General features: G+C 40.5%; 53 protein-coding genes, 2 rRNA genes and 2 riboswitches (2 of these 57 only partly in view). Of the genes, 47 read left to right on the forward strand and 8 right to left on the reverse strand.

Annotated elements, in window-relative coordinates; all coding sequences use genetic code 11:
- From QNH29_RS01850 to QNH29_RS01860, 3 genes are all read left to right on the forward strand, one after another.
- Positions 1–1,873, forward strand: a 23S ribosomal RNA gene (locus QNH29_RS01850); it begins 1,063 nt to the left of the window's first position.
- Positions 1,874–1,949: 76 nt separating this feature from the next.
- Positions 1,950–2,065 (forward strand): 5S ribosomal RNA (gene rrf, locus QNH29_RS01855).
- Between the two features lie 377 nt (positions 2,066–2,442).
- Positions 2,443–3,330, forward strand: a complete 888-nt coding sequence (locus QNH29_RS01860; protein WP_283863169.1) for a fumarylacetoacetate hydrolase family protein — start codon at positions 2,443–2,445, stop codon at positions 3,328–3,330.
- A gap of 57 nt (positions 3,331–3,387) precedes the next feature.
- Here QNH29_RS01860 and QNH29_RS01865 read toward each other — a convergent pair whose 3' ends face one another.
- Positions 3,388–4,590, reverse strand: coding sequence for a TolB-like translocation protein (locus QNH29_RS01865; protein ID WP_283863170.1), 1,203 nt, complete (start codon positions 4,588–4,590; stop codon positions 3,388–3,390).
- 170 nt (positions 4,591–4,760) lie between these two features.
- Here QNH29_RS01865 and QNH29_RS01870 point away from each other — a divergent pair, with 170 nt between their 5' ends.
- From QNH29_RS01870 to purD, 16 genes are all read left to right on the forward strand, one after another.
- Positions 4,761–5,213: a MarR family winged helix-turn-helix transcriptional regulator gene (locus QNH29_RS01870; RefSeq protein WP_283863171.1), complete on the forward strand. Its 453-nt coding sequence runs from the start codon at positions 4,761–4,763 to the stop codon at positions 5,211–5,213.
- A gap of 66 nt (positions 5,214–5,279) precedes the next feature.
- Positions 5,280–6,194, forward strand: coding sequence for an alpha/beta fold hydrolase (locus QNH29_RS01875; protein WP_283863172.1), 915 nt, complete (start codon positions 5,280–5,282; stop codon positions 6,192–6,194).
- Between the two features lie 128 nt (positions 6,195–6,322).
- A complete protein-coding gene (locus QNH29_RS01880) occupies positions 6,323–6,865 on the forward strand; it encodes a DUF2179 domain-containing protein (protein WP_283863173.1) in 543 nt (180 codons plus the stop codon).
- Positions 6,862–7,059, forward strand: a complete 198-nt coding sequence (locus tag QNH29_RS01885) for an NETI motif-containing protein (protein ID WP_283863174.1) — start codon at positions 6,862–6,864, stop codon at positions 7,057–7,059. Before QNH29_RS01880 ends, QNH29_RS01885 begins: the two co-directional genes overlap by 4 nt.
- An 85-nt stretch (positions 7,060–7,144) precedes the next feature.
- Positions 7,145–7,246: riboswitch (purine riboswitch) on the forward strand.
- Positions 7,247–7,380: 134 nt separating this feature from the next.
- The gene (gene purE / locus QNH29_RS01890) at positions 7,381–7,869 is read left to right on the forward strand and encodes a 5-(carboxyamino)imidazole ribonucleotide mutase (protein WP_283863175.1); all 489 of its coding nucleotides are present in this window, start codon (positions 7,381–7,383) and stop codon (positions 7,867–7,869) included.
- Positions 7,856–9,007: a 5-(carboxyamino)imidazole ribonucleotide synthase gene (purK, locus tag QNH29_RS01895; RefSeq protein WP_283863176.1), complete on the forward strand. Its 1,152-nt coding sequence runs from the start codon at positions 7,856–7,858 to the stop codon at positions 9,005–9,007. Before purE ends, purK begins: the two co-directional genes overlap by 14 nt.
- A complete protein-coding gene (gene purB / locus QNH29_RS01900; RefSeq protein WP_283863177.1) occupies positions 9,004–10,302 on the forward strand; it encodes an adenylosuccinate lyase in 1,299 nt (432 codons plus the stop codon). Before purK ends, purB begins: the two co-directional genes overlap by 4 nt.
- Before the next feature lie 350 nt (positions 10,303–10,652).
- Positions 10,653–11,366: a phosphoribosylaminoimidazolesuccinocarboxamide synthase gene (purC, locus tag QNH29_RS01905; protein WP_283863178.1), complete on the forward strand. Its 714-nt coding sequence runs from the start codon at positions 10,653–10,655 to the stop codon at positions 11,364–11,366.
- Positions 11,359–11,613, forward strand: a complete 255-nt coding sequence (gene purS, locus QNH29_RS01910) for a phosphoribosylformylglycinamidine synthase subunit PurS (protein WP_063254695.1) — start codon at positions 11,359–11,361, stop codon at positions 11,611–11,613. The genes purC and purS overlap by 8 nt, the downstream gene beginning before the upstream one ends.
- Positions 11,610–12,293 carry a phosphoribosylformylglycinamidine synthase subunit PurQ gene (gene purQ / locus QNH29_RS01915; protein WP_283863179.1) on the forward strand — a complete coding sequence of 228 codons (684 nt, stop codon included), beginning with the start codon at positions 11,610–11,612 and terminating at the stop codon, positions 12,291–12,293. Before purS ends, purQ begins: the two co-directional genes overlap by 4 nt.
- Entirely contained in the window at positions 12,277–14,505 is a 2,229-nt protein-coding gene (purL, locus tag QNH29_RS01920) for a phosphoribosylformylglycinamidine synthase subunit PurL (protein WP_283863180.1), read from the forward strand. Before purQ ends, purL begins: the two co-directional genes overlap by 17 nt.
- Entirely contained in the window at positions 14,481–15,887 is a 1,407-nt protein-coding gene (gene purF / locus QNH29_RS01925) for an amidophosphoribosyltransferase (protein WP_283863181.1), read from the forward strand. The genes purL and purF overlap by 25 nt, the downstream gene beginning before the upstream one ends.
- A gap of 11 nt (positions 15,888–15,898) precedes the next feature.
- On the forward strand, positions 15,899–16,924 hold the full coding sequence (purM, locus tag QNH29_RS01930; protein ID WP_283863182.1) for a phosphoribosylformylglycinamidine cyclo-ligase: 1,026 nt from the start codon (positions 15,899–15,901) through the stop codon (positions 16,922–16,924).
- Entirely contained in the window at positions 16,921–17,523 is a 603-nt protein-coding gene (purN, locus tag QNH29_RS01935) for a phosphoribosylglycinamide formyltransferase (RefSeq protein WP_283863183.1), read from the forward strand. Before purM ends, purN begins: the two co-directional genes overlap by 4 nt.
- The gene (purH, locus tag QNH29_RS01940) at positions 17,498–19,036 is read left to right on the forward strand and encodes a bifunctional phosphoribosylaminoimidazolecarboxamide formyltransferase/IMP cyclohydrolase (RefSeq protein WP_283863184.1); all 1,539 of its coding nucleotides are present in this window, start codon (positions 17,498–17,500) and stop codon (positions 19,034–19,036) included. Before purN ends, purH begins: the two co-directional genes overlap by 26 nt.
- A gap of 15 nt (positions 19,037–19,051) precedes the next feature.
- Positions 19,052–20,323, forward strand: coding sequence for a phosphoribosylamine--glycine ligase (gene purD, locus QNH29_RS01945; RefSeq protein WP_283863185.1), 1,272 nt, complete (start codon positions 19,052–19,054; stop codon positions 20,321–20,323).
- On the opposite strand, the gene QNH29_RS30280 is transcribed toward purD, so the two are convergent.
- Both QNH29_RS30280 and QNH29_RS01950 read right to left on the reverse strand, forming a co-directional pair.
- Entirely contained in the window at positions 20,301–20,414 is a 114-nt protein-coding gene (locus tag QNH29_RS30280) for an EYxxD motif small membrane protein (RefSeq protein WP_349654880.1), read from the reverse strand. The two genes, purD and QNH29_RS30280, sit on opposite strands and share 23 nt — an antisense overlap.
- Positions 20,415–20,759: 345 nt before the next feature.
- Positions 20,760–21,050, reverse strand: a complete 291-nt coding sequence (locus tag QNH29_RS01950; RefSeq protein WP_283863186.1) for a YgaP family membrane protein — start codon at positions 21,048–21,050, stop codon at positions 20,760–20,762.
- A 167-nt stretch (positions 21,051–21,217) separates the two neighbouring features.
- On the opposite strand from QNH29_RS01950, the gene QNH29_RS01955 reads away from it, so the two are divergent.
- From QNH29_RS01955 to QNH29_RS01985, 7 genes are all read left to right on the forward strand, one after another.
- The gene (locus tag QNH29_RS01955; protein ID WP_283863187.1) at positions 21,218–22,960 is read left to right on the forward strand and encodes an adenine deaminase C-terminal domain-containing protein; all 1,743 of its coding nucleotides are present in this window, start codon (positions 21,218–21,220) and stop codon (positions 22,958–22,960) included.
- Between the two features lie 57 nt (positions 22,961–23,017).
- Positions 23,018–24,064 (forward strand): DUF3048 domain-containing protein, encoded by a 1,047-nt coding sequence (locus QNH29_RS01960; RefSeq protein WP_283863188.1) that lies wholly within the window; start codon positions 23,018–23,020, stop codon positions 24,062–24,064.
- Positions 24,065–24,091: 27 nt separating this feature from the next.
- A complete protein-coding gene (locus QNH29_RS01965) occupies positions 24,092–24,403 on the forward strand; it encodes a YerC/YecD family TrpR-related protein (RefSeq protein ID WP_192653952.1) in 312 nt (103 codons plus the stop codon).
- A 132-nt stretch (positions 24,404–24,535) separates the two neighbouring features.
- Positions 24,536–25,219 carry a heptaprenylglyceryl phosphate synthase gene (gene pcrB / locus QNH29_RS01970; RefSeq protein ID WP_283863189.1) on the forward strand — a complete coding sequence of 228 codons (684 nt, stop codon included), beginning with the start codon at positions 24,536–24,538 and terminating at the stop codon, positions 25,217–25,219.
- A gap of 65 nt (positions 25,220–25,284) precedes the next feature.
- Positions 25,285–27,582 (forward strand): DNA helicase PcrA, encoded by a 2,298-nt coding sequence (gene pcrA, locus QNH29_RS01975; RefSeq protein ID WP_283863190.1) that lies wholly within the window; start codon positions 25,285–25,287, stop codon positions 27,580–27,582.
- A gap of 81 nt (positions 27,583–27,663) precedes the next feature.
- Positions 27,664–29,670 (forward strand): NAD-dependent DNA ligase LigA, encoded by a 2,007-nt coding sequence (gene ligA, locus QNH29_RS01980; protein WP_283863191.1) that lies wholly within the window; start codon positions 27,664–27,666, stop codon positions 29,668–29,670.
- Between the two features lie 13 nt (positions 29,671–29,683).
- Positions 29,684–30,850, forward strand: coding sequence for a CamS family sex pheromone protein (locus QNH29_RS01985; RefSeq protein ID WP_283863192.1), 1,167 nt, complete (start codon positions 29,684–29,686; stop codon positions 30,848–30,850).
- Between the two features lie 251 nt (positions 30,851–31,101).
- On the opposite strand, the gene QNH29_RS01990 is transcribed toward QNH29_RS01985, so the two are convergent.
- Together QNH29_RS01990 and thiC are read right to left on the reverse strand one after the other, a co-directional pair.
- Positions 31,102–31,269 (reverse strand): serine protease, encoded by a 168-nt coding sequence (locus QNH29_RS01990; RefSeq protein WP_283863193.1) that lies wholly within the window; start codon positions 31,267–31,269, stop codon positions 31,102–31,104.
- A 21-nt stretch (positions 31,270–31,290) separates the two neighbouring features.
- The gene (gene thiC, locus QNH29_RS01995; protein ID WP_283863194.1) at positions 31,291–33,075 is read right to left on the reverse strand and encodes a phosphomethylpyrimidine synthase ThiC; all 1,785 of its coding nucleotides are present in this window, start codon (positions 33,073–33,075) and stop codon (positions 31,291–31,293) included.
- Positions 33,076–33,215: 140 nt separating this feature from the next.
- Positions 33,216–33,330: riboswitch (TPP riboswitch) on the reverse strand.
- Between the two features lie 184 nt (positions 33,331–33,514).
- On the opposite strand from thiC, the gene pruA reads away from it, so the two are divergent.
- The 5 genes from pruA to QNH29_RS02020 all read left to right on the forward strand — a co-directional run bounded on the left by pruA (position 33,515) and on the right by QNH29_RS02020 (position 40,298).
- Complete coding sequence (pruA, locus tag QNH29_RS02000; protein WP_283863195.1) at positions 33,515–35,062, forward strand: L-glutamate gamma-semialdehyde dehydrogenase; 1,548 nt, start codon at positions 33,515–33,517, stop codon at positions 35,060–35,062.
- Between the two features lie 345 nt (positions 35,063–35,407).
- Positions 35,408–37,822, forward strand: a complete 2,415-nt coding sequence (gene nirB, locus QNH29_RS02005) for a nitrite reductase large subunit NirB (protein ID WP_283863196.1) — start codon at positions 35,408–35,410, stop codon at positions 37,820–37,822.
- Between the two features lie 6 nt (positions 37,823–37,828).
- Entirely contained in the window at positions 37,829–38,149 is a 321-nt protein-coding gene (gene nirD / locus QNH29_RS02010) for a nitrite reductase small subunit NirD (protein ID WP_283863197.1), read from the forward strand.
- A gap of 67 nt (positions 38,150–38,216) precedes the next feature.
- Complete coding sequence (gene cobA, locus QNH29_RS02015; protein ID WP_283863198.1) at positions 38,217–39,653, forward strand: uroporphyrinogen-III C-methyltransferase; 1,437 nt, start codon at positions 38,217–38,219, stop codon at positions 39,651–39,653.
- Between the two features lie 39 nt (positions 39,654–39,692).
- Entirely contained in the window at positions 39,693–40,298 is a 606-nt protein-coding gene (locus tag QNH29_RS02020; RefSeq protein WP_283863199.1) for a precorrin-2 dehydrogenase/sirohydrochlorin ferrochelatase family protein, read from the forward strand.
- A 21-nt stretch (positions 40,299–40,319) separates the two neighbouring features.
- On the opposite strand, the gene QNH29_RS02025 is transcribed toward QNH29_RS02020, so the two are convergent.
- Positions 40,320–40,496 carry a hypothetical protein gene (locus QNH29_RS02025; protein WP_283863200.1) on the reverse strand — a complete coding sequence of 59 codons (177 nt, stop codon included), beginning with the start codon at positions 40,494–40,496 and terminating at the stop codon, positions 40,320–40,322.
- A 182-nt stretch (positions 40,497–40,678) separates the two neighbouring features.
- Here QNH29_RS02025 and QNH29_RS02030 point away from each other — a divergent pair, with 182 nt between their 5' ends.
- From QNH29_RS02030 to gatB, 9 genes are all read left to right on the forward strand, one after another.
- Positions 40,679–41,728 carry a glycoside hydrolase family 15 protein gene (locus tag QNH29_RS02030; RefSeq protein ID WP_283863201.1) on the forward strand — a complete coding sequence of 350 codons (1,050 nt, stop codon included), beginning with the start codon at positions 40,679–40,681 and terminating at the stop codon, positions 41,726–41,728.
- 175 nt (positions 41,729–41,903) lie between these two features.
- Positions 41,904–43,496, forward strand: a complete 1,593-nt coding sequence (gene aceB, locus QNH29_RS02035; protein WP_283863202.1) for a malate synthase A — start codon at positions 41,904–41,906, stop codon at positions 43,494–43,496.
- Positions 43,497–43,529: 33 nt separating this feature from the next.
- Positions 43,530–44,807: an isocitrate lyase gene (gene aceA, locus QNH29_RS02040; RefSeq protein WP_283863203.1), complete on the forward strand. Its 1,278-nt coding sequence runs from the start codon at positions 43,530–43,532 to the stop codon at positions 44,805–44,807.
- A 154-nt stretch (positions 44,808–44,961) separates the two neighbouring features.
- A complete protein-coding gene (locus QNH29_RS02045) occupies positions 44,962–45,225 on the forward strand; it encodes a hypothetical protein (RefSeq protein WP_283863204.1) in 264 nt (87 codons plus the stop codon).
- An 89-nt stretch (positions 45,226–45,314) separates the two neighbouring features.
- Entirely contained in the window at positions 45,315–45,746 is a 432-nt protein-coding gene (locus tag QNH29_RS02050; RefSeq protein ID WP_283863205.1) for a YueI family protein, read from the forward strand.
- Positions 45,747–46,007: 261 nt separating this feature from the next.
- Positions 46,008–46,553, forward strand: coding sequence for a hypothetical protein (locus QNH29_RS02055; protein WP_283863206.1), 546 nt, complete (start codon positions 46,008–46,010; stop codon positions 46,551–46,553).
- Positions 46,554–46,729: 176 nt separating this feature from the next.
- Positions 46,730–47,023, forward strand: coding sequence for an Asp-tRNA(Asn)/Glu-tRNA(Gln) amidotransferase subunit GatC (gatC, locus tag QNH29_RS02060; RefSeq protein ID WP_283863207.1), 294 nt, complete (start codon positions 46,730–46,732; stop codon positions 47,021–47,023).
- 36 nt (positions 47,024–47,059) lie between these two features.
- Positions 47,060–48,517 (forward strand): Asp-tRNA(Asn)/Glu-tRNA(Gln) amidotransferase subunit GatA, encoded by a 1,458-nt coding sequence (gatA, locus tag QNH29_RS02065; RefSeq protein ID WP_283863208.1) that lies wholly within the window; start codon positions 47,060–47,062, stop codon positions 48,515–48,517.
- Between the two features lie 12 nt (positions 48,518–48,529).
- Positions 48,530–49,957 (forward strand): Asp-tRNA(Asn)/Glu-tRNA(Gln) amidotransferase subunit GatB, encoded by a 1,428-nt coding sequence (gatB, locus tag QNH29_RS02070; protein ID WP_283863209.1) that lies wholly within the window; start codon positions 48,530–48,532, stop codon positions 49,955–49,957.
- Positions 49,958–50,481: 524 nt separating this feature from the next.
- Here gatB and putP read toward each other — a convergent pair.
- The gene (gene putP, locus QNH29_RS02075; protein WP_283863210.1) at positions 50,482–51,960 is read right to left on the reverse strand and encodes a sodium/proline symporter PutP; all 1,479 of its coding nucleotides are present in this window, start codon (positions 51,958–51,960) and stop codon (positions 50,482–50,484) included.
- A 208-nt stretch (positions 51,961–52,168) separates the two neighbouring features.
- On the opposite strand from putP, the gene QNH29_RS02080 reads away from it, so the two are divergent.
- Positions 52,169–52,720: a thioredoxin family protein gene (locus tag QNH29_RS02080; protein WP_283863211.1), complete on the forward strand. Its 552-nt coding sequence runs from the start codon at positions 52,169–52,171 to the stop codon at positions 52,718–52,720.
- A 37-nt stretch (positions 52,721–52,757) separates the two neighbouring features.
- Here QNH29_RS02080 and plsY read toward each other — a convergent pair whose 3' ends face one another.
- Positions 52,758–53,384 (reverse strand): glycerol-3-phosphate 1-O-acyltransferase PlsY, encoded by a 627-nt coding sequence (plsY, locus tag QNH29_RS02085; protein WP_283863212.1) that lies wholly within the window; start codon positions 53,382–53,384, stop codon positions 52,758–52,760.
- A 109-nt stretch (positions 53,385–53,493) separates the two neighbouring features.
- Here plsY and QNH29_RS02090 point away from each other — a divergent pair, with 109 nt between their 5' ends.
- From QNH29_RS02090 to QNH29_RS02115, 6 genes are all read left to right on the forward strand, one after another.
- Complete coding sequence (locus QNH29_RS02090) at positions 53,494–54,276, forward strand: class I SAM-dependent methyltransferase (protein ID WP_283863213.1); 783 nt, start codon at positions 53,494–53,496, stop codon at positions 54,274–54,276.
- Between the two features lie 803 nt (positions 54,277–55,079).
- Positions 55,080–55,655: an RNA polymerase sigma factor gene (locus QNH29_RS02095; RefSeq protein ID WP_283863214.1), complete on the forward strand. Its 576-nt coding sequence runs from the start codon at positions 55,080–55,082 to the stop codon at positions 55,653–55,655.
- Positions 55,652–56,134: an anti-sigma factor family protein gene (locus tag QNH29_RS02100; protein WP_283863215.1), complete on the forward strand. Its 483-nt coding sequence runs from the start codon at positions 55,652–55,654 to the stop codon at positions 56,132–56,134. Before QNH29_RS02095 ends, QNH29_RS02100 begins: the two co-directional genes overlap by 4 nt.
- A complete protein-coding gene (locus tag QNH29_RS02105) occupies positions 56,131–57,207 on the forward strand; it encodes a hypothetical protein (RefSeq protein WP_283863216.1) in 1,077 nt (358 codons plus the stop codon). Before QNH29_RS02100 ends, QNH29_RS02105 begins: the two co-directional genes overlap by 4 nt.
- Positions 57,204–57,296 (forward strand): LPXTG cell wall anchor domain-containing protein, encoded by a 93-nt coding sequence (locus QNH29_RS02110; RefSeq protein WP_283863217.1) that lies wholly within the window; start codon positions 57,204–57,206, stop codon positions 57,294–57,296. The genes QNH29_RS02105 and QNH29_RS02110 overlap by 4 nt, the downstream gene beginning before the upstream one ends.
- A protein-coding gene (locus QNH29_RS02115; RefSeq protein WP_283863219.1) for a hypothetical protein crosses the window boundary here: on the forward strand, positions 57,293–57,671 show its 5' portion. 533 nt of this gene lie beyond the right edge of the window; 379 of the gene's 912 nt are visible here — the first part of the coding sequence; the start codon lies at positions 57,293–57,295; the stop codon falls past the right edge of the window. Before QNH29_RS02110 ends, QNH29_RS02115 begins: the two co-directional genes overlap by 4 nt.

Genomic DNA, 57,671 nt, shown 5'->3' on the forward strand with positions numbered 1-57,671 from the left:
CGTTAAGTGGAAAAGGATGTGGAGTTGCTTAGACAACCAGGATGTTGGCTTAGAAGCAGCCACCATTTAAAGAGTGCGTAATAGCTCACTGGTCGAGTGACTCTGCGCCGAAAATGTACCGGGGCTAAACGTAACACCGAAGCTGTGGATTGACACCATATGGTGTCAGTGGTAGGAGAGCGTTCTAAGGGCGTTGAAGCTAGACCGTAAGGACTGGTGGAGCGCTTAGAAGTGAGAATGCCGGTATGAGTAGCGAAAGATGGGTGAGAATCCCATCCACCGTATGCCTAAGGTTTCCTGAGGAAGGCTCGTCCTCTCAGGGTTAGTCGGGACCTAAGCCGAGGCCGAAAGGCGTAGGCGATGGACAACAGGTTGATATTCCTGTACCACCTCTTTATCGTTTGAGTGATGGGGGGACGCAGGAGGATAGGGTAAGCGCACTGTTGGATATGTGCGTGTAAGCAGTTAGGCTGGTGAATAGGAAAATCCGTTCACCTTAAGGCTGAGCTGTGATGCCGAGGGAAATATAGTACCGAAGTTCCTGATTCCACACTGCCAAGAAAAGCCTCTAGCGAGATAAAAGGTGCCCGTACCGCAAACCGACACAGGTAGGCGAGGAGAGAATCCTAAGGTGAGCGAGAGAACTCTCGTTAAGGAACTCGGCAAAATGACCCCGTAACTTCGGGAGAAGGGGTGCTTTTTGAGGTGAATAGCCTCGAAGAGCCGCAGTGAATAGGCCCAGGCGACTGTTTAGCAAAAACACAGGTCTCTGCGAAGCCGCAAGGCGAAGTATAGGGGCTGACGCCTGCCCGGTGCTGGAAGGTTAAGAGGAGGGGTTAGCGCAAGCGAAGCTCTGAATCGAAGCCCCAGTAAACGGCGGCCGTAACTATAACGGTCCTAAGGTAGCGAAATTCCTTGTCGGGTAAGTTCCGACCCGCACGAAAGGCGTAACGATCTGGGCACTGTCTCAACGAGAGACTCGGTGAAATTATAGTACCTGTGAAGATGCAGGTTACCCGCGACAGGACGGAAAGACCCCGTGGAGCTTTACTGTAGCCTGATATTGAATTTTGGTACAGCTTGTACAGGATAGGTAGGAGCCTGAGAAACCGGAGCGCCAGCTTCGGTGGAGGCGTCGGTGGGATACTACCCTGGCTGTATTGAAATTCTAACCCACACCCCTGATCGGGGTGGGAGACAGTGTCAGGTGGGCAGTTTGACTGGGGCGGTCGCCTCCTAAAGAGTAACGGAGGCGCCCAAAGGTTCCCTCAGAATGGTTGGAAATCATTCGCAGAGTGTAAAGGCACAAGGGAGCTTGACTGCGAGACCTACAAGTCGAGCAGGGACGAAAGTCGGGCTTAGTGATCCGGTGGTTCCGCATGGAAGGGCCATCGCTCAACGGATAAAAGCTACCCCGGGGATAACAGGCTTATCTCCCCCAAGAGTCCACATCGACGGGGAGGTTTGGCACCTCGATGTCGGCTCATCGCATCCTGGGGCTGTAGTCGGTCCCAAGGGTTGGGCTGTTCGCCCATTAAAGCGGTACGCGAGCTGGGTTCAGAACGTCGTGAGACAGTTCGGTCCCTATCCGTCGTGGGCGCAGGAAATTTGAGAGGAGCTGTCCTTAGTACGAGAGGACCGGGATGGACGCACCGCTGGTGTACCAGTTGTCTTGCCAAAGGCATCGCTGGGTAGCTATGTGCGGACGGGATAAGTGCTGAAAGCATCTAAGCATGAAGCCCCCCTCAAGATGAGATTTCCCATAGCGTCAAGCTAGTAAGAACCCTGAAAGATGATCAGGTTGATAGGTCAGAGGTGGAAGCGCGGTAACGTGTGGAGCTGACTGATACTAATCGTTCGAGGACTTAACCAATTTAAGGTGAACTCGTTTTTACACACTTCTTCTGAAATTATCTAGTTTTGAGGGAATGAAACCTCAAAATAAATAGTCTGGCAGCAATGGCGAGAAGGTCACACCCGTTCCCATACCGAACACGGAAGTTAAGCTTCTCAGCGCCGATGGTAGTTGGGACTTTGTCCCTGTGAGAGTAGGACGTTGCCAGGCACACGAACACAACCTGTTATGGGTTGTGTTTTTTTTGTGTTGTCTAAAAGAAAAAATTGAAAAGAAAAAATGATTTAAGAATCGTGCCTATTCAATACGTTTATGAGTGATAACGGTAACGAATAGCATTTATTCTTGCCCATTCAATACGCTTATCAGTGATAACGGTAATGAATAGCATTTATTCGTCCCCGTTCAATCCCATTTTCAGTGAAATCGGTAACGAAAAACACTTTAGACGGACGGAATCTCCCCCTATGTGTTAAAAGTATCTGCTGATTCAAAAAACACTTTAATGAAAGTACAAAGAAGGATAAAAAGGATGTAATAGAGAAATCAGTTGTTAGGAAAATGAAAGCAAGGAGGATAATGATTTAATGAAACTAGCAACTATAAAAAAAGAGGGCAAGCTTGTGTTAGGTGTAAAAATTGAAAATGGCATAATTAACCTTGAAGAAGCACTAAAAGAGAAGCCAAACAATCAAATACATACAAACATTATGGAAGTAATCTCGGGTGGTCATGAAGCGATTTCTATACTTGAAGACTACATTACGCATCTGCCAACTCACAATAAACCAAATTATCTTATAAATGAAGAAGAGGTGCAATGGGGACCATGTGTCACACAACCGAACAAGATTATATGTGTAGGTTTAAATTATCGTAAACATGCGGATGAAACCAAGTCGTCATATCCAAAAGAACCCGTATTATTTAGTAAATTTAATAATTCATTAACAGGACATAAATGTGAGATAGCTGTGCCAAGGGTGACCCAAAGGCTGGATTACGAAGTTGAGTTAGGGGTTGTCATTGGGAAAGAAGCAAAGTATGTAAGTAAGGGAAATGCATTAGATTATGTATTTGGCTATTGTACAGCGAATGATTTATCAGCACGTGACCTGCAGAAAAGATCAAACCAATGGTTACTCGGAAAAACATGTGATGATTTTAGTCCTATAGGTCCCTATCTTGTAACCGCAGACGAAGTAGGTAACCCTGACAATTTGCAATTAAAAACGTATGTGAACGGAGAAATGCGTCAGAATTCCAATACATCTGATATGATTTTTAATGTAGAGGAGATTGTCAGCTATATATCGCAGCATATGACTCTTACACCGGGTGATGTCATTTTAACTGGAACTCCAGAGGGAGTCATTATAGGTTACCCATTGGAAAAACGAGTTTACCTGAAACCAGGTGATGTGGTAACCGTTGAAGTTGAAAAATTAGGTACACTGACCAATAAATTAGTTTAAGATCATTAATAGCAAGAGCCAGGCACTAATGCCAGCCTGGCTTCCAATATTTATAAATTAGCGCCCCGAATATAAACTAAACACCTCATCCCAACTCCATTTTTCATAAAAGGAACTGCCAGGATTGATATTTTTTATCCAAACCATCTCTTCTGAATTATAGGTTGGAGAAATCATAACATCCGCATGCTTTCGGTCAGTCCTGATCCAGAACAAATTATTCTTAACGATCTCTGGTTTGAAATTCCCATCTTTTTCAGAAGGAAAAGTGATTTGGGTTTGTTTATTATCTGATAGACTTATCTTATATAGTCTTGGTAATGTACTTTCACTTAAGTCTCCAGAACTATTTTCCAGCGAACGAGACACAATTATAGTTCGATTATTTTGCCACGTCAAATCGCGGTCCACAAAACCCTTTGGGGTAAGGATTAAATTTTTTATTGATGGTACGGTTAAGACCTTAAGCCTCTTGTTTAATGCTGCTTCTCGTCCAACACCACTTATATATCCTAACGATCCTTTATATGGTGCCCATTGTATCCATGCAGGTTCATTTAACATTTCATCTATCTTTAATAATTTCTTTCCGTTAGTAGATAGGAGGCATAAAGTGTTCCCATCAGCCGATAGGGAAGCGGTAGGGATTAACAAAAAGCTAATCCACTTCTTATCCTTTGACCAGTTAAATGCGCTAGTAGATGCATATATTTCATTTTCATTAATCTTAATGGTATAAAAATCTTTTACAAAAGGCATTCCTTTTTTTCTAAAAATAACGTTAGATAAAATAATATCTGAATGAAGTTCAGGACTCTTTTTAGTAGATATAAGTAACCCTTTACCGGACGGAAGCCAGGAAAAGTTTTCTATGTTTTTGGCTGCAGGCGTAAACAGGTTTAATTGGGAGGTATGTAAGATAACTAGATTTTTGGCAGCCTGGAAACCAATCGTATTCGCATTTGGGGACCATTGAAAGTTTACGCCAACATTTTCTTTAACCCGAAAATGTCTATTGCTCTTTATATTGTAGAGCCAGAGGCTCATAATATCCCCTTCCTTGGCTCCCTTTAAATAAGCAACCCAGCTGCCATCGAATGACCACTTTGGATATCTTACATAGCCCGTATCGGTTATCTGTATTTCATTATCTTTCAACTTGATCCATAAATGATCGTTTCTTACAAAAGCGGCTTTCAAATTTTCCTTAGGTTCTGCAGAGGATGAAACAGGAAGGAAAGCAATTATCAGAAAAAACATGAAAAATATCCTTTTTATCATCAAAGTCACCCGCCCTATATCTTTAAATCTTATAATTCCTAATAAAAGGTTAAATCTATGTTTGAAATTTTCATTTTTTTACCTTAATATTTAAGTTTGCTTAAATATTTACTGTAATTTATAATGGAGATATGAAGAGGTGATAAGAAATGAATAAAGATTTAGAAATCATATGCAGTAAAATTGTAGAATACTCCAATGCCTTGAGTTCACTATTTTTAGAGGACTATAAGAAACTAATCAACGATGAGTTTGCAGACTTATCTACAAAACAACAGGTAATCCTTGAGCTTTTAAGGGTAAAAACTCGAACTGTTAATGAAATTGCACACTTTTTATCGATAACTGCCAGTGCTGCAAGTCAGCTCATTTCAAAACTTGAAAAACAGGAGTATGTAAAAAGAGAGATAAATCCTGTCAACCGCCGTGAAATTATTGTTCATCTTGGTGAAAAAGGCCTCCACTATAATCAGATGGTCGCTAAAAATCAACTGTTTATTATTGAAAAGTATTATGCTAAATTGCCTAAGGATGACTTGGAAAAGTTATTAGATATTCATGAAAAACTCTATCAAATCGCAGTCGAAGCTCAGATGAAGTAAATTTTTTTGTCAAACATTTAAGTTAACTAAAATATTAAATAAAATTAACTTATGGAGGGGAAAGTAATGAGAGACTATAAGATTCCACTGGCAGATGGCAGGAAGCTAGCCGTAATGGAATATGGGGATAAACAAGGGCTGCCAGTGATGTTTTTTCACGGCACTCCAGGGTCACGTCTACTGTTTCTTGACGATGATGAAATTTCCAAGGCATTAGGAATTCGGTTGATATCATTAGACCGGCCAGGATTTGGGCTTTCTGACCAAAAACCAAATCGGACACTGCTAGATTGGGCTGACGATATAAACGAAGCAGCCGATTTTTTAAAGCTTGATAGGTTTTCGATTATTGGTGTCTCTGGCGGCGGGGCGTTTGCTGCAGCCTGTGCCTATAAGCTTGCTCCAAGACTCCATTCAGTATCATTAATAGCCAGCACGACCCCTTTTGTTAATGGAAAGTCTCCTAAAGGTACAATGACAGCTAATAAAATAGCCTTCTTTCTCGCTAGAAAAGCACCGTGGCTTATAAAAGCAAGCTATCGATCTACGAAAAAGCTGCTTGAAAAGCAGCCAGAAAAGTTTATGGAGCAAAATAAAAAGGGAAATAAGCATCTGCATGAGTGGGATCGTCAATTTTTACAAACAGACGAACAGTTAAAAGGGCTGATGATGCATATGGGAGAAGCCTTTCGAGTATCCGTGGATGAATGTGTGAATGAACCGGTATTATTATCAAAACCTTGGGGATTTTCCTTTAAAGATATTACAATACCCGTAGACGTCTGGCATGGTGAAGAGGATAGAATGGCACCCGCAGCGGAAATGAAAAAAGCCGCTGCTGCTATTCCGAATTGCCATACCCACTTTATTGCCAAGGCCGGACATTTTTTAATAGATGATCATCAAATTTGGACAGAAATTTTAACTGCTATTCTTAAGCGTTCAGTAAAAAAACCTTCAGATAAGCTCTCCTTTGTATAATAATCCTATCATCGGACCTTCCAAATGGAGGGTCTTGTGTTCTTTTGGTGAAAAACGGAGACAAAAAGGGTACACTAACAAAATAACAATTTATAATTTGGTTAAAATGAGAAAGGGAGGTTAGGTCTTTGTTAGAAAATAGTTTTATCATGGTTCTTATTATCTTACTGATTAACATTGTTTATGTTTCATTTTTTACAATTAGGATGATTTTAACATTAAAAGGCCAGCGGTATTTGGCTGCATCCTTGAGTATGATTGAAGTTGTTATCTATGTTTTAGGTCTGGGTCTTGTATTAAATAACTTAAATGAGGTTCAAAACCTAATTGCTTACGCCGTCGGGTATGGGATTGGTGTCATCGTAGGAATGAAAATTGAAGAAAAGCTTGCTTTAGGCTATATTACTGTAAATGTCATTACAAAGGAATATGATAAAAACTTACCAAAAGTATTAAGAGAGAAGGGATTCGGTGTTACCGATTGGGCTGCACATGGGCTTGAGGGAGATCGAATGGCCCTTCAAATCTTAACACCAAGAAAATTTGAACTTAAATTATACGAAACGATAAAAAATTTGGATCCCAAAGCGTTCATCATCTCCTATGAACCAAAAGCGATTCATGGAGGATTTTGGGTGAAATCTGTGAAAAGAGGGAAATTATTTTCATGAGTAAAAAGAAAGTTCAATTTGAAGTACAAGAAAATGAAAGTATTGAAGCTTGTTTAGAGCGGATGAAAAAACAAGGATATATACCGGTGCGCCGTACGGAAAAACCAATTTTTCAGGAGGTAGTTAATGGAAGTGAAACTTCCTATGAACCGGTCGGAAGGCAGATTCTATTTGAGGCTATTAGCGCTGAATAAAAACGAACGATATAATTGGTAAAAATAAAATCGTTCGTTTTTATTGACCATTTGCCCCTTAAAATGTAATATAAAGGTGTGAAAAAAATATATAACGCAACACCCTCGTATAATAATGGGAATATGGCCCGTAAGTATCTACCCAATTACCGTAAATGATTGGACTATGAGGGAAAGTGGAAATGCCAAGAACGTTAACTCGTTTATGGTCATTTACTGTGCCGAATTCAGCCCGGACAGACTGCTTTCCTCTCATTTTTTGAAATTGGGGAAGCAGCTGTTTTGGGCTTTTTATATATTTGTAATGTTAGGGGAGAGAACATGAATCCGATTGTGGCGGTAATAATGGGGAGCAAGTCTGATTGGGAAACGATGAAGCATACCTGTGAAATCCTTGATCGATTAGAGGTTCCATATGAAAAAAAGGTGGTTTCAGCACACCGTACTCCTGATTTAATGTTTGAATTTGCAGAGAATGCTAGAATAAGAGGAATTAAGGTCATCATCGCAGGTGCAGGAGGTGCGGCACATCTTCCAGGTATGGTTGCCGCAAAAACGACATTACCAGTGATTGGTGTTCCTGTTCAATCCAAGGCTTTGAATGGAATGGATTCTCTATTATCAATTGTGCAAATGCCTGCAGGGGTACCAGTGGCAACAGTTGCGATAGGAAAAGCTGGGGCAGTAAATGCTGGATTGCTGGCAGCCCAAATTGTATCGATTAACGATTCAAACTTACAAGAGCGACTAGAGCAGGTCCGCGGAGAAGCAAAACTGGCGGCAATAGAAAGTAGTGATGAACTTGTCTAAAACGATTTTTCCAGGACAAACGATTGGAATTATTGGCGGCGGTCAGTTAGGCAGGATGATGGCACTTTCCGCAAGAGAAATGGGATATCGAATCGCTGTATTAGATCCTGTTGATGATTCTCCTTGCGGCCAGGTGGCAGATTATAAAATTATCGGCAGCTATGATGATTTAGCCGCCATTAGCAAACTAGCTGAAGTAAGTGATGTCATTACCTACGAATTTGAAAATATTGACGCTGCAGCGCTTGAATGGCTTTGTAATCAAGCCTATGTGCCACAGGGTAAGAGGCTGCTTGAAATTACTCAGGACCGAGTGAAAGAAAAAGCGGCAATTGCAAATGCAGGTGTTCAGGTGGCACCCTATGCCGTCATTAATTCACTGAATGACCTTCATGAAAATTGTGAACGACTTGGTTATCCCGTTGTATTGAAAACAGCACGAGGCGGGTATGACGGTAAAGGGCAAGCAGTTCTTAAAAATAGTCAAGATATCGAAGAGGCTAAAGCGCTACTTGAAAACGGACAATGTATCCTGGAAAAATGGATCTCTTTTACGAAAGAAATTTCCGTTATAATCACAAGAAATCCAAATGGTGAAACAGCAGTATTTCCGGTTGGAGAAAACATTCATCAAGATAATATTCTCCATCAAACGATTGTTCCAGCACGTATTAGTAAACTAGCGGAGGATAAGGCAATTCAATCAGCAATACAACTTGCTAATGCATTTGAGTTAGTAGGAACGCTGGCGGTTGAAATGTTTTTATCAGCGGGGGATAAGATATATATAAATGAACTCGCTCCTAGACCGCATAATTCCGGGCATTATACGATTGAAGCATGTGAAACATCACAATTCGAGCAGCACATCAGGGCTGTATGTAACCTGCCCCTTGGTAAGACTGAGCTGTTAAAGCCAGCGGTGATGGTTAATATATTGGGAGAGCATGTTCAAAACGTGTTAGATAATCTTACAAAAGTAAATGATTGGAAAGTTCATTTTTACGGTAAAAAAGAGGCAAAATTTAAAAGAAAGATGGGGCATGTAACCATTCTATGTGATACTGTTGATACTGCCCTTAAAGATGTGAGTAATAGCAGCATCTGGGAAGAAAAAAGTCTGGAGGCAAAAAGATGATTGATCGTTATACAAGACCTGAAATGGGTGCAATTTGGACAGAGGAAAACCGCTTTAAAGCCTGGCTTGAGGTTGAGATCCTAGCTTGTGAGGCATGGGCTGAGTTAGGTGAGATTCCGAAAGAAGACGTAAAGAAGCTTCGTGAAAATGCATCTTTTAATATTGACCGGATTAAAGAAATTGAAGAAGAAACTAGACATGATGTTGTTGCCTTTACTCGCGCAGTATCCGAGACATTAGGGGAAGAACGCAAGTGGGTGCATTACGGATTAACTTCAACAGATGTAGTGGATACGGCTTTATCTTACTTATTAAAACAAGCCAATGCGATTATCCGGAAGGACCTTGAAAACTTTATTGAAATTTTAAAGAACAAGGCGATTGAGCATAAATTTACTGTCATGATGGGACGTACGCACGGAGTACATGCCGAACCAACAACATTCGGATTAAAGCTTGCTCTTTGGTACGAAGAAATGAAACGTAACTTGGAACGTTTTAATCAAGCAGCAGCTGGTGTTGAGTTTGGGAAGATCTCTGGGGCAGTTGGAACATACGCCAACATCAACCCGTTTGTTGAACAATATGTGTGTGAAAAACTAGGAACCCAGCCTGCGCCGATCTCAACCCAAACTTTGCAGCGCGACCGTCATGCACACTATATGTCTACTCTTGCATTAATTGCTACTTCAATTGAAAAATTCGCAGTGGAAGTTCGCGGATTACAAAAAAGTGAAACACGTGAAGTAGAAGAGTTTTTTGCAAAAGGACAAAAAGGATCATCGGCAATGCCTCATAAACGAAACCCAATTGGTTCTGAAAATATGACTGGTTTGGCGCGCGTCATTCGCGGCTATATGATGACAGCTTATGAAAATGTTCCATTATGGCATGAGCGCGATATCTCACACTCTTCCGCAGAGCGAATTATCTTACCAGATGCAACGATTGCCTTGAATTACATGTTAAATCGTTTCGGCAATATCATTAAAAACTTAACGGTTTATCCGGAAAACATGAAACGTAACATGGACCGGACACTTGGCTTGATTTACTCACAAAGAGTTTTACTAGCGCTGATTGACAAAGGTTTATCTCGTGAAGAGGCATACGATACCGTACAGCCAAAAACAATGGAATCTTGGGAAAAGCAAGTTCCTTTCCGCAGCTTGGTTGAAGGAGAAGCGAAGATTACCAGCCTGCTTTCAGCAGAAGAAATTGCTGATTGTTTCGATTACAACTATCACCTTCAGCATGTGAATACGATTTTTGAACGATTAGGGTTGAACGGCTAAGATTTATTGTTGAACTAAACTAATCCCGGTCACCATGGAGGGCTCTTGGTGACCGAGATTGTTGAAGAAATGAGAAAGTGGTAACCAAAGAGCGCTTTTGGTGCCTGTAACGGTTGAAGAAATGAGAAAGTGGTAACCAAAGAGCGCTTTTGGTGCCTGTAACGGTTGAAAAAATGAGAAAGTGGTAACCAAAGAAAGCTTTTGGTGCCCGTAACGGTTGAAAAAACGAAAAAGCGGTAATCAAGGTTCCTAATGGTTACCGAAATCCATGAAAATTAAAAATTGGTCACAATAAGTGGCCAACATTACCCAGAAGATTCCCAATATTGGCAATTTAGGAGGCATTCTTTATGAAAGAACTTCTCTATGAAGGAAAAGCGAAGCGAATTTTTAGTACGGAAGATGAGCAAACTGTTTTAATCGAATATAAGGATTCGGCAACGGCTTTCAATGGACAAAAGAAGGCGGATATCACAGGTAAAGGGCGTTTGAACAACGAAATTACTAGTTTACTATTTTTAAAGCTTCAGGCAAAAGGCATCCCATCGCATTTTATTAAGCGCATTTCAGAAACCGAACAGCTGGTAAAGAGGGTAACCATTATCCCGCTTGAAGTTGTCGTTCGCAATATCGCTGCTGGAAGTCTTTCAAAAAGATTAGGAATCGAAGAAGGTAAAGAATTAACAAAGCCGCTCGTTGAGTTTTATTTAAAAAATGACGACCTTGGCGACCCATTACTAACCACTGACCATATCTACGAATTGAACATAGCAACAAAAGAAGAACTAGCCACTCTTAAAGAGAACGCACTAAAAATTAATACAGTTTTATCAAGCTTTTTTAACGAATTAGGAATTAATCTTATAGACTTTAAACTTGAGTTTGGTAAAGACGCTGATGGCAGCATTCTATTAGCAGACGAGATTTCACCGGACACTTGCAGACTTTGGGACAAAAAGACGAATGAAAAGCTCGATAAGGATGTATTCCGACGCGACCTTGGCAGTTTAACAGAAGCGTATGAAACTATTTTAGCTAGATTAGGGGGAAAACAGCATGTTTAAGGTAAAGGTATATGTCACGTTAAGAGAAAGTGTACTAGATCCACAGGGTAAGGCAGTAACTCATTCATTACATTCATTAAATTATCCAGAAGTATCCGATGTACGAATCGGTAAATATATGGAACTAACCATTGAAAAATCAGAACGCGACCTTGATGAAGTGATCAATGAGATTTGCAGCAAGCTTTTAGCAAATACAGTCATTGAAGATTACCGTTATGAAGTAGAGGAGTGTGTTCCTCAGTGAAGTTTGCAGTAATCGTTTTTCCGGGGTCTAACTGTGACATCGATATGTACCATGCGATTAAGGATGAACTTGGTGAGCAGGTTGAATATGTATGGCACGACACTGAGAGCTTAGATGAGTTTGATGGAATCTTACTTCCTGGCGGATTTTCATACGGAGATTATTTACGAACAGGTGCCATTGCCCGTTTTAGTAAGGTCATGCAAGCAGTGGTAAAAGCAGCAGAAGCAGGGAAACCGATTCTAGGTGTCTGTAACGGATTTCAGATTCTTTTGGAAGCTGGATTACTGCCAGGGGCCATGAGACGAAATGAAAGTTTATCCTTTATCTGTAAACCGGTTGAATTAAAGGTAGTGAACAATCAGACAATGTTTTCTACCGCCTACGCACAAGGGGAAACCATTTCGATCCCTGTCGCTCATGGTGAAGGAAACTATTATTGTGATGAAGAAACGCTCGCAAAGCTTAAAGAAAATAACCAAATCGTTTTTACTTACCAAGATAACCCGAACGGAAGCTTAGAAGATATAGCAGGAATTACGAATGAAAAAGGAAATGTCCTTGGGATGATGCCACACCCTGAAAGAGCCGTTGATGAGTTATTAGGCGGAGCAGATGGACTAAAATTATTTCAATCGATTGTAAGAAGCTGGAGGGAAGCAAATGTTGTTAAAGCATGAACCAAGACCAGATCAAGTAAAGACAGAAAAACTTTATCAGCAAATGGGCTTATCCGATGAAGAATTCACCCTGATTGAAAACATTCTTGGCCGGACACCGAACTACACCGAAACAGGTCTTTTCTCGGTTATGTGGTCTGAGCATTGCAGTTATAAAAACTCTAAACCAGTCCTTAGAAAATTCCCAACGACAGGTGAACGTGTTCTTCAGGGTCCTGGTGAAGGGGCTGGAATTGTTGATATCGGTGATAATCAAGCGGTTGTTTTTAAAATTGAAAGCCATAACCACCCATCAGCCATCGAGCCATATCAAGGGGCGGCTACAGGTGTTGGCGGGATTATCCGTGATATTTTTTCAATGGGTGCACGTCCAATTGCTCTATTAAACTCACTTCGTTTCGGAGAACTTGATGAATCAGCAAGAGTACGCTACCTATTCAAAGAAGTTGTGGCAGGAATCGCTGGCTACGGTAACTGTATCGGAATCCCAACAGTTGGCGGTGAAATCCAGTTTGAACCATGTTATGAAGGCAATCCATTAGTAAATGCGATGTGTGTTGGTCTAATTGATCATAAAGACATTAAAAAAGGTCTTGCACAAGGTGTTGGCAATACAGTGATGTATGTCGGCGCAAAAACAGGCCGTGACGGTATTCACGGTGCAACCTTCGCTTCGGAAGAATTAACAGAACAGTCTGATGAAAATCGTCCGGCAGTTCAAGTGGGCGACCCATTCATGGAAAAACTTTTACTAGAAGCGTGCCTTGAGTTAATTCAATCAGACGCCCTTGTCGGTATTCAGGATATGGGTGCTGCGGGATTAACAAGTTCTTCAGCAGAAATGGCAAGTAAAGCTGGAATGGGTATTGAAATGAATTTAGACCTCGTTCCTCAACGTGAAACAGGTATGACGGCATATGAAATGATGCTTTCGGAATCACAAGAGCGAATGCTGATTGTTGTTACAAAGGGAAGAGAGCAGGAAATCAAAGATCTTTTCACAAAATACGATCTTGAAGCAGTAGCGATCGGTACAGTAACAGATGATAAAAAGCTTCGTTTGCTTCAGCATGGCGAAATCGTGGCAGATGTTCCAGTAGATGCATTAGCAGAGGACGCACCTGTTTATCATAAGCCATCAAGAGAACCAATTTACTATCAGGAATTCCAAGCACTAGAAGTGGAAGTCCCACAGGTTGAAGATTTAAAAGAAACATTAAAACAAATTATCAGCCAGCCTACAATCGCAAGTAAGGAATGGGTTTATAATCAGTACGATTATATGGTACGTACGAATACAGTCGTTGCACCTGGTTCAGACGCTTCTGTGGTCAGAATCCGTGGAACCCGTAAGGCATTGGCGATGACAACGGATTGTAACTCACGCTATGTGTTTTTAGACCCTGAAGTAGGCGGAAAAATTGCGGTTGCAGAAGCGGCACGTAATATTGTTTGCTCGGGTGGAGAGCCATTAGCGATTACAGATAACTTGAATTTTGGAAATCCAGAAAAGCCAGAAGTGTTCTGGCAGATTGAAAAAGCAGCTGATGGAATCAGCGAGGCTTGCCGAGTTCTTAATACTCCAGTTATTGGCGGTAACGTCTCTTTATATAACGAAACAAGCGGAACAGCGATTTACCCAACACCAGTCATTGGTATGGTTGGTTTAGTAACAGATCTTGATCATATTACGACTCAAAACTTTAAAAATAGCGGCGACCTTATTTACTTAGTCGGAGAAACAAAGCCAGAATTTGGTGGCAGTGAATTACAAAAGCTTCAAAACGGACGGATTTTTGGAAAAGCTCCAGAACTTGATGTTCAACTAGAAAAAGAAAGACAGAATCAAGTGTTAGCAGCTATTCGCGAAGGCGTTGTTCAATCGGCACATGACCTTTCTGAAGGTGGTCTAGGGGTTGCAGTTGCTGAAAGTCTTTTTGGCCAAGAACAGCTTGGTGCTTCTATCACGATTGAAGGTAACCCAGTAACGGCATTATTTAGTGAAACACAATCCCGTTTCCTACTAACGGTGAAAAAAGAACATCAATCACAGTTTGAAAGTTTAGTAGCTGCCAAATTGATCGGGGAAGTAAATGATACAGCCACTTTAAAAGTAAATGCTGACAATAACACGATTTTAGAAGCTTCAGTAAACGAATTGAAGGATGCTTGGAAAGGAGCTATTCCATGCTTGCTGAAATCAAGGGATTAAACGAAGAGTGCGGAGTCTTTGGTGTCTGGGGACACCCCGATTCTGCACAGCTAACCTATTATGGGCTTCATAGTCTGCAGCACCGTGGTCAAGAGGGTACTGGTATTGTTGTATCTGACGGGGATAAGCTTAGAGTGGTCAAAGGTGAAGGACTAGTTTCTGAGATTTTCACAGCTGATGTGATGGAAAAATTAAAGGGAACCTCTGCGATTGGGCATGTTCGTTATGCAACGGCAGGAGGCGGCGGATATGAAAATGTCCAGCCGTTGCTGTTCCATTCCCAAACTGGCAGTCTTGCCCTTGCACATAATGGTAATTTAGTAAACGCTAATTTCTTAAAACATCAGCTTGAAACGCAAGGAAGTATATTTCAAACAAGCTCTGATACAGAAGTTTTAGCCCATTTAATTAGAAGAAGCGGATTTTCTGAACTGAAAGATCAGGTTAAAAATGCTCTTTCGATGTTAAAGGGAGCCTACGCCTATTTAATCCTAACAGAAAATGAATTAATGGTTGCGCTAGATCCTAATGGGTTACGGCCTTTGTCGTTGGCATGTTTAGGAGATGCCTATGTGGTTGCTTCTGAAACTTGTGCTTTCGATGTTATTGGAGCCGAATTTATTCGTGATATTAGACCGGGAGAACTAGTAGTTATCAACAAAGATGGTATCTCCTCTGAACAATTCGCCTTCAACTCGACAAAGTCGATCTGTACGATGGAATATGTTTATTTTTCAAGACCTGATAGTAATATCCAAGGAATCAATGTACACACAGCCCGTAAGAACATGGGGAAAAGATTGGCAGTAGAAGCACCAATTGAAGCGGACGTAGTTACTGGTGTTCCAGATTCTAGTATTTCTGCAGCGATTGGCTATGCAGAAGCTTCGGGTATTCCTTATGAAATGGGATTAATTAAAAATAAATATGTCGGCAGGACCTTCATCCAGCCAACCCAAACGTTACGGGAGCAGGGTGTAAAAATGAAGCTTTCCGCCGTTCGCGGAGTCGTTGAAGGTAAACGCGTTGTCATGGTTGACGATTCGATTGTTCGCGGAACAACAAGTAAACGAATTGTCACGTTATTAAAAGAAGCGGGAGCGACAGAGGTACATGTTGTCATCAGTTCACCGCCGATAAAAAATCCTTGTTTTTACGGGATTGATACTTCGACAAAAGAAGAATTGATTGCTTCAGATAAATCAGTGGAAGAGATTAGACAGTTAATTGGTGCGGATTCCCTGACCTTCATTAGTACAGAGGGTATGATAGGAGCTATTGCTAAAACAGAAGGAACAAATGGCTTCTGCCTTGGCTGCTTTACTGGTAACTACCCAACTGAGATTTATCCAGATACACTCCAATATTACTATCAAAAATAGGAGGGAACATCATGGCGAATGCTTATACACAGGCAGGCGTAAACATCGAAGCAGGCTACGAGGCTGTAGAGAGAATGAAAAAGCATGTACAAAAAACAGCCCGAGCTGGCGTAATAGGTGGCCTTGGAGGCTTCGGTGGTATGTTTGATCTATCGTCACTGAATTTGAAAGAACCAGTTCTTGTATCAGGAACAGATGGCGTTGGTACCAAGCTGATGATTGCCTTTTGGATGGATCAGCATGAAACGATTGGTATTGACGCAGTAGCAATGTGTGTCAACGATATCGTGGTTCAGGGCGCAGAGCCTTTGTTCTTCTTAGACTATATTGCTACCGGAAAAGCAAAGCCTGAAAAGATTGAAGCGATTGTCAAGGGTATAGCTGATGGCTGCGAGCAGGCAGGCTGCGCTCTTATTGGCGGCGAAACAGCGGAAATGCCTGGTTTGTATAGTGAAAATGAGTATGATTTAGCTGGTTTTACGGTTGGTGCTTGCGAAAAAAGCCAATTGATTACAGGGGAAACTATTCAGGACGGCGATGTGTTAATTGGATTAGCTTCAAGTGGAATCCACAGCAATGGTTATTCACTTGTGAGAAAGGTGTTTAACAACTGGGCGTTGACAGAATATGTTGACGAGCTTGGATGCAGTTTGGGCGAGGAATTATTAAAACCAACGAAAATCTATGTAAAACCAATTTTATCAGCGTTGAAAAAATTCAACTTAAAAGGGATGGCTCATATTACCGGAGGCGGTTTTATTGAAAATATCCCACGGATGCTTCCTAATGGACTTGGAGCATCCATCTTTGAAAAAAGCTGGGACATACCGACGATTTTTAATTTAATTACGACAGTTGGACAAATTGACCAACAGGAAATGTATAATATCTTTAATATGGGTATTGGCATGGTGATTGCAGTTGATAAGGAAATCGCTGCCGATGTGATGGCTCATTTTAAAGAATGCGGAGAAACTGCCTATGAAATTGGTGTTGTGACAGCAGAAGAAGGCATTACGATTGGTGGCCGCCGATGAAAAAGATTGCTGTTTTTGCCTCGGGAAGTGGAAGTAACTTTCAAGCAATCATTGATGTAGTGAAATCGGGAGAAATTGAAGCGGATATTGCAGTCCTTGTTTGTGACAAGCCGGAAGCATTTGCGGTCGAGCGGGCCAATGCCGCTCGTATCCCAACTTTTGCTTTTAGTCCAAAGGAGTATAGCTCGAAGGAAGCTTATGAAAAGGCTATTTTAGAAAAATTAGCCAGCTATGGTGTCGAGTTTATCGTTCTGGCCGGTTATATGAGGCTGATTGGTCCAACATTGCTTGGAGAATATGCTGGCCGTATTGTTAATATCCATCCTTCACTTCTTCCGGCTTTTCCTGGTAAAGATGCGATTGGTCAAGCATTGGCTGCAAAAGCGGAATGGAGCGGGGTTACCATCCACTACGTTGATGAAGGGATGGACACTGGACCCATTATCGTCCAAGAACGCGTTCGCATAAGTGAAAAGGAAACAAGAGAGAGTTTGCAGCGGAAAATACAAACTATTGAGCATAAGCTTTATCCATCTATTCTGCAAATGTTGTTAACGAGAGGGGAAATTAAACGTGACGAAAAAGCGCGCACTTATTAGTGTTTCTGATAAAAATGGTATTCTCGATTTTGCTAAAGAATTAGTCAGCTTAGGTTTTGAAATTATTTCAACGGGCGGAACGAAAAAAGCACTTCAAGAACAAGGAGTTCCAGTTCTTGGAGTGAGTGATGTTACCGGTTTTCCAGAAATATTAGAAGGACGTGTAAAAACGTTAAATCCATTTATTCATGGCGGCTTACTTGCCAAACATGATGACGAACAGCACCAAAAGCAGCTTGAAGAACATAAAATTGACCCTATTCAAATTGTATGTGTGAATCTTTATCCGTTTCAACAAACCATCGCAAAGCCAGATGTAACAACGGAGGACGCAATTGAAAATATTGATATCGGCGGCCCAACGATGTTACGTGCTTCAGCAAAAAATCATCAATATGTAACAGTGGTCGTTGATCCTGTTGATTATAACAAGGTAATTGAAGAATTAAAGGCAGATGGCAGTACAACGCTGGAAACACGCAGGAAACTAGCTGCAAAGGTTTTCCGTCACACTGCAGCATATGACGCATTAATCGCTGAATACATGACAGAGCTAGCACAGGAAGAAACACCTGAAAAATTAACCGTTACATACGAACTTAAGCAGTCGTTACGTTACGGGGAAAATCCACATCAAAAAGCTGCTTTTTATAAAAAACCTCTTGGTTCTACGTTCTCCATTGCTAATGCAGAACAGCTTCATGGAAAAGAGCTTTCTTATAATAATATTAACGATGCGGACGCTGCCTTGCAGATTGTGAAGGAGTTTACAGAGCCTGCAGCAGTTGCTGTGAAGCATATGAATCCATGCGGTATCGGAACAGGCTCTAACAGTTTTACAGCGTTTGAAAAAGCTTTTGCTGCCGACCCTGTGTCCATTTTTGGCGGTATTATTGCCTTTAATAGTGAAGTGGATGCCGAGACAGCTGGCAAACTTCATGAGATTTTCTTAGAAATCATCATTGCTCCATCGTTTTCTGAGGAAGCATTAACAATTCTAACAGCGAAAAAGAACTTACGTTTACTGACGATTCCTTTTTCAGGCGTACAAAAACCAGAGATGAAGCTGACAACAATCGAAGGCGGACTGCTTGCACAGGAACAAGACCGTTTTACATTAGAAAATGCTACGATCTCTGTACCAACAAAAAGACAGCCAACTGAGCAGGAGTGGGAAGCATTAAAACTTGGCTGGAAGGTAGTCAAACATGTAAAGTCAAATGCCATTGTTGTGGCTAAAGATGATATGACAATTGGAATTGGCGCTGGGCAAATGAACCGGGTAGGTGCCGCTGAAATTGCACTAAAACAAGCAGGTGAAAAAGCTGCAGGTGCAGCACTCGCCTCTGATGCCTTTTTCCCTATGGATGATACCGTAGAAGCCGCAGCAAAAGCGGGAATTACAGCAATCATTCAGCCAGGCGGTTCCATCCGCGACGAAGATTCCATCAAAAAAGCGGATGAATACGGAATTGCGATGGTCTTTACCGGAGTTAGACATTTTAAACATTAAAATGAGGTGAGATGGATGAAGGTTCTTATCATTGGCCGAGGCGGAAGAGAGCATGCACTGTGCCGAAAAGTAAGTGAAAGCACGCTAGTGGAAAAAGTATTTGTGGCTCCTGGTAATCACGGCATGGAAGATGTTGCAGAACGTGTGGCGATCGACGAAAGTAACCATGAACAACTTATTCAATTTGCCAAAGAACAGGGTATAGGTCTAACGATTATCGGGCCTGAAGTGCCTTTACTAGAAGGATTAGCAGATAAATTTGAAGGTGAAGGTCTTGCTGTATTTGGACCACGCAGGCTCGCAGCCGAAATCGAAGGAAGCAAATCGTTCGCAAAGGAAATCATGAGAAAGTATGAGATTCCTACTGCCGATTATGCTGTATTCACCAATTACGAAGAAGCAAAAAAGTATATTGAAGAAAAAGGCGCTCCTATCGTAATCAAAGCGGACGGATTAGCAGCAGGAAAAGGTGTTACAGTAGCATTGACACTAGAAGAGGCTTTACAAAGTACGGAAGAAATGCTCGTTGGGCAAAAATTTGGTGAAGCATCAGCACGAGTGGTGATTGAAGATTTTTTGAGCGGTGAAGAATTTTCTCTAATGGCGTTCGTAAATGGGGAAGTCGTAATCCCGTTAGAAATCGCCCAAGATCATAAACGTGCTTTTGATGGTGATAACGGGCCAAATACAGGCGGAATGGGCGCATACTCCCCAGTTCCTCATATTGCCAAGGAGACAGTTGACACGGCAATTGAAACCATCCTTAAGCCTGCTGCAAAGGCGATGGTTCAAGAAGGAAGAAGTTTCTGTGGAATTCTTTATGCAGGATTAATTGCGAGTGATAGAGGTCCAAAAGTTATTGAATTTAATGCACGTTTTGGAGATCCTGAAACGCAAGTAATCTTGCCTAGACTAAAATCAGATTTAGTTCAAACTATTTTAGATATTTTAGACGGTGCTACCCCAGAATTAGTTTGGGATGAGCAATCGATGGTCGGGGTTGTTGTGGCAGCCAAAGGGTATCCAGAGCAATATGAAAAAGGCGCGGTTCTTAAAGGTTTAGACAATTTCTCTAATGAAGTCTACACCTTCCATGCAGGAACCAATAAAAATTCTTTAGGTGAATTTGAAACAGCTGGAGGCCGGGTTCTCTTAGTAGGCGCAAAAGCTGAAAGTTTAAAGGAAGCACAGGTTATCGTCTACCAAGAGCTTGATAAATTACAATGTGACGGAGTTTTTTATCGAAAAGATATAGGCTTTAAGGCTATCGAGCGCGTCTTCGGTTAGAGCGGCGGATAAACACGTATAAAAGAGCAACAATACCGCCGATTAAGCTGATTAGTACGAACGACATATCTAATAAATACTCCCAAAACATAGCGCATTACCTTCCTTTGCATGGGCTGACCAACCACGGTCAGCCCGTTTATTTTTAGTTTGTCGGAAAATCGTTAACATAAACCTCAAAAAAACACAGGACTCGAATAGGGGCGTCTATTCGTTACCGTAAAACCCAAAAAGTCAGAGAGAAGGGCACGAATATCGTCTATTCGTTACCGCAAACTCCCAAAAGTCGGAGAGAAGGGTACGATTATTGTCTATTCGTTACTGTAAACTCCAAAAAGCCAAGGAGAAGGGCACGAATAGGGTTTATTCGTTATTCGTTACCTGGGGAGAAGGGCACGAATATCTTCCAACAATTGAAAATATAAATTGAAAAAGATTAAGTTGGATTATATGGCAGTACTTCATCAACTTCGCCATTACTGGACCCGTCACCAAGCGCCAAAGGTTTTTCCTGTTCCATTTCCTGATACTTTTCAAATAAAGCAGTAACTGGGCAGAAACGAACGATACCCTCCGCCACCTTCATCGCCCCGCAAATGGCAATAAATAAATAGGAATCTCTCCAAGGAAACTTTACCATTTTAGCTGTACTCCAAGAAAGGACAGTAAGCCCAATTGTAATCCTTATCAATGCATTCAAAATTCCAATATTTTTAGTAATGTTCACATTGTTCACTCCTTCACAATATTTTTACAGGAAATATCCAATTCTTTAATGCGTTAAACAGTAAAATATGATAGTATAGAGGTAAATTCATTTTTGTAAGGGCTTTCTTTACTATAAAATCAACATTCTTACTAGATAAATAGCTTCTTAGAAAGGGAGGGTCTCGTATGCTCGAACAGCGTTATCGATGGAAAAATAAACATTTACGCATGCATGTATCCGTTATAGATGGAAAAACTTCACCAACCATATTGTTAAAAAATGCCTTGTATTTAAATCAGACATTTCGCCAGTGGATGCGCGCGAATATTTGGATATATGAAGATCGAATTGTGTATGTCGGCGAGAACTTACCGCCGAAATTGGAAAACTGTGAAATCATTGACTGTACAAATGAAATACTTGTTCCAGGGTATATCGAGCCACATGCCCATCCTTATCAATTATATAATCCCCATACGCTTGCGGCTTATGCATCCCAGTTTGGGACAACAACAATAATCAATGACAACATGTCCTTGATTATGAATTTAAAGAAAAAGGAAGCGTTTTCTTTATTGAAGGACTTGCGTTCGATCCCGACAACCATGTTCTGGTGGTGCCGATTTGACCCGCAAACGGAAATATTAAATGAAGAAGATGTTTTTTCACATAGCAATATAAAATCCTGGTTAGAGCATGACGCTGTTCTACAAGGCGGTGAATTGACGGGCTGGCCTAAATTATTAGATGGCGATGATATGATGCTGCATTGGATACAAGAGGCAAAACGAATGCACAAAAAGATTGAAGGACATTTTCCTGGCGCCTCTGAGAAAACATTAGCGAAAATGATTCTGTTAGGTGCAGATAGTGATCATGAAGCTATGACAGGCGAAGAAGTATTTGACCGCCTAATGCAGGGCTATATGGTTTCACTTAGATATTCTTCTATTCGTCCAGATCTTCCTGACTTGCTGGATGATATGAAACGATTGGGCATTGAAGCCTATGATCGGTTAATGTTTAACACGGATGGTTCAACATCTACGTTTTATGAACAAGGTATTACTGACCAAATGATCCGTATTGCCATTGATAAAGGTGTACCAGTGATTGATGCTTATAATATGGCAACCGTGAATATTGCTCGTTATTACAATATAGACCACCTGCATGGTAATATTGCCACTGGCCGGGTTGCAAATATTAACTTTTTATCTAGTATCGAGGACCCGACGCCTCATTCTGTGCTGGCAAAAGGTAAATGGGTAAAACGTGCCGGACAAGTGGTCGACGCTTACCACTCGATTAATTGGGATGAATATGGTTTAAAGCCAATGGAACTAGACTGGAATTTAAGCCTAGATGATCTACAATTTTCAATGCCATTTGGGATTAAGATGGAGAATTCAGTTATTACGAAGCCGTATTCGATCTCGATTGATGCATCATATGATGAACTATCAACAGAACATGATGAATGTTTCTTTACCCTGCTAGACAGAAATGGCAAGTGGAGAATTAATACATTATTAAAAGGATTTGCCACAAATCTTTCTGCATTGGCAAGTTCATTTTCCAATACCGGTGATATTATCTTAATTGGAAAAAATAAACGTGATATGCTTGCAGCTTTCGAGAGGATGAAGGAGTTAGGCGGCGGTATTGTCATGGTCGAAGAAGAGCAAGTGGTATGCGAGATACCATTAAAACTCAACGGAATTATGTCAAGCCTGCCGATTAAGGAATTAATAAATGAGGAAAAGAAATTACTGATTGAGTTGAAGGACCGTGGATATAATTTTTCCGATCCTGTGTATAGTTTATTATTCTTTTCAGCGACTCATTTACCCTATATTCGAATTACTCAACAGGGAATGTACGATGTAATGAACAAAACTGTTCTCTTTCCATCGATAATGCGTTAAACTATAAAAGTATTTGGATGCGATTCCGAGTATAGATGACAGGAGTGTTTAATAAACATGAAGAAATGGGCTGTTGCTATAACAGCAGTTCTTTTCCTTCTGTCCGGCTGCAACAATAAAGAAAAGGCTAATGGGCCAAAAGAGCCGGTAAAAGAAGCAGAAGAAGTGGTACAAGAAGAGGTAGAGAATGCACTCCCATATGCCTACCCATTAACTGGTGTGGGGTCGGAATCCAAGACAGATGGAAGAGCAGTGGCGGTAATGGTCAATAACCACCCAAAAGCAAGGCCGCAGTCTGGTTTAGACAAGGCGGACATTGTATATGAACTTTTAGCAGAAGGGGATGTTACTCGATTCCTCGCTGTTTTCCAAAGTGAAAAACCAGAAAATATAGGACCAGTTAGAAGTGCCAGGGATTATTATATTGATCTGGCAAAAGGTCTGGATGCTCTATTTATTGCACACGGCTATAGTGAAGATGCAAGAAAATTGCTCGAAAGCGACTTTGTTGATAATTTAAATGGTATGGTCTATGACGGTACATTGTTTAAAAGAGCAAGTTTCCGTGCTGCACCCCATAATTCCTATATTACGTATGAGAATGTTTTAAAAGGAGCCAAAGAAAAGGAATATTCAATGAATCAGTCTCCGCCTGCATTTCAATTTTTATCAGAGGAAGAAAGTAAATCTTTAGATGGAGACGTAGCAAATTCAGTAATGATTTCATATTCTGCCAGCGGGGTCTTTAACTCCACCTATGAGTATGATACAACGGTCGGAAAATATAAACGCTACTCTAATGGGGATCAGACGATAGATTATGAAACGAAAAAACCGATTTTGTTAGATAATTTATTGGTCATCGAGACTACTCATGAAGTGATTGATGAAGTTGCTCATAAGGCAATCGACTTAACATCTGGGGGATCAGGGTACTTACTGCAAAAAGGCAAGGTAATGGAAGTAGAATGGAAAAATGATAACGGGATAATTGTTCCAATAAAAAATGGAGAAGTAATTCCATTTGTTCAAGGGAAGACGTGGGTGAACGTAGTTCCAGCAAATCCTGGACTTAAATCGAGTGTATCATTTAATGTAAAATAAATTTAACTATTTAAAGGGGTAAAATATATGCAAATTAATAAGTTACGTGGAAAAGAGCTTGATCAGTTATTCCAAGCTGTTCTTTCACTGAAGGACCTTGAAGAATGCTATCGTTTCTTTGATGATTTATGTACAATAAATGAAATCCAATCATTAGCGCAGCGTTTAGATGTAGCAAGAATGCTTCGTGAAGGAAATACCTATCATAAAATCGAGACTGAAACAGGTGCAAGTACAGCAACTATTTCTCGTGTAAAGCGATGCTTGAATTTCGGCAATGATACGTATGAAATGGTATTAGAGCGAGTCAAAACAGAAAATATAACAGAAGAGAAATAAGCCAAACCGAAGAGATCACTCTTCGGTTTTATATATGGTTACATTTTCTATTAAGTAATTTAGTGTTTTCTTTTTTTATCGAATGAGCTAGTGCTATAATGGTGTAATGTAAGATTGAATGGAGGATCTTGGATGTACGATTTTCGCGAGTGGCGCCATGTGTTTAAACTCGATCCAAATAAAGAGATAAGTGATGAACAGTTAGAAAGAATATGCGAATCTGGAACTGACGCGGTAATGGTTGGAGGAACAGATGGGGTAACCCTGGAGAAAGTCCTTGATTTAATGGCTCGAATTCGCCGCTACACTGTTCCGTGTGTCCTCGAAGTTTCAAGTGTTGATATAGTTACCCCTGGATTTGACCTTTATTTTATTCCGACAATTTTAAATAGCAACGAAACAAAGTGGATAACTGGATTACATCATCAGGCAGTAAAAGAGTTTGGTGAAATTATGGATTGGGAAGAAATCGTCATGGAAGGCTATTGCATTTTGAACGAAGAATGCAAAGCCGCAAAATTGACTTCTGCCAATGCTAATATTTCAACAGAAGAAGTAAAGGCATATGCGATGATGGCAGAGAAAATGTTTCATTTACCAATCTTTTATCTTGAATATAGCGGTACCTATGGAGATGTAAATGTTGTAGCTGAAGTTAAGAAAGTCCTTCAAGACACGGTCCTGTTTTATGGCGGGGGAATTTCAACGCTTAACCAAGCAGCTGAAATGGCTGAACATGCGGATGTCATAGTGGTTGGCAACGCTATTTATGATGATTTCGACCAAGCCTTAGCATCAGTAAAAAGCGTAAGATGATCATTTGCTTAATTAGACTAAAAGAGTTAAAATAAGAACAAACGTTTGGTATGGTGGTGAAGGAATTGCAATATTTATCAGAAAAGCTTTTAAATGGTTTAAACCCAGAACAGCAAAGTGCAGTAAAAGCAACGGACGGTCCGCTTTTACTTATGGCCGGCGCGGGTAGTGGTAAAACGAGAGTACTAACGCACCGTATCGCTTATCTAATTGTTGAAAAACGTGTGAATCCTTATAATATTTTAGCGATTACCTTTACAAATAAAGCCGCTCGTGAAATGAGGGAGCGTATCGGAAAGATGATGGGCGGAGCCGCAGAAGAAATTTGGATCTCTACTTTCCACTCGATGTGTGTAAGAATTCTTCGAAGAGACATCGACAGAATGGGCTATAACCGTAATTTTACTATTTTAGATACAGGCGACCAGCAATCAGTGATTAAAGGAATCCTTAAAGATAAGAACCTTGATCCAAAAAAATATGATCCACGGGCCCTTTTAGGCGCTATTAGTTCAGCAAAAAATGAATTAATTGATCCTGAAGAGTATGCAAAAACAGCTGGGGGTTATTTTGAACAGACAGTCAGCGATGTTTATACAGAATATCAAAAACGGTTAAGGAAAAATCAAGCCCTCGACTTTGATGATTTGATTATGATGACGATTCAATTGTTTCAACGTGTACCTGAAGTCCTTGAATTTTATCAGCGAAAATTTCAATACATCCATGTTGACGAGTATCAGGATACTAACCGGGCACAGTATATGCTCGTTAAGTTCCTAGCAAATCGTTTTAAGAATCTATGCGTAGTTGGTGACTCCGATCAGTCGATTTATCGCTGGCGCGGTGCTGATATTGCCAATATCCTCTCCTTTGAAAAAGATTATCCGGATGCAAAAGTCATATTACTAGAGCAAAACTATCGCTCTACAAAAAGGATTCTCTTAGCGGCAAATAAAGTAATTGAAAATAACGTAACCCGTAAGGCAAAAAATCTTTGGACAGAAAACCCAGAGGGAAACAAACTTGTTTACTATCGTGCAGACAGCGAGCAGGGAGAAGCCCAGTTCGTTGCTGGTAAAATTAAAGAATTAACTCGTGACGGTAAGTACAAGCTTTCCGACGTCGCAATCCTTTACCGGACGAACGCTCAGTCCCGTGTAATGGAGGAAGTGCTGTTAAAATCAAATATTGAATACAGCATCGTCGGCGGAACGAAGTTCTATGACAGAAAAGAAATCAAGGACATGCTTGCCTATTTAAGGCTCATTTCTAATAATGACGATGATATCAGCTTACAGCGTATTATTAATGTACCAAAACGTGGAATTGGATCAAGCTCGGTAGATAAAATGGCAAACTTCGCCGCAATGCATGATATTTCTATTTTTGAAGCGCTTGATTCCGTTGAGTTACTAGGACTGAGTCCCAAAATCACCAAAGGTGCCCGAGAATTTAGAGATTTAATTAAGAACTATACACAAATGCAAGAGTATTTATCTGTAACGGAATTGGTTGAGGATATTTTAGATAAGTCTGGTTATCGTGAAATGCTGAAGGCAGAGAAATCAATTGAAGCCCAAAGCAGACTCGAGAACTTAGACGAATTATTATCTGTAACCAAGAACTTTGAAGAAGTGAATGAAGATAAGAGCTTAGTTGCTTTCTTAACAGATTTGGCACTAGTCGCTGATATTGATTCGTTAGATGAAGACGGAGAAAAAACAGATGCGATTACCCTTATGACTTTGCACTCTGCAAAAGGATTAGAATTTCCAGTCGTCTTTTTAATCGGTTTAGAAGAAGGGGTATTCCCTCACAGCCGTTCATTAATGGAAGAAGCAGAGATGGAAGAAGAGCGCCGTTTGGCATACGTAGGAATTACGCGGGCGGAGCAAACTCTCTTCCTGACAAATGCACAAATGAGAACATTGTTCGGGCGCACAAGCATGAACCCTGCCTCCCGGTTTATCCGTGAAATCCCAGAAGAACTTCTAGAAGGTGTGGAAAAAGAAGAGAGACAGAATACACCGTTTGGTTCAAGAGGAGGAACCTCATTTGGACGAAGTGTTTCAGGCACAACTGGAACGTCTTTTGGAAGAAGCGCTTCGGGTACAACCGGAAGTTCTTTCGGTACACCAGTAACGAGAAAACCAGTAATGAGACCAATAGCCGCTTCCACTGGCGGAGACACTGTCGGTTGGAAAGTTGGCGATAAAGCCGAACATGGTAAATGGGGCATTGGAACAGTGGTAAGTGTAAAGGGTGAAGGTGAAGGAACAGAACTTGATATTGCTTTCCCAAGTCCTACAGGCATAAAGCGCCTGCTTGCAAAGTTCGCCCCGATTACAAAAAAAGTATAATTACAAAGCGATAGATAAAAAATGAATTGCCCCTATTACGGGGCTATTCCCGTATCATTATACAGTGAAAGGGCTGAATGTATGGACCTTCTAACAGCGGAACTGAAAGTTAACGAACTACGAAACCTATTAAATCAATATGGCTACGAATATTATGTGCTTGATACACCATCAGTACCGGATGCAGAATATGATCGCTTAATGCAGGAACTCTTAGACCTAGAGGTACAATTCCCAGAATTAAAAACACCAGATTCACCAACTGTACGTATTGGCGGCGCGGTATTGGACGTTTTTGAAAAAGTAGAGCACCGAACACCAATGTTAAGCTTGGGTAATGCCTTTAATGAACAGGATTTAAGAGATTTTGACCGACGTGTTCGTCAGGCAGTCGGAGATAATGTCTCCTATGTATGTGAATTGAAGATTGATGGTCTTGCCGTTTCTTTACGCTATGAAAATGGCTTTTTTGTCCAAGGGGCTACAAGAGGGGACGGAACCATTGGCGAGGATATTACGGCAAACTTAAAAACCATTAAATCCATCCCTCTTCGGCTGCGGGAAAATGCAACATTAGAAGTTCGCGGTGAGGCGTACATGCCAAAGCGTTCCTTTGAAGCCTTAAATAAGGCCAAAGAAGAACGCGGTGAAGAGTTAGCTGCAAATCCACGAAATGCGGCTGCTGGTTCATTAAGACAGCTTGACCCAAAAATCGCTGCCTCTCGTAATCTTGATGTCTTTTTATATGGAATTGGCGGCGGAGGAGAAAGCCATGCTGTTTCTCATAGTGAGGGCTTAGATTACTTAGATCATCTTGGTTTTAAAACCAATAAAGAGCGCCGAAAATGCCCTACGATAAACGAAGTTATTGAGTATGTGAATAGCTGGGTCGATAAGCGCCCGCATTTACCATATGAAATAGATGGCATTGTAATTAAGGTTGATTCCTATGAGCAACAGAGTAAGCTAGGAACAACGGCGAAAAGCCCGCGCTGGGCAATTGCCTATAAATTCCCTGCAGAAGAAGTTGTGACCACTCTTTTAAATATTGAATTAAGTGTAGGAAGAACAGGTGTTGTCACTCCAACAGCGATACTCAAACCTGTTAAGGTGGCTGGTACAACTGTTCAGCGTGCCTCCTTGCATAATGAAGACTTAATTCGAGAAAAAGATATTAAGATTGGCGACCAAGTTGTGGTTAAAAAGGCTGGAGACATTATTCCAGAAGTGGTCAATGTGCTCGTAGAGCAACGAACTGGGAATGAGCGAGATTTCGAAATGCCAACACATTGTCCGGAGTGTGAAAGTGAGCTTGTCCGACTTGAAGGAGAGGTAGCTTTACGTTGTATTAATCCAAAGTGTCCGGCGCAAATTCGTGAAGGACTGATTCACTTTGTATCACGTGACGCGATGAATATTGAGGGTCTAGGTGAAAAAGTAATCAGCCAGCTTTTTGCAGAAAAACTAATTAGTGATGTTGCTGATATTTATAAGCTTACACGAGAACAGCTTATCGCCCTTGAACGAATGGGTGAAAAATCTGTTACCAATCTTTTAAAAGCAATACAGGCGTCCAAAGGAAACTCATTAGAAAAGCTGTTGTTTGGTCTTGGAATCCGCCATGTTGGTGCAAAAGCAGCAAAAACACTTGCTCAAAACTTTGAGACAATGGAAAGATTGGCTAGTGCCAAAAAAGAAGACCTGCTTGCAATCAATGAAATTGGTGATAAAATGGCAGATTCTATCGTTGCTTTTTTTGAACAGGAAGAGGCAGAGGAACTGCTAAGAGAACTAGTTTCTGTTGGTGTCAATATGGAATATAAAGGTGCAAAACCAGTTTCTGTTGAGGAATCCAACAGCATTTTTGCTGGAAAGACAGTAGTGTTAACCGGAAAACTTGAGCAGCTTGCTAGAAATGAAGCCAAGGAAAAGATTGAAGCTCTTGGAGGGAATGTATCAGGAAGCGTCAGCAAAAAAACGCATCTGGTTATTGCAGGTGAAGATGCGGGTTCCAAGCTTTCCAAGGCACAGGAACTGGGAATTGAAGTGTGGGACGAGGAGAAGCTCTTGGCAGAATTAAATAAATAAGAGGTGTATCAATGTGAGAAAACTCTCATTGCTCGCTCTTTCCCTTATCTTACTGCTTACTGGATGTGCTCCAAATTTTCAAAAGCAGGAGAATGTTGTACAAACAAAAGAAGAGGCAAAAGAGAAAGCAATTATTCCGAAATATAATATTTCTGACAACTATTATCGGACCATTTTACCGTTCGAACCTGGGGAAGCGCGTGGATTAATTGTTGGAAATATTAATACTAGATATGATATTAATGAATTTGAAACAGGATTGATGAGGATTGCACAGCATCAATTTGACCCCAAAACCTATTTGTTCCGTGAAGGACAAGAATTAAAGCGGAATACTGTAAGACTATGGTTAAATCGAAAATTTACTGAAGCACAATTGAAGGAAGAGGGCTTAAAGGCAGATGAAAATATCGGCTTAAACCCGTTAATGGAAGAGGGGGCAGATTTTAAACAAGGAAATACTAACAGCCCTATTTACTTAGCCCATATATTAGAACATGATTACCTAATTAAAGGGGAAAACGATACGGTTAAATTAGGCGGTGTCGTAATTGGACTGGCATTAAATTCCGTTCACTATTATCGTACAGCAGTAGGTGAACCTTATTTTGAAAGGGAAATCGATTTTGCTGAAATGGAACGCGAAGGAAAAAAGATTGCCGAGGAGGTCCTCAAACGTCTGCGGGCTATGAAAAACTTAAAGGATGTTCCGATTACCATAGCACTGTTTGGGCAGCAAAGCAGATCATCTGTCGTGCCTGGCACCTTTTTCACCTATACAAATGTCGATAAAGGGAGCTCCACCATTAATTCGTGGGAGCCGGTTGCTGAAAAGTATTTTCTTTTTCCATCTACTGAGGCACAAGAGGCACACCGTGATGATGTAACGGCATTTCTTAACTTTAAGCAGGATGTAGAGGAGTACTTTCCAAACTTTAATGGTGTTATTGGCCGTGCCTTCTATATTGGCGACCAATTTACCGATTTAGATATTTCGATACCCATTCAGTTCTACGGGAAATCTGAAGCCATTGGGTTTACTCAGTATGTTACGGGACTCGTCTTGGAGCATTTTCCAAATTATATATCCGTTTCGGTGAGTGTTACATCTGTTGACGGACCTGAGGCATTAATTGTCCGCAAAGCAAATGAGGCAGAACCGTTTGTGCATATTTATTAACCTGGTGAAAAATATCAAGACCTAAATTAAAAAATTCTTTATAAATAAAGGACAATACATATTTTAAATGACAAATATGTATTGTCCTTTTGTTTATTTATTTACACAGTACTCCACTGGTGGGCAAGTATTGTGCGAAAAAATATTTATAGGAATGTCCTTTTATTTAAGTAATTGAACACATAGACAACCTTGCCTCTTTTAAAAAGGTAATATAAAGGCGCGGTTTCTTTTAGTATTGCTTTCCACTCTTAATAATATAAAACATTTACTTTATTACACTTGATACATGTTTCATAATATTGATTTCTTTTAAAATGATGATCACAATTTTGTTGTATTTCTACTAAACATTTTTCCAAAAAAGCAAGATGAATTTTCAATTGATTAATTTCCTCTTCAATTTTTTGGATTTTCATCGGAATTGCCTCCCAAGAAAGTTACTGATAAATGTTACCCCCAGATTGTTTAAACTCTGTAGCCTTTTCCTTCATACCCTTTTCGATAGCTTCATTCGCATCAAGCTTGTTTTCTTTCGCGTAATTACGAATATCTTGAGAAATTCTCATACTGCAGAACTTTGGTCCACACATTGAACAGAAATGTGCCGTTTTTGCACCTTCTGCAGGTAACGTCTCATCATGATATTCCAAAGCTCGTTCAGGATCTAATGATAAATTAAACTGATCTCTCCAACGGAATTCAAAACGAGCTTTTGATAAGGCATCATCTCTTTTGTGTGCGCCTGGATGTCCTTTTGCTAAATCAGCAGCATGTGCAGCTATTTTATAAGTTATAACACCTTCACGTACATCATCTCGGTTTGGTAGACCTAAATGTTCTTTTGGTGTTACATAACAAAGCATAGCCGTACCATACCAGCCAATCATGGCTGCACCAATGGCGGATGTAATATGATCATAGCCTGGAGCTATGTCAGTTGTAAGTGGACCTAGTGTATAGAAAGGAGCTTCCTTACAAACCTCCAGTTGTTTGTCCATGTTTTCTTTTATAAGGTGCATAGGTACGTGTCCTGGACCTTCAACCATCACCTGTACATCATGCTCCCAAGCAATTTTTGTTAATTCTCCAAGAGTTTCTAATTCTGCAAATTGTGCCTCATCATTTGCATCCGCAATGGAACCAGGACGTAGACCATCTCCTAAGGAGAATGCAACATCATAAGTTTTCATAATCTCACAAATTTCTTCAAAGTGAGTATATAAAAAGTTTTCTTTGTGGTGGTGAAGACACCATTGTGCCATAATAGATCCACCTCGAGATACAATACCTGTTAAACGCTTTGCTGTTAGCGGAACATATCGCAAAAGAACACCAGCATGAATGGTAAAGTAGTCCACGCCTTGCTCGGCTTGTTCAATTAAGGTATCACGATAAACCTCCCATGTTAGATCTTCGGCAATGCCATTTACTTTTTCAAGTGCTTGGTAGATAGGAACGGTTCCTACAGGAACAGCCGAATTGCGAATAATCCATTCTCTTGTTGTATGAATGTTTTTACCTGTTGATAGGTCCATAATATTATCAGCACCCCAACGTGTGGCCCAGGTCATTTTTTCGACCTCTTCCTCGATGGATGATGAAACAGCAGAATTCCCAATATTTGCGTTGATTTTAACATGGAAATTACGTCCTATGATCATAGGTTCTGCCTCTGGATGATTGATATTGGAAGGAATAATTGCCCGGCCTCTTGCAACTTCATCACGCACAAATTCAGGTGTCATATTTTCCCTTAATGCGATAAATTCCATTTCAGGAGTGATAATACCCTTTTTTGCATAATGAAGCTGTGTGACATTTCTCCCTTTTTTTGCACGTAATGGTTTACGTTTTAAACCTGGGAAAACGTTATGATTAGCACGAGGATCTTTCTCATCCTTATATCCATTGTCTTCAGGCTTAATTTCTCTTCCTTCATATTCCTCAATATCCCCTCGTTCATGAATCCATGAGCTTCGAAGAGCAGGAAGACCTTTTGTAATATCTACTGAATAATCAGCATCGGTATAAGGCCCGCTTGTATCATAGACCCGAATTGGCGGATTTTCTTCTTCACCAAAGGTGCCTGTTGTCGGACTAAGTTCAATTTCACGCATTGGTACTTGGATATCGGGTCTTGAACCTTCAACATAAACCTTTTTACTACCTGAAAAGCTAGACATGATGGAAATGTGTTTTTCGTTTAACGAAGTTGTTGACATAAAGTAAATCTCTCCCTGTTTTAAAATTAAAGGTCGAGATCTAGAACAAACGAGTGGATGAAAAGTAATGAAGTACATAAAAAAAGCCGAGTCCAAAAAGGATGGACCGGCTTTGTATGTAGAAGTTTATTTAATACTTGATGACTTTTTTCTAACTTCCCCACGCTAGTATGATCTAGATCAGGTCCAAAGGGTCAAGAAACTTCAACGTGTTTCTCTCTCAGCCCACCTCATTGGACTCCCCCAGTTATTGCTATTCAATTTGGTTTTAGTATACATAAATCTTAAGTAAAGTTAAAGGCATAATAAAAAAATAGTGCGTAAAGCCGGGTCTTTTTTTGCAAAAATATGACTTCACGGCTATCCATTGATACGTGTAAAAGAATCATGTTAGAATGAACAAGGATGTTATGTTTTTAATACATAGGAGGTTTAAGACATGGTACAACCTTATAAGCATGAACCATTCACAGATTTTACAATTGAAGAAAACCGTCAAGCTTATCTTAACGGTATTAAGACAGTTGAGAGCTATTTAGGCAAAGATTACCCACTTGTAATCGGCGGCGAAAAAATTACAACAGAAGATAAGATCATTTCTTATAATCCCTCAAATAAAGAAGAAGTAATTGGAAGCGTTTCAAAAGCTAGCAGAGAGCTTGCCGAACAAGCAATGCAGGCTGCTGTGGAAGCATTTAAGACTTGGAAAAAAGTAAAAGCTGAGGTACGTGCGGATGTATTATTTAAAGCAGCGACTATTATTCGCCGCCGTAAGCATGAGTTCTCTGCCCTTTTAACCAAGGAAGCTGGTAAACCATGGAAGGAAGCGGATGCGGATACAGCAGAAGCGATTGATTTCCTTGAATATTATGGACGACAAATGCTGGAACTAAAAGATGGCGTACCAGTAAACAGCCGCCCAAATGAATTTAACCGTTATAACTATATTCCGCTAGGTGTGGGAATCATCATCTCACCTTGGAATTTCCCACTAGCAATAATGGCTGGTACAACTGTAGCAGCAATTGTTACAGGTAATACGGTTCTATTAAAACCAGCTTCTACTACTCCAATTGTTGCAGCGAAATTCGTTGAAGTAATGGAAGAAGCAGGTCTTCCTAAAGGCGTATTAAACTTCGTACCAGGAAGCGGTGCTGAAGTTGGCGACTACTTAGTTGACCATAAAGATACTCGTTTCATCAGCTTCACTGGTTCACGCGATGTTGGACTTCGTATTTTCGAACGTTCTTCTAAGGTGAATCCAGGTCAAATTTGGATGAAGCGTTTGATTGCTGAGATGGGCGGTAAAGATACAATTGTGGTTGACTCAGAAGCAGATTTAGAATTGGCTGCACAATCAATCGTTGCCGGAGCATTTGGTTTCTCAGGTCAAAAATGTTCAGCATGTTCCCGTGCAGTAATCGTTGAGGATGTTTATGATACGGTATTAAACCGTGTTGTTGAACTAACCAGCCAACTAATTGTAGGTGACCCAACTGAGCAAGGAACGTTTATGGGTCCAGTTAACGACAACAATGCTTTTAAGAAAATCATGGAATATGTTGAAATTGGCAAGCAGGAAGGCAAGTTAATGACTGGCGGTGAGGGTGACAATTCAAAAGGTTACTTCATTCAACCAACCGTTTTTGCTGACCTTGCTCCAGATTCACGCATCATGCAGGAAGAAATTTTTGGACCGGTGGTTGGTTTCACAAAGGCTAAAGATTTCACGGAAGCAATTGAAATTGCAAACAATACTGAGTACGGCTTAACAGGTGCCGTTATCACGACTAATCGTGAACACCTAGAGCAGGCTCGTGAAGACTTCCATGTTGGTAACCTATACTTCAACCGTTCATGTACTGGTGCAATCGTTGGTTATCAGCCATTCGGCGGCTTCAACATGTCTGGAACGGACTCCAAAGCAGGCGGTCCTGACTATCTATTGCTGCACATGCAAGCAAAAACAACTTCTGAAATGTATTAATCATATATGTGGCAGCCCCTTCTCGATTGAGGAGGGGTTTTTTGTATGTTGAGTATATAGAAGAAATTGTCTAAATGTACAAAAGGCCCTGAGAATTGTTCAAAACGCCCAAAAAATGTAGAAAACTTCTAAAAAAATGTCCAAAAGACCCCAAAAAGTGTCCATAAACTTTCATCTAAAAAAATCCATCTCTATCTTTATGACAATAATGTGAAATGTTTCACAATCTAATCGTTGATTGTGACGTACCTCACAATTTTTCTTAACCCCAGCATTTACAATGTAAATATAGAGAAAAACTTAAAAAATAAAAGACATCGATTAACATATAAGGAGCGATCCAACATGAAAAAACTAGTGATGATAGGGAACGGGATGGCGGGAGTTAGAACAATTGAGGAAATTCTTAAACTATCACCGGCTCAATTTGAAATTACTATTTTTGGACAAGAACCACATCCCAACTACAACCGTATAAAATTATCAAATATTCTTCAAGGTGACACAAGCTTTGAAGAAATCATAATAAATCCGCTCGATTGGTATAAAGAAAATAATATTAAATTATACAGTGGTGAAGCCGTAACAAAGATTGATGTTGAGCAGAAGAAAGTAATATCTGATCAAGGACGCGAAGTAGAGTATGACGAGTTAATAATTGGTACAGGTTCGAACTCATTTATCCTGCCAATTCCAGGTGCGGACAAAATTGGCGTAACCGGTTTTCGGGATATAAAAGATTGTGAAATGATGATCAAATCAGCGGAAAACTATAAAAAGGCAATTGTAATCGGAGGAGGACTTCTTGGACTTGAAGCAGCGCGAGGATTACTAAACCTTGGAATGAAGGTTGATGTTGTTCATCTCATGCCAAATTTAATGGAACGCCAGTTAGATCCAATTGCCTCTGGTCTACTAAAAGCAGAGCTCGAATCCCAGGGCATGAGATTTTTGATGGAAAAGGAAACCGTCGAGATAATCGGTGATGAGCGTGTTGCCGGTCTGCGTTTTAAAGATGGGTCTTTTGCGAGAGCGGACCTTGTTGTAATGGCAATTGGAATCAAGTCTAACACCATGGTGGCGAAAGAAAGCGGAATTTATGTAAACCGCGGTATCGTTGTCAATGATTTCATGGAAACAAGCGCTCCAAATGTGTATGCCGTTGGTGAATGTGCCGAGCATAGAGAAATTGTTTACGGGCTGGTAGCACCACTATACGAGCAAGGAAAAGTGCTTGCTGAACGAATTTGTGGAAAATATCCGGCACCGTACGAAGGCTCGGTGACAGGCACGCAGTTAAAGGTTGCAGGAGTGGACCTTTACTCAGCTGGTGAAATATTTGAAGATGGTACAACAAAATCAATTATGTCCTATAACGAATATGAAGGTAACTTTAAGAGGGTTTTAGTTCGTGATAACAGGATTGTTGGGATTGTACTATATGGTGACACCAAAGATAGTACTAGATTGTTTAGAATGCTTTCGAAAAAAGAAGATATTACTGGAATCTCTATTTTTGAGTCACAGTGTTCAGCGGAAGGAGGCAGCGGTGATATTGCCTCTATGCCGAATGATGAATTGGTGTGCGGGTGTAATGGTGTCACAAAAGGAGCCATTGTTGAAGCGATTAAAACACAAGGCCTGACAACTCTTGATCAAGTTAGTCATTGTACAAATGCCGGCCGCTCTTGCGGGCGCTGTAAGCCAATGGTAAATGATATTTTAGCTTACACATTAGGTGATCAGTTTGACGCTGCCGCTGCACAGAAAACAAGTATTTGCGGATGTACAACTATCAGCCGAGAAGAGTTGATTGCTGAAATCAAAGAAAAAGGTTTAACGAGTGTAAAAGAAGTGATGAACGTCTTAGAGTGGAATAACGAGGAAGGGTGTACAAAATGCCGTCCTGCGATTAACTACTACCTAGGTATGATTCACATGGATGAATACGTGGATGACCGTGACTCCCGTCTAGTAAACGAGAAAATGCATGCGAATATCCAGAAGGATGGAACATACTCAGTCGTACCAAGAATGTATGGTGGTGTCACGACTGCTGCCGACTTGAAGAAGATTGCCGAAGTGGCAGAAAAATATGAGGTTCCACTTGTAAAACTAACCGGAGGACAACGAATTGGCTTGTTTGGAGTCAAAAAAGAAGATTTACCAAGTATGTGGGAAGAGCTGGATATGCCTTCCGGCTATGCATATGGAAAAACACTTCGCACTGTAAAAACTTGTGTAGGAGCACAGTTCTGCCGCTACGGAACACAGGATTCGATGTCATTGGGAATTGAACTAGAGAAGAAATTCGAGCGACTTGATACTCCTCATAAAGTAAAAATGGGTGTGTCAGCCTGCCCAAGAAACTGTTCAGAAGCGGGAATTAAGGATATTGGCTTTGTTGGAATTGATGGAGGCTGGGAAATTTATGTGGCGGGTAACGGCGGTGTAGACCTCCGTGCAGGAGATCTTTTAGATACGGTAAAAACAGAAGCTGAAGTTATGGAAATGACCGGTGCCTACCTGCAATATTATCGTGAAACAGCAAATTATTTGGAGCGTACTTCTAAGTGGGTAGAACGTGTTGGCTTAGAACATGTAAAAGAAGTTCTAGCTGATAAAGAAACTAGAAAAGAATTAAATGAGCGTATGGATCAAACGTTGAAGAAATACATTGAGCCTTGGAATGAGGCAATCGAAAGTGAAGAAATTAAAGATAAATACTATTCAGTACACACTGTTAAGGCAGGAGAGTGATTATAAATGATTGTAACAAAGACTCGGACTCTAGTTGCTGATTATTCTAAACTACCCGTACGCGCTGGATATGCTGTGAAAATCGATGATAAAGAAATAGCTTTATTTAAAGTAACCAATGGTAAAGTATATGGTATTGAAAATCGCAGTCCGCATCCAAAAGGCGGGGTTTTAACTGAAGGTCTGGTAAGCGGTGAATATGTTTTCTGCCCAGTCTATGATTGGAAGATTTCCTTGAGTGATGGAAAAGTACAGGCACCAGATGAAGGGCAAGTAAAAACCTATCAAGTGGAAGTCGAAGGCGATAACGTTTATATTATTAGTTAAGATTGTTTTGGGAAAAGATTGTTGTGATAAGAGCCTTATATAAAGAGTTTGGAAGGATGGCTGCAGGATGAAGACAGGGAAGGTATTTTTAGTAGGAGCAGGACCGGGGGATGTTCGTTTAATCACAGTAAAAGGATTGGAAGCTATTCAACAGGCCGAAGTCATTCTTTATGACCGGCTGGCCAATCCCAAATTGCTGGAGTATGCACCAGCGGATTGTGAGCTGATCTATTGCGGCAAATTACCTGACCGCCATATTTTACGCCAAGAGAACATCAATGATCTGTTGGTAGAGAAGGCTTTAGCGGGCAAAAGAGTCGTCCGGTTAAAAGGCGGAGATCCTGGTGTTTTTGGCAGAGTTGGTGAAGAAGCAGCTGCTCTTGCTCTATTTCAAATTCCATTTGAAATAGTACCTGGCATATCATCGGGGATTGCAGCCCCCCTTTATGCAGGAATACCCGTTACCCATCGCGAGCATGCTGAATCGTTTGCTGTCGTAACAGCGCATGACAAATCCAGCGACGGGAAGCCAATGGTTGATTGGGAAGGGCTTGTCCGTGGCGTCGATACAATAGCTTTTTACATGGGTGTTGGAAATCTGCCGTTTATTTGTGAAAATCTGATGGCTCATGGAAAACCTTCCTGCACTCCGGTTATTTTAATTCAATGGGGTACATTTGGCCGCCAAAAAACCCTTCAAGGTACTTTAAGTGATATTTCTGTAAAGGTCCAAGAGGCTAAATTTAGTAACCCGTCGATCATACTTGTAGGAAAAGTCATTTCCCTTCGTGAAAAAATAAGCTGGTTTGAAAAAATGCCTTTATACGGCAGACAAATTTTACTAGCCCGTACAAGTGAAGGCGCCAGCGGCTTGGCGAAGGAATTAATGAACCAGGGCGCGGATGTAATCGAATTTCCAAAATGGAAAAAGACCATTTTACCTGTGGATGCAGGGAATGTAGCAAATTACGATAAAATTTTGTTTACATCCCCTGAGAGTGTCGGCGAATTTTTTGATGCAGTCATTAAACAAGAAATCGACATCCGAAAAATTAAGGCTGACTTCTATGGCGGCTCCAGCAAATCTATTAATGCCCTAAAAAAACGTGGATTTATGGCTGGCCTTATCGAGGACATGCCACGAGAAGGAAGCTTGCTAGTGGTCGGGGACGATCGTAAATATAAGGTTGAAAATGCAGATTTTCTAGTTACTAGTATAAAAGAGATTGACGAGCAGTTCCTGCCAATTTTTCAACGAATGCTTGAGGAGGCTTCAGTAAATACGATGGTATTTCCAAGCGGAGCATCGGTTGACGTATTTATCGAAGGCTTAAAGAAATGCGATATTGACATTTACCAACTGTTAAAAGATGTCCAAGTAGTGTGCATGGGGCAGCATACAAAAGCTAAGGTTGAAAGCGTTGGACTAGTATCAGATGGAATGCCTGTTTCTGCAACGAGAGAAGCGTTGGTTGAATATTTAACTCAGTGTCCGATTGTATAGGAAAGGCAGGGTTTATGCTTGGTTTCGAATTATCCAATTATGTTAAAGCTTGAGGGTAAGAAAGTAGTCGTTGTAGGCGGCGGTAAGGTGGCAGAACGGAAAGTTACCGGACTGATTGGTACAGGCTCTCTTATCACTGTGATTAGTCCTAATGCTACAGATGAACTTAAAGGGTTAGCTGGCAGTGGAAGGATAGAGTGGCTGGAAAAATCCTTTGCAAAAGAAGACATTGATGGTGCGTTTTTAATTTTTGCCGCAACGAACGATAGTAAGTTAAATCAATTGATAAAAAACGCAGTAAGTGACCAGCAGCTTGTTACGATTGCAGATGACCCAGAAGGATCGGATTTTCATGTTCCCGCACATATTCAGCGGGGACGATTGAGCATTGCGGTATCAACAGGCGGAGCCAGTCCAACATTGGCGAGGAAATTAAGGGAACAGCTGGAACAGCAATTTGTTCAGGAATTTGAAGATTATTTAGAATTCTTATTTTCAGCCAGGCAGCGAGTCTTGAAAGAAGTGAAAGAAGCCTCAAGGAAACGAAAAATATTATCCGCAATTGCCAGTGAAGAGTTTTTAAACAGCCAAAATCGTGAAGCTGACTTTTTACGGCTATTGCAAAACACAAGAAATGACGTGTGAAAATGAATCACACGTCATTTCTTATAAATTTATCACATCGTTATCGTATTCTTTTAATTGTTCTTGTAGATTTGAAATATAATTCATCATCGCTATTCTCACGATTGAAGGGTAATATCGATTATTAAGTTCATGTTCACATTCCTCTAAATCCATTTTTTTCACTGCAATAATTTTGTTTAATTCATCAACGCTCATTTATAAACACTCCCCATATTAAGCTTGCCTTCCCAAATCCAACCATAACAAGTATCACACTCTCCTAATCTATTTCTATAGCTTCAGCATGGACAATTTTTTACTAGTTTATACATCCTTTAACTTGTATAAAAAGTTCATGAAATGGCAAAAAAGATAGAAAAAAGCTGCGAGGGTGGATTATGAACGAAAAAATTAGCCATAGTTATCAAATCCTAGATCAGTTACGTTTACCGCATGGTTTGTATTTAGCGTCTTCTTCCCAGGACTATAAATATGTTTGGTTACGAGATTCTTTTTATATGTCACTGCCTTATTTGAAGCAAAACAATCAAATTTATGAAATGACCTATCATCGGATTCTGGACTTATTTAGAGAGTACGAATGGAAGTTGGATATTCATACGGTACAAAGACCGAGAGAGCAATGGGAATACATCCATTCGAGGTACTCTGCTTCCGAAGTAAGGGAAATCGATACCCCATGGGGACATGCTCAGCATGACGCGATTGGTGCGATTCTATGGGGAATAGGAGTGGGGCAGCAGCATGGGAAAAATATGATTAGAGATGCAAAGGATCATGAGATTGTTCAAAAGCTGGTTGGCTATTTAGGTTGTGTTCAATACTGGGAGGACGAGGATAATGGAATGTGGGAGGAGTGGAGAGAGGTCCATTCAAGCTCAGTCGGTGCCTGTGTGGCTGGCCTTCAAGCAGTCAGAGATATCGTATTTGTACCCGGAGAATGGATTGCCAACGGGTATCAAACGCTATCGCGTCTCTACCCACATGAAAGTAACCAGCGCCCATTTGATTTAGCTCAGTTGAGTTTAATCTTTCCCTACCGGGTTTTGCAAGGGGAAGAAGCGAAAGTAGTTGTCGGCCAAATTGAAACGCACCTTTTACGGGATCGAGGGGTAATCCGCTACAAGGGAGATTCCTATTATTCAACCATTGAACATATGGGAAGGCATCACGATTTATCTTTTTATTATGGTACGGAAGCAGAGTGGACATTTGGATTACCTTGGCTTGCACTATGCCATTTAGAATTAGGTAATCTCGGTAAAGCTAAACACTACATAATACAAACCGAGAACGTTATGCTGCAGGATGGCAGCTTGCCAGAATTGTATTTTGCTCAATCTGAGAATTATAATGCTAATACCCCTTTAGGATGGGGAAGCGCTATGTATATCTTAGCTAAAGAGCGGTATGAAGGAATAATGTAATAAGATGGGGCTGTTGATATACTCAACAGTCTCTTTTTTTATAAAAATAGGCCTTATGTATTATTTTACCTATTTTTATAAAATTTTCAGAAAACTAGTTCCATTTTTAAATTTTGTGTTATATAATACAACACATGGTAATACACTGTATTATAACAAAGAGGTGAACGAGTCCATGTCGACGCAAACAACAGGTATAGAAGTAGTAGGAGCCCTCAAAGCGCACTACAATGAGGTTTTAACACTCGAAGCGCTGAACTTTATTGAGGAGCTGGAACAAAAATTCGGTGCAAGGCGAATGGAACTGTTACAGTACAGGGGAAAACGCCAAGAGGAAATCAATAACGGTAATTTCCCTGATTTCCTTCCAGAAACCAAACAAATTCGTAATGGTAATTGGACAATTGCACCATTACCGAAAGACCTTCAGGATCGCCGGGTAGAGATTACCGGACCCACAGACAGAAAGATGGTCATCAATGCTCTAAATTCTGGTGCAAAAGTATTTATGGCAGATTGTGAAGATGCAACTTCTCCAACCTGGGAGAACATCGTCGAAGGACAAATCAACTTAAGAGATGCAGTAAATCGGACGATTTCCTATGAAAATCAAAACGGAAAAAGATATGTGCTGAATGAGGAAACAGCTGTCCTGTTTGTTAGACCGCGCGGACTTCATTTAGAAGAGAAACATGTGCTGCTTAATGGCAAGCCTATTTCTGCGAGCTTTTTTGATTTTGGAATGTACTTTTTCCACAATGTTAAACATTTGTTAGCCAGACGAACAGGTCCATATTTTTACCTGCCAAAGCTAGAAAGCCATATAGAAGCAAGGCTGTGGAATGATGTTTTTATTTTTTCGCAAAACAGGCTTGGAATTTCTCAAGGAACCATTAAAGCGACTGTCTTAATTGAAACCATAATGGCGGCATTTGAAATGAATGAAATCCTATTTGAATTAAAGGAACATTCAGCGGGCTTGAACTGCGGCAGATGGGATTATATTTTTAGTTATTTAAAAAAGCTTCGTAAACATGAAAATATTATTCTGCCAGATCGATCCCAGGTAACCATGACTGTGCCGTTTATGCGTTCTTATTCATTGCTTACCATTCAAACCTGTCACCGCCGGAAGGCACCGGCGATTGGAGGGATGGCAGCACAAATACCCATCCGAGATAATCCACAGGCAAACGAGGAAGCATTTGCAAAGGTTCGTGCTGACAAAGAGCGAGAAGCAAGGGATGGTCATGATGGTACATGGGTAGCACACCCTGGTTTAGTACCAGTAGCGCTTGAAGTATTTGATCGAGAAATGCCGGTAGCTAACCAGATTCATACAACCAAACAACAAAAGATTACGATAACAGCCAGTGATCTCCTTGAATCACCCGTGGGTACGATTACTGAAGAAGGTGTCCGCGTTAATATCAATGTTGGAATTCAATATATTGCTTCCTGGTTATCCGGAAGAGGAGCTGCACCGATCCACAACTTAATGGAGGACGCAGCAACGGCTGAAATCTCAAGAGCTCAGTTATGGCAGTGGATCCGCCAACCGAGAGGTATACTTGCGGACGGTAGAAAAGTAACCACAGCTATGTATGAGCAGTATAAGGTTGAGGAATTAGAAAAAATTAAGGTTGAGATTGGCTTGTCTGCCTATGAGAATGGGCGTTTGGATGAAGCGGTTAAGCTATTTGACAGTTTAATCCTAAACGATGAATTTGTAGAGTTTTTAACCTTACCTGGAAATAAGCTTTTATAAAAAATTTTAATAGATTAATAGGAGGAATTTAGAATGACAAATTCAAGAGCGAAGGCATTACAAGAAAGCTGGGAAATGGATAAGCGCTGGAATGGGATTACTAGACCATATAGTGCTGAGGATGTTATTAAACTTCGTGGTTCACTAGATATTGAGCATACATTGGCTAAACGTGGTGCAGAAAAACTGTGGAAGCAATTGAATGAAGAAGATTATATTAATGCTTTAGGAGCACTAACAGGAAATCAAGCTGTTCAACAGGTTAAGGCTGGACTAAAGGCCATTTATCTTAGCGGCTGGCAAGTCGCAGCCGATGCGAACCTCTCTGGACATATGTATCCGGATCAAAGTTTATATCCTGCCAACAGTGTACCGAGTGTAGTAAAACGCATTAATCAAGCACTTCAGCGTGCAGACCAAATCACTCATTCAGAGGGTGATAATTCTATCGACTGGTTTGTGCCGATTGTAGCGGATGCAGAAGCAGGCTTTGGCGGACAGTTAAACTGTTTTGAACTGATGAAAGGAATGATTGAAGCCGGAGCAGCAGGTGTTCATTTTGAAGATCAGCTTTCCTCTGAGAAAAAGTGTGGTCATTTAGGAGGAAAAGTCTTATTGCCGACACAAACGGCAGTTCGTAACTTAATTGCTGCTCGCTTAGCGGCCGATGTTATGGGGGTTCCAACTGTATTGGTTGCGCGGACAGATGCAAATGCTGCTGATTTAATTACAAGTGATATCGATATGAATGACGCGCCGTTCATTACAGGTGAGCGGACAGGGGAAGGTTTCTTCCGGACTAAAGCAGGGCTTGACCAGGCGATTGCCCGCGGCTTAGCTTATGCACCATACGCAGATCTGATTTGGTGTGAAACATCCGAGCCAAACATTGAAGAAGCTAGACGCTTTGCAGAAGCAATTCATGAAAAATTCCCTGGCAAACTGCTTGCGTACAACTGCTCGCCATCCTTCAATTGGAAAAAGAAACTAGATCAAGATACAATTGCAAAATTCCAGCAAGAGCTTGGAAAAATGGGCTACAAGTTCCAATTCGTTACACTTGCCGGCTTCCACGCCTTGAACCACAGCATGTTTGAACTGGCTCGCGGCTACAAAGAGCGCGGTATGGCGGCATATTCCGAATTGCAGCAAGCTGAGTTCGACAGCGAGCAGTACGGCTACACAGCAACAAGACACCAGCGCGAAGTAGGAACAGGCTACTTTGACCAAGTTTCCATGGTAATTACAGGAGGAACCTCCTCTACAACTGCTCTAAAAGGGTCAACTGAGGAAGAGCAGTTTACAAAATGATTTTTGGTGGTATGAACCCCTTCTCCGATTGGAGTGGGGGTTTTTTGCTGGAGGAGAAGGAGTTAGTTGCGGATGGCGGGAGATTAGTTGCGGATAGCGGGGGATTAGTTGCGGATGTCGGAAAATACTGGCGGATAACGAGAAACACTGGCGGATGACCGAGGAACACTGGCGGATGGCGAGAAACACTGGCGGATGGCGAGAAATACTGGCGCATGGCGAGAAATACTGGCGGATAACGAGAAACACTGGCGGATGGCGAGAAATACTGGCGCATGGCGAGAAATACTGGCGGATAGCGAGAAACACTGGCGCATGGCGAGAAATACTGGCGGATGACCGAGGAACACTGGCGGATGACCGAGGAACACTGGCGCATGGCGGAAAACACTGGTGGATAACAAAAAAACTCAAATAATCCATACACCAAACACCCCCTTTTGGAAACGAACACTTTTTAGGGTATTATCATACATAATAATAGCCCTTTTAATGGAGTTGATCTAGTTGAAAAAGCAGAGTGTGGAGGAAGTCCTTCAACAGGGGATTCATGGTCCTTTGGAAACGAAGCCGGATGAAAGACGAGAATTTTTAGGAACATTACGAGAACGCATTATTCTTGCTCTTAAGAAAAACCAAGTGGCGGAAACAATGATATATCCTCAAGTAGAGAGGGAAATGAAAAAAAATCCCCAGGCGAATCTCTTATTAAATGGAAATATCGAGTACGCAGCTTTATCAAAATATGTAAAGTTGGCGGCTAAACACAAGATTGAACATAAGATTGTAACCAATAAGGAACGCGATACGGATATAGGCCTATTGCTCGCAATGGACCATGCAATTGATAAAGAAGATATTTACATCACCAAAAAAGAAATCAGTCAGCCGGAACCCCCAAAAAGTAAAGGTCTATTTGCGAAGTTATTTAAAAGATAATAGCCAAAAAGCAAAAGCAGTCAATAGGACTGCTTTTTACTATTTTTAAGGTTAATCGAGTTGGACTAATATTTGGGTATAACTGGAATTAAACGGAAAATTAGAATATTATAAAATTAGATCCATTTATAAGGGGGACAGGAGAACTCATAATGGAAACGAAAGGAAAAATGGTCAGGTAAGGTATCGGGATAAAGTCCCTGTACTTTTCACAAGAGATTACTAGATTACTAAACTCTGACCAAGTCTAGGAGGAGAATTATGAGAAAAGGTAAGGTTCTTTTTATCACGATTGTTTTAATGCTTATTCTTACGGGATGCAAATATCCAACGCTGGAAAAGGCGATTGCTGAAACGATTCCATTTGAAGTCCAAGATGTTTTGTACAAGACGAAAAGCAATGGTATCACGATTGTTCTATACACTACCAAAGCCGAAGGAAAAGAAGTAGAACATATAAAAGAGCCGGTTCTGGGTGTCTCTTTTTTCGAGGGGAATGATGAAAAGGGATGGAAAAATGATGGTCCAAATGGCTGGGAACATGCAGAGAGCGAAACCTATTCCATTTACCATGAAAATTACACAAAGTATGATGAAAAAGGAAATGTTCTTAAAGATATATACGTAGTATTTGGAGAAATCAATAATGAAAACATAACTACCATTGAAATAGCCTATCAGGATACTGAAGATTATAAAAAAGCAAAGATGATTAAGAAAGATGGAAAACGGTACTATGTGGGACTTGGCTTCCGTCCAAAGGTTAGAGCATTAAATAGTAATGGAGAGGTTATTCCGCAACAATAATCAATACATAATTAGAGCGAAAACAACAGGAGCAAAATGCTCCTGTTTTTTGTGCTTACCAATCTAAAAACACTTAACCTGTCTATACTGATAAAGCAATTATTGCGGTAAAGCGGAAAAGTCTGGTATTATCAATAATAAATTAACTAAGACCAAAAGGGATTGGAGGATATAAAATGACACGAATTTCAAACGAGCAGGTTAAGCATGTTGCCAACCTTGCAAGGTTAGCAATAACGGAGGATGAAGCTGAAATCTTCACAAAGCAACTTGACGCGATTATTACATTCGCAGAACAGTTAAACGAGCTGGATACGACAAATATTGAACCTACTTACCATGTGCTCGATATGAAAAATGTATTCCGTGAGGACATTAAGGAAACGGGATTGCCTCGTGAAGAAGTATTAAAAAATGCACCTGACCATCAGGATGGCCAAATTAAAGTTCCAGCGATTATAGGGGAGTAAATCCTAGCCGAAGGAGCTAACTAAAGGAGGGAAAACATGAGCTTATTTGATTATAAAGTTTCAGATCTTCATGAACTTTTACATAAAAAGGAATTAAAGGTTACTGATCTTGTAGAAGAGTCTTATAAACGTATTACCCAAGTAGAAGGAAAAGTTCAGGCATTTTTAACATTGGACGAAGAGAGAGCCCGGCAAACAGCCAGTTCCCTTGATGACAAGCTTGCCACTGACTCCCAAAAGGGTTTGTTATTTGGGATGCCAATTGGAGTAAAGGATAATATTGTCACTAAAGGACTTCGGACCACCTGTGCTAGTAAGATTCTAGAAAATTTTAATCCCATTTATGATGCTACTGTTGTTCAGAAACTTCAGCAGCAAGAAACAATAACAATTGGTAAGTTAAACATGGATGAGTTCGCAATGGGCTCTTCAAACGAAAATTCTCACTATCAAAAGACTCGCAATCCTTGGGACTTAGATAGGGTACCAGGCGGTTCATCAGGCGGCTCTGCTGCTTCCGTTGCGGCAGGAGAAGTTCTATTTTCACTTGGTTCCGATACAGGGGGATCCATCAGGCAGCCAGCAGCTTTTTGCGGGGTAGTAGGGTTAAAGCCGACATATGGACGAGTATCCCGCTTTGGACTAGTGGCATTTGCATCGTCCCTAGATCAAATTGGTCCTATTACCAGAACAGTTGAAGATAATGCCTATCTCCTGCAAGCTATATCTGGATTAGACCCAATGGATTCTACATCTGCAAATGTTCAGGTACCGAATTTTGTGTCTGCTCTAAACGGTGATGTTAAAGGGCTAAAAATAGCTGTACCAAAAGAGTATCTTGGCGAGGGTGTGAATGAAAGTGTTCGTCAGTCGGTGCTCGATGCATTAAAAGTTCTTGAAAAGCAAGGGGCTGTTTGGGAAGAGGTTTCCTTACCTCACTCTAAATATGCATTAGCAGCCTACTATTTGCTTTCATCTTCGGAGGCGTCTGCCAATTTAGCCCGTTTTGACGGCGTTCGTTATGGTTACCGGACACCAAATGCGGATAATTTACTTGATTTATACAAGAAATCAAGATCGGAAGGTTTTGGGGATGAAGTAAAACGCCGTATCATGCTCGGTACCTTTGCATTAAGTTCAGGTTATTACGATGCCTACTATAAAAAGGCACAGCAAGTCCGTACCTTAATTAAGAAGGATTTCGAAGATGTTTTTGAAAAATATGATGTCATCATTGGTCCAACGACTCCAACACCTGCCTTTAAAATCGGGGAAAATATAGATGATCCATTGACCATGTATGTGAATGATATTTTAACGATTCCTGTAAACTTAGCTGGAGTACCAGGAATCTCTGTACCGTGTGGATTTGATCATGGATTGCCGCTAGGTTTACAAATCATCGGCAAGCATTTTGATGAGGCGACCATTTACCGTGTCGCACATGCATTTGAACAGGCAACAGATTATCATAAACAAAAGCCAGGACTATAGGAGGTGAATAAAATGGAGTTTGAAACAGTAATTGGTCTTGAAGTTCATGTGGAGTTGAAAACAGATTCGAAGATCTTTTCAGCTAGCCCAAACCATTTCGGGGCTGAGCCAAATACAAATACAAGTGTCATTGATCTTGGATATCCCGGTGTGCTGCCGGTCTTAAATAAAAAAGCGGTTGAATTCGGAATGAAGGCAGCCATGGCCTTAAATTGCCAAGTTGCCACTCATACAAAATTTGACCGTAAGAACTATTTCTATCCAGATAATCCAAAGGCCTATCAGATTTCTCAATTCGATAAGCCAATTGGGGAGCATGGCTGGATTGAAATTGAAGTAAATGGCTATACAAAACGAATTGGAATCACAAGGATTCACTTAGAAGAAGACGCCGGGAAACTAAGTCACGGGAATGGATATTCACTAGTCGACTACAACCGTCAGGGAACACCGCTTGTAGAAATCGTATCTGAACCTGATATCCGTACACCTGATGAGGCCTATGCTTATCTAGAAAAATTAAAATCGATTATTCAATATACGGGAGTATCAGATTGTAAGATGGAAGAAGGCTCTCTCCGTTGCGACGCCAATATATCCATTCGTCCGGTTGGACAAAAAGAGTTTGGAACGAAGACAGAATTAAAGAACTTAAACTCGTTCAATTTTGTTCGAAAAGGGCTTGAATTTGAAGAGAAAAGACAGCGTGAAGTTGTCTCTAACGGCGGAAAAATCGATCAGGAGACACGTCGATTTGATGAAGCGACTGGCGCTACACTGCTTATGCGTGTAAAAGAAGGGTCCGATGATTATCGTTACTTCCCTGAACCAGATTTACTAGATATTTATATTGATGAGGAATGGAAAGCAAGAATAGCCACTGAAATACCAGAGCTTCCAGATCAGCGCCAAAAGCGCTATGTAGAAGAGCTAGGCTTACCTGTTTATGACGCCAAGGTTTTAACGGTAACGAAAGAAATGGCTGATTTCTTTGAAGGTACAGTAGCTGCTGGTGCAGAGGCGAAATTAGCTTCGAACTGGATTATGGGAGATGTATCTGCTTACCTGAATTCAGAAGGAAAAGAACTTCATCAAATTGCCTTAACACCTAAAAGCTTAGCAAGTATGATTAAGCTCATTACAAACGGAACGATTTCTTCAAAAATTGCTAAAACCGTTTTTAATGAGTTGATTGAAAACGGCGGAGATGCTGAGAAAATTGTTAAAGAAAAAGGGCTCGTACAAATTTCAGATGAGGGAACATTGTTGAAAATCATTTCCGAAGTTCTCGATGCAAATCCACAATCCGTTGAAGATTTTAAAAATGGTAAAAATAAGGCAGTAGGTTTCCTTGTTGGGCAGCTAATGAAGGCTACAAAGGGACAGGCAAACCCACAAATGGTAAATCAATTATTGCAGCAGGAATTAGGCAAACGATAAACGGCAAACAGGCAGATTCTACTCTGTCTGTTTTTTTGTCGAATCAATCATCGACTTATTCCGCATCATTTCCTGGGAAAAAGCTTTATTTCCTAAGGCTTTAAGCAAAACTAATTAAACGTTTGATTAGACGACAAAAATCTACCCTTTTTTGGAAATAAAGCCTTTTGCAATAGGCTTGAAAATCATTTTAATTAAACGTTTAATTAGTATAATTTGAGTGGTTTTTTGTCGAGTAGTTGAGTGAATTTCAAAATGATCAGATTTCAGGAAATAATAATATAAAAAGTGACAATAAATTCATGAAAAAAGCTATAGAAAGTAAGTGGTTATAAGGGTTTATTCTAATTCTAATCAAACGATTGTTTAGTCGACAGAATTCCCCCCTTTTTTAAAGAAAAACTCTTTTAAAACAAAGGTTAAAGTCCATTTTAATCAAACGTTTGTGTAATGGGAAAAGGAGAAATTTGCTGAATACCCCAATAGAAAAACGCTCGAACAATTACGAGCGTTTTCTTCATGACTTATTTTTGTTTTAATAAACGTACACTTTCATCAAACTCTTTTTCAATGTCTTCATTTTTCTTATATGTGACTAAGCTTACGATTACAGCAACAACTAAGTTAAAAACAAATCCAGGAACGATTTCATAAAGTGTTTCGCCAAGTCCAACGTTTTTCCAAACAATAACTGTTACAGCACCGACAATCATTCCGAAAAGGGCTCCCCAATTCGTAATCTTTTTCCAGAATAGACTTAAGAGAATGATTGGTCCGAAAGCGGCACCGAAGCCTGCCCATGCATAGGCAACTAGGTCTAATATCGTGCTGTTTTGTTTGAAAGCAAGTGCTGCTGCAACCACAGCAACAAGGAGAACGGCCATTCTACCTAAGAATACTAGATGCTTATCACTTGCATTTTTGTTCATAACCACTTTATATAAATCTTCTACAAGTGCACTAGAAGTAACGATTAATTGAGAAGAAATCGTACTCATTATCGCAGCAAGAATAGCAGCTAATGCAAAACCTGCAAACAATGGATGAAACAAAATTTGACTTAATTCAATAAAAACGGCTTCAGGATTTTCCAATACATGCTGCGGATTCTGATGAAAGTAGGCTATTCCGATTAATCCTGTAAAGATTGTACCAATAAGCGAAATAATCATCCAGCTCATACCAATACGACGGGCACTTTTTGTTTCATTAATCGTTTTGATTGCCATAAAGCGGACGATGATATGCGGCTGGCCAAAATACCCAAGTCCCCACGCCATTGCAGAAACAATACCTAAAAAGGTCGTTCCTTTTAATAAATCAAGTTTAGAAGGATCGATTGCTCTGATGGTATCAAACGTTTCGCTAGGACCACCAGTACTAAAGATTCCAATTGCCGGAATAAGTAAAAGGGCAATAAGCATCATTAATCCTTGGATAAAGTCCGTATAACTTACTGCTAAAAAGCCGCCAAATAAAGTATAGGCAACGACAACGCCGCCAACGATATAAAGACCTGTATGGTAGCTTGTGCCGAATGAACTTTCAAAAAAGACGGCACCTGAAACCATCCCCGAAGAAACATAAAAAGTAAAGAATATGAGTATAACGATACCAGATACAATTCGGAGTAGTTTCGTGTCATCTTTAAATCGATTTTCAAGATAGCTTGGAATTGTAATAGAATCATTGGCAACCTGTGTATAAGAGCGCAGCCGAGGTGCAACCAATAACCAGTTAAGGTAAGCGCCAATTGTTAAACCAATGGCAATCCAGGCATCCGCTAAACCGGTCACATAAATACCCCCAGGCAATCCCATTAATAACCAGCCGCTCATGTCTGCAGCCCCAGCACTTAAGGCAGTTACAGCGGGTCCTAAGGATCTTCCCCCTAGCATGTAATCCGTTAAATTGCTTGTTTTGCGATAAGAATACCAACCGATGAAAAGCATCATTGCGATGTAAATTCCAATCGATACAAGCTGAAGTGTTTCAGTGGACATACTTTTTCCCCCTTTGTTATCTTAGAAAAAAATAAAATAATCTTTTTTATATATAAAATATTCTATCAACTAGTGAAAGCGATATCCACTAGTATTTTTTTACTTTCGTAAAATAGGGTAAACTGCTTTTAGAATAGTAGTGAATCCTTTCATTTGTATCGAAGAAATGGAAGGGCTATGATAAAAGAAATAGAAGGGAGTGTTTGATTTGCAATTAAATTCTTGGTTTCAAAAAGGGTTAACGAAAGATGAGTACATAAGTTCAATGACTCGAAATAAAGAAGAAATGACTTCTATTTATGATCGCTTTGAGTTAACAGAAGGAGATAAACAGAAACTCGAAGCAATCCAGTCAAAGAAATTACGAGCTATTGTACTGACAGAGGATTGGTGCGGTGACGCCATGCTAAACAATCCAGTATTGCTTAGATTAGCAGAAGCTGCTGGCATGGAGGTCCGGTTTGTTCTACGAGATCAGAACCTTGAACTTATGGACCAATATTTAACGAATGGCACCTCTAGAGCAATTCCTATTATTATTTTCATTGATCAAGAAGGAAATGAAGTTGGAGTATGGGGACCACGAGCACCTGAAATGCAAGCTCTAGTGGAAAAGGGCCGTGCAGAACTGCCTGATAAAGATGCTCCGGATTTCCAAGAGAAGCAGATGGCATTGTATAAGCGTCTTGGTCAATCTTATCAGACGGACTCTTCTATTTGGCAAACAGTTGCAAACAGTATTATGACCGTCTTATTGTAAAAATGAAAGATCCCTGGCTAATCGCCAGGGATTTTTATTACATTCTCAAGTTACCGTTTTTAGGTGGAATGCGGTCATTAATTAAATTTTTATCATTTATTTTCGGTTCAATTCCTAGGATGAGATTTCGAATATTTGAGCGGTGAAGATAAATTAGAAATAAAGTAAAAAATAAGAAAATAATTTCAAAATCAATTCCAGTTGAGGTATAAGAATAAATCATCAGGCTGACACCAACTGAGATGGAGCCTAAAAATACATACTTAGTTAAAAAAATAACAAAAAAGAATGTAATATAGCTAACTAAAAGCAATGGAAAGCTTGCAACGGCCAAGGTTCCAGCAGTGGTGGCGATGGCTTTGCCCCCGCGAAAACCAGCAAATATAGGAAAACAATGTCCGATTACTGCCAACAGACCAAAGTAAAGTGGTTCAACATCAAGGTGAAAGTATATAGGAAGGTAGGCCGCGAGTGCACCTTTACCTATATCGACCAGTACCACGATAATCGCAGAACCTTTGCCGAGAACCCTTAACGTGTTAGTGGCACCGGGATTTTTGCTTCCATGGTCACGAATATCAATTCCGTAAACCAGCTTGCCCACAATTAGCGCAGTCGGAATGCTTCCAATTAAATAGGAGGAAAGGAGCAACAACCAGAGCATTTCATCATTCCTTTGTCAGAATATCTTCTATTACAATAGCATTTTACCATACTTCAATGGTATGATTTTAATAATTCCTGAATTAGGAAATATTAAAGGGGCGACTAGAATGGAACAGATAGATTTTGGCCAAGTTGCTACAAGTTATGCAAAGGCAAGAGAAGATATTCCAGTAAGTTTAATGGATAGCCTTTATGTCCGGGGTATTTTTTTTGATGGAAGAAAAGTTGCGGATATTGGCTGTGGCACTGGAGCCTTAACAAGGAAAATCGCTATGAGGAAAGCAGATGTTACAGGGGTAGATCCATCAAAAGAATTACTACAACATGCAGTGGCGTTTAATAAGTCGAAAAGTTATACCATTCCCTATCTGCAAGGTACTTCTGAGAATACTGGATTAGATGATTCTAAGTTTGATATCGTAACGGTTATGCGTGCCTGGCACTGGTTTGACCGTGATGCGGCAATGTCAGAATTGAAGCGAATATTAAAGGCAAAAGGGAAGTTGATTGTTATAGATTCCGGTTTTCTTTCAGGAACACCAGTTGTTGAAAAGACGTTTGAAGTGCTATCAAGGTATGTAAGTGGAGGACTTAAACCGGCAGGGACAAAAGCAGAGGCTAGTCAGCGGATTAACGGCTTTCCGGCAGAGTGGTTCGAAGAATGGCAAACGAATGGGTTCGAGTTAAGGGATTTATATAAACTTAACTATAATGTTGCCTTTACAAAAGAGACATGGATAGAAAGAATGGAATCCATCTCCTGGCTTGCTGGATTGGAAAAGGATATTAGGAATAAGGCGCTGCAGGATTTAACTGAATCCTTATCCGACAATGAAACGTTCGTAATTCCACACGAATGTAATGTTTGTATATTAAGACTTCAAGAATAGATATCCCTAAAACGTGCGAGTCTACCGCACGTTTTTTAATGTTGTTTTTTCATTGGTTGGTACTCTCCAACAGAACAATAATTTTAGAAGTTTTAAAACGCAGATGATCGGACTCGGTTGCAAAAGGCTTCTTCTAAATATGGCCATGAAGATTAGTCCTAAGTAGAGGGCCTTAAGGACAAATCGCATGAGATATCAGAAAGATTTGTCCTTCATCGAGGGCCTTAAGGACAAATCGCATGAGATATCAGAAAGATTTGTCCTTCATCGAGGGTCTTAAGGACAAATCGGACGAGATATCAGAAAGATTTGTCCTTCATCGAGGATCTTAAGGACAAATCGGACGAGATATCAGAAAGATTTGTCCTTCATCGAGGGTCTTAAGGACAAATCGGACGAGATATCAGAAAGATTTGTCCTTCATCGAGGATCTTAAGGACAAATCGGACGAGATATCAGAAAGATTTGTCCTTCATCGGGGGTCTTAAGGACAAATCGCACGAGGTGTCAGAAAGATTTGTCCTTCATCGAGGGTCTGAAGGACAAATCGGACGAGATGTTAGAAAGGTTTGTCCTTAAACGAGGATCTTGAGGACAAATCACAAGTATTGACCTTTCATTTGGTAAAGCTGTCATAATATGTCTGAAGTAATCTCTCGGTTATTTTGATTAGAAAGAAGCCTTTTTAATAGTCCCTATAACATAAATCCATTAACAGAGCCTTTTATGCTACTATTTTATCTGGAATCAAAAATATTTTTAAAAAAAGTGTAGGGTTTGTAACAATCATCTCGTCTATTAAGGTGAAGGTCAGGAGAAAGGGGGAGAGTGCGATTAGTGATTCAGCTTTAATACAAAATGTGATGGACGGCAGTGACCATGCCTTCAGGCTTTTGGTTGAGAAGTACCGTAATGACGTGTTCCGGACCGTCTATGCTGTACTTCGTGATCAAAAGGAAGCAGAGGATGCCGCTCAAGAAGTATTTATGAAGATTTATTCCTCTCTCTCCCAATATGAGAATCAAGGCTTTAAGACTTGGATGACTAGGATAGCTGTTAATCATGCAATCGATATAAAAAGAAGGCAAGCACGAAGAAAAGAAGAAGTGATGGAGGCATTGGAGCAGGAGGTGCTGGGCACTCCAAAGGATGGGGTTGAGAAAGAAATAATTGTTAATGAAAGACGAAAGCTTGTACGAAATAGACTTAATGAGCTTCCTGAGAATTATCGGGATGTCATCTATGGTTTCTATATAGCGGAAAAAAGTTATCAGCAGATGGCTGAAGAACAGAATGTTCAGGTAAAAACAATTGAAACAAAGCTTTATAGGGCACGTGTATGGATGAAAAAGAATTGGAAGGAGGACGATTTTTCATGAAGCATTTTCGTTATGATGAGTGGTTGAGCTATGTAAGAGACGAAGTTAGCGGGAAGACCCGAGAGGAACTTGAAAGTCATCTATATACTTGTGATCAATGTCTTGAACATTACCTATTAGCTGTCTCAGAACATGAATCATCACTTCCAGTTCTTTCAGATGAGAACAGCTTTACAGACCTGGTAATGGCGGAGGTTTCTAAACAAAAAGAATTCAATGAACAACCGCCAGTGGTGAAACAGTCTGTAAAAAAGAAAAAGCCTTTCTATCAACAGGCCGCTTTTCACTATTTCATTGCAGCTGCTGCAACATTATTGCTTACTTTTTCAGGAGTGTTCCAATCACTTGCTGCCTATGCAGGTGCTATAGAGGCACCGCAGTATAGTAAGGAAAAAAAGCCTACGGTTACAGAGGGTGTTATTGATAAAACATTTGCATGGATGGATTCTTTAGAGAAAAAGGAGGCAAATAAAAAATGAAAAGTTCTACGAAGGCGTTAACTCTATCGTTATTTCCTGGCCTCGGTCATATATATTTCGGCAATATGTTTCGGGGAGTTTTTTATCTATTGTCTGTAGTTAGTTTAGCTTTCTGTACGGTGATCTGGCTGATGGGCAACAATGGGCAATTAGCAGTATTGTTCTTTATGATAGGTATCTTTATTTACTTGGTAAGCTTTATTGATATGGGGGTGCAAATCTCTAAACAAAAGAAATCGTTAAAAGCTGCCAATCCTGATGTTCCTAATTCAGTAGTAACACAAGAGTCTGAAAGGTTCTATACAATTGCGTTGTCGTTTGTACCAGGTCTCGGCCATTTCCAGCTTGGGCTAATGAATCGCGGTTTAACATTGTTAGCAGCTTTCTTAGGGCTGGCTGTGATGGTGATCTTTGTTACGGCGTTAAGCGGCCGCGGTGAGTTTATGGTGTTCTTGTTAGGACTGCCCATCATTTGGGTGTACGGGTTTTTTGACGCAGTGCAACAGGTAAGTAAGAAGCAGCGTGGCGAAGAACTTGTTGACCGTACTATTTTTGAAGATTTTGAAACACGGAGAGAAGATGGAAAAAAGAGCAAATCGATTGCTACCTTCCTTTCGATTTTTCCTGGTGCAGGACACCTTTATCTAGGATTACAAAAACGCGGCATTCAGTTAATGGCAGCGTTCCTGTTTTCCATCTATATTCTAGATATTTTACGCCTTGGGATCTTTTTGTTCCTGATTCCAATTATCTGGTTCTATAGCTTCTTTGATGCAATGCAGAAGGTATCCAAATACGGTGAGGAAGAAATGGAGGATGTTCCAATTATTTCTTACTTAATTAATCATCAAAAGTTGGTTGGAATTGGTTTAGTCGTAATGGGGCTCTATTACCTATTCATGAATGTGGTCATTCCCGTCTTTGCCCCGATGCTGTCTAATATGATCAATATAGATTTAATGTATTGGGTACAAAGTTATTTTCAAACGGGGATTGTATGTGTGCTGTTAATTGGCGGCGGCATTAAGCTTTTGGCCGGCAGCAAGCATAAGAGGGAGGAGAGAAAATCATGAAAAGGTGGAAAAACACGATTACAGGGGTGCTCTTAATCGGGGCAGGAATTGGCTTCCTTTTTAGAAAAAGAAAGGAGGAACAGGCATGAGAACATGGCGTGTTGGTACGTTTTCGATGGGGGCCTCGCTTCTTTTACTAGGTCTCTTCCTGTTTCTTTCAAGGTTTTTAGGATTGGATCTTGTCCATGTGATGTCGGCATGGTGGCCGGTACTATTAATTGTTCTTGGGAGTGAAATTCTACTCTACTTATTCTTCTCGAAACAGGAGAAGCCAATTTTAAAGTATGATTTTGTCAGTATCCTCTTTGTTGGGTTGCTCGGAATGGCAGGAATACTGTTTGCTACTCTTAGTGCAACCGGTATTATGGGGAAAGTGGAGGAAGTGGTTGCCAGGGAAGAACGTTCCTTTGAGCTGCCGGACTTCTCCTATCAAGTGGATGATAGGATTAAACGAGTTGTCGTGA

This window comes from Neobacillus sp. DY30 (assembly GCF_030123065.1).
Lineage (GTDB): Bacteria > Bacillota > Bacilli > Bacillales > Cytobacillaceae > Neobacillus.

Excerpts from the sequence above, each read along its gene's own strand:
- QNH29_RS01860 (WP_283863169.1), top strand. The coding sequence starts at position 2,443 with ATGAAACTAGCAACTATAAAAAAAGAGGGCAAGCTTGTGTTAGGTGTA.
- QNH29_RS02020 (WP_283863199.1), top strand. The coding sequence starts at position 39,693 with ATGTTAAAGCTTGAGGGTAAGAAAGTAGTCGTTGTAGGCGGCGGTAAG.
- nirD (WP_283863197.1), top strand. The coding sequence starts at position 37,829 with ATGATTGTAACAAAGACTCGGACTCTAGTTGCTGATTATTCTAAACTA.
- QNH29_RS01885 (WP_283863174.1), top strand. The coding sequence starts at position 6,862 with ATGAGTAAAAAGAAAGTTCAATTTGAAGTACAAGAAAATGAAAGTATT.
- gatA (WP_283863208.1), top strand. The coding sequence starts at position 47,060 with ATGAGCTTATTTGATTATAAAGTTTCAGATCTTCATGAACTTTTACAT.
- aceA (WP_283863203.1), top strand. The coding sequence starts at position 43,530 with ATGACAAATTCAAGAGCGAAGGCATTACAAGAAAGCTGGGAAATGGAT.
- plsY (WP_283863212.1), bottom strand. The coding sequence starts at position 53,384 with ATGCTCTGGTTGTTGCTCCTTTCCTCCTATTTAATTGGAAGCATTCCG.
- QNH29_RS01870 (WP_283863171.1), top strand. The coding sequence starts at position 4,761 with ATGAATAAAGATTTAGAAATCATATGCAGTAAAATTGTAGAATACTCC.
- gatC (WP_283863207.1), top strand. The coding sequence starts at position 46,730 with ATGACACGAATTTCAAACGAGCAGGTTAAGCATGTTGCCAACCTTGCA.
- QNH29_RS01965 (WP_192653952.1), top strand. The coding sequence starts at position 24,092 with ATGCAAATTAATAAGTTACGTGGAAAAGAGCTTGATCAGTTATTCCAA.
- pcrB (WP_283863189.1), top strand. The coding sequence starts at position 24,536 with ATGTACGATTTTCGCGAGTGGCGCCATGTGTTTAAACTCGATCCAAAT.
- QNH29_RS02045 (WP_283863204.1), top strand. The coding sequence starts at position 44,962 with ATGACCGAGGAACACTGGCGGATGGCGAGAAACACTGGCGGATGGCGA.
- QNH29_RS01875 (WP_283863172.1), top strand. The coding sequence starts at position 5,280 with ATGAGAGACTATAAGATTCCACTGGCAGATGGCAGGAAGCTAGCCGTA.
- QNH29_RS02105 (WP_283863216.1), top strand. The coding sequence starts at position 56,131 with ATGAAAAGTTCTACGAAGGCGTTAACTCTATCGTTATTTCCTGGCCTC.
- purN (WP_283863183.1), top strand. The coding sequence starts at position 16,921 with ATGAAAAAGATTGCTGTTTTTGCCTCGGGAAGTGGAAGTAACTTTCAA.
- ligA (WP_283863191.1), top strand. The coding sequence starts at position 27,664 with ATGGACCTTCTAACAGCGGAACTGAAAGTTAACGAACTACGAAACCTA.
- QNH29_RS01865 (WP_283863170.1), bottom strand. The coding sequence starts at position 4,590 with ATGTTTTTTCTGATAATTGCTTTCCTTCCTGTTTCATCCTCTGCAGAA.
- QNH29_RS02090 (WP_283863213.1), top strand. The coding sequence starts at position 53,494 with ATGGAACAGATAGATTTTGGCCAAGTTGCTACAAGTTATGCAAAGGCA.
- QNH29_RS02030 (WP_283863201.1), top strand. The coding sequence starts at position 40,679 with ATGAACGAAAAAATTAGCCATAGTTATCAAATCCTAGATCAGTTACGT.
- aceB (WP_283863202.1), top strand. The coding sequence starts at position 41,904 with ATGTCGACGCAAACAACAGGTATAGAAGTAGTAGGAGCCCTCAAAGCG.
- gatB (WP_283863209.1), top strand. The coding sequence starts at position 48,530 with ATGGAGTTTGAAACAGTAATTGGTCTTGAAGTTCATGTGGAGTTGAAA.
- thiC (WP_283863194.1), bottom strand. The coding sequence starts at position 33,075 with ATGTCAACAACTTCGTTAAACGAAAAACACATTTCCATCATGTCTAGC.
- QNH29_RS30280 (WP_349654880.1), bottom strand. The coding sequence starts at position 20,414 with ATGTTTTGGGAGTATTTATTAGATATGTCGTTCGTACTAATCAGCTTA.
- purF (WP_283863181.1), top strand. The coding sequence starts at position 14,481 with ATGCTTGCTGAAATCAAGGGATTAAACGAAGAGTGCGGAGTCTTTGGT.
- pruA (WP_283863195.1), top strand. The coding sequence starts at position 33,515 with ATGGTACAACCTTATAAGCATGAACCATTCACAGATTTTACAATTGAA.
- purS (WP_063254695.1), top strand. The coding sequence starts at position 11,359 with ATGTTTAAGGTAAAGGTATATGTCACGTTAAGAGAAAGTGTACTAGAT.
- purL (WP_283863180.1), top strand. The coding sequence starts at position 12,277 with ATGTTGTTAAAGCATGAACCAAGACCAGATCAAGTAAAGACAGAAAAA.
- putP (WP_283863210.1), bottom strand. The coding sequence starts at position 51,960 with ATGTCCACTGAAACACTTCAGCTTGTATCGATTGGAATTTACATCGCA.
- purE (WP_283863175.1), top strand. The coding sequence starts at position 7,381 with ATGAATCCGATTGTGGCGGTAATAATGGGGAGCAAGTCTGATTGGGAA.
- QNH29_RS01960 (WP_283863188.1), top strand. The coding sequence starts at position 23,018 with ATGAAGAAATGGGCTGTTGCTATAACAGCAGTTCTTTTCCTTCTGTCC.
- purB (WP_283863177.1), top strand. The coding sequence starts at position 9,004 with ATGATTGATCGTTATACAAGACCTGAAATGGGTGCAATTTGGACAGAG.
- purK (WP_283863176.1), top strand. The coding sequence starts at position 7,856 with ATGAACTTGTCTAAAACGATTTTTCCAGGACAAACGATTGGAATTATT.
- QNH29_RS02055 (WP_283863206.1), top strand. The coding sequence starts at position 46,008 with ATGAGAAAAGGTAAGGTTCTTTTTATCACGATTGTTTTAATGCTTATT.
- purC (WP_283863178.1), top strand. The coding sequence starts at position 10,653 with ATGAAAGAACTTCTCTATGAAGGAAAAGCGAAGCGAATTTTTAGTACG.
- purD (WP_283863185.1), top strand. The coding sequence starts at position 19,052 with ATGAAGGTTCTTATCATTGGCCGAGGCGGAAGAGAGCATGCACTGTGC.
- QNH29_RS01955 (WP_283863187.1), top strand. The coding sequence starts at position 21,218 with ATGCTCGAACAGCGTTATCGATGGAAAAATAAACATTTACGCATGCAT.
- cobA (WP_283863198.1), top strand. The coding sequence starts at position 38,217 with ATGAAGACAGGGAAGGTATTTTTAGTAGGAGCAGGACCGGGGGATGTT.
- QNH29_RS02100 (WP_283863215.1), top strand. The coding sequence starts at position 55,652 with ATGAAGCATTTTCGTTATGATGAGTGGTTGAGCTATGTAAGAGACGAA.
- nirB (WP_283863196.1), top strand. The coding sequence starts at position 35,408 with ATGAAAAAACTAGTGATGATAGGGAACGGGATGGCGGGAGTTAGAACA.
- QNH29_RS02110 (WP_283863217.1), top strand. The coding sequence starts at position 57,204 with ATGAAAAGGTGGAAAAACACGATTACAGGGGTGCTCTTAATCGGGGCA.
- QNH29_RS01990 (WP_283863193.1), bottom strand. The coding sequence starts at position 31,269 with ATGAAAATCCAAAAAATTGAAGAGGAAATTAATCAATTGAAAATTCAT.
- purM (WP_283863182.1), top strand. The coding sequence starts at position 15,899 with ATGGCGAATGCTTATACACAGGCAGGCGTAAACATCGAAGCAGGCTAC.
- QNH29_RS02025 (WP_283863200.1), bottom strand. The coding sequence starts at position 40,496 with ATGAGCGTTGATGAATTAAACAAAATTATTGCAGTGAAAAAAATGGAT.